Source organism: Paracidobacterium acidisoli (assembly GCF_003428625.2).
Classification (GTDB): Bacteria; Acidobacteriota; Terriglobia; order Terriglobales; family Acidobacteriaceae; genus Paracidobacterium; species Paracidobacterium acidisoli.
The window spans coordinates 57,672-115,342 of sequence record NZ_QVQT02000005.1; the positions used below are offsets into that span (position 1 = coordinate 57,672).

Annotated in this window: 47 protein-coding genes (2 of these 47 cut by a window edge); 28 read left to right on the plus strand and 19 right to left on the minus strand. The window is 62.6% G+C overall.

Going from position 1 to position 57,671, the window contains the following annotated elements; all coding sequences use genetic code 11:
• Positions 1-164, plus strand: the end of a protein-coding gene (locus D0Y96_RS14320) for a thymidine kinase (protein ID WP_117301176.1). 454 nt of this gene lie to the left of the window's left edge; the window shows 164 of its 618 coding nt (coding positions 455-618); its start codon lies off the left edge, out of view; the stop codon is at positions 162-164.
• On the opposite strand, the gene D0Y96_RS14325 is transcribed toward D0Y96_RS14320, so the two are convergent.
• Together D0Y96_RS14325 and D0Y96_RS14330 are read right to left on the minus strand one after the other, a co-directional pair.
• Positions 154-549, minus strand: a complete 396-nt coding sequence (locus D0Y96_RS14325; protein WP_117301178.1) for a nuclear transport factor 2 family protein — start codon at positions 547-549, stop codon at positions 154-156. The two genes, D0Y96_RS14320 and D0Y96_RS14325, sit on opposite strands and share 11 nt — an antisense overlap.
• Positions 550-657: 108 nt before the next feature.
• Positions 658-915 (minus strand): hypothetical protein, encoded by a 258-nt coding sequence (locus D0Y96_RS14330; protein WP_117301180.1) that lies wholly within the window; start codon positions 913-915, stop codon positions 658-660.
• Positions 916-1,088: 173 nt separating this feature from the next.
• Here D0Y96_RS14330 and D0Y96_RS14335 point away from each other — a divergent pair, with 173 nt between their 5' ends.
• Positions 1,089-1,388: a putative quinol monooxygenase gene (locus tag D0Y96_RS14335; protein ID WP_117301183.1), complete on the plus strand. Its 300-nt coding sequence runs from the start codon at positions 1,089-1,091 to the stop codon at positions 1,386-1,388.
• A 115-nt stretch (positions 1,389-1,503) separates the two neighbouring features.
• Positions 1,504-1,767, plus strand: coding sequence for a UBP-type zinc finger domain-containing protein (locus D0Y96_RS14340; RefSeq protein WP_117301899.1), 264 nt, complete (start codon positions 1,504-1,506; stop codon positions 1,765-1,767).
• 99 nt (positions 1,768-1,866) lie between these two features.
• Here D0Y96_RS14340 and D0Y96_RS14345 read toward each other — a convergent pair whose 3' ends face one another.
• Positions 1,867-3,366 carry an aldehyde dehydrogenase family protein gene (locus D0Y96_RS14345; RefSeq protein WP_117301185.1) on the minus strand — a complete coding sequence of 500 codons (1,500 nt, stop codon included), beginning with the start codon at positions 3,364-3,366 and terminating at the stop codon, positions 1,867-1,869.
• 308 nt (positions 3,367-3,674) lie between these two features.
• Here D0Y96_RS14345 and D0Y96_RS14350 point away from each other — a divergent pair, with 308 nt between their 5' ends.
• The 3 genes from D0Y96_RS14350 to D0Y96_RS14360 all read left to right on the plus strand — a co-directional run bounded on the left by D0Y96_RS14350 (position 3,675) and on the right by D0Y96_RS14360 (position 6,684).
• Positions 3,675-4,520, plus strand: coding sequence for a 3-keto-disaccharide hydrolase (locus D0Y96_RS14350; protein WP_117301187.1), 846 nt, complete (start codon positions 3,675-3,677; stop codon positions 4,518-4,520).
• A gap of 445 nt (positions 4,521-4,965) precedes the next feature.
• Positions 4,966-5,451, plus strand: coding sequence for a ferritin-like domain-containing protein (locus D0Y96_RS14355; RefSeq protein ID WP_117301191.1), 486 nt, complete (start codon positions 4,966-4,968; stop codon positions 5,449-5,451).
• A 102-nt stretch (positions 5,452-5,553) separates the two neighbouring features.
• A complete protein-coding gene (locus D0Y96_RS14360) occupies positions 5,554-6,684 on the plus strand; it encodes an FUSC family protein (RefSeq protein ID WP_117301193.1) in 1,131 nt (376 codons plus the stop codon).
• An 82-nt stretch (positions 6,685-6,766) separates the two neighbouring features.
• Here the strand turns inward: D0Y96_RS14360 and D0Y96_RS14365 are convergent, their stop codons facing one another.
• Together D0Y96_RS14365 and folK are read right to left on the minus strand one after the other, a co-directional pair.
• Entirely contained in the window at positions 6,767-9,004 is a 2,238-nt protein-coding gene (locus tag D0Y96_RS14365) for a TonB-dependent receptor (RefSeq protein ID WP_158562399.1), read from the minus strand.
• 164 nt (positions 9,005-9,168) lie between these two features.
• Positions 9,169-9,699: a 2-amino-4-hydroxy-6-hydroxymethyldihydropteridine diphosphokinase gene (gene folK, locus D0Y96_RS14370; protein ID WP_117301197.1), complete on the minus strand. Its 531-nt coding sequence runs from the start codon at positions 9,697-9,699 to the stop codon at positions 9,169-9,171.
• A gap of 134 nt (positions 9,700-9,833) precedes the next feature.
• Here folK and nadD point away from each other — a divergent pair, with 134 nt between their 5' ends.
• The 6 genes from nadD to D0Y96_RS14400 all read left to right on the plus strand — a co-directional run bounded on the left by nadD (position 9,834) and on the right by D0Y96_RS14400 (position 14,860).
• Entirely contained in the window at positions 9,834-10,541 is a 708-nt protein-coding gene (gene nadD / locus D0Y96_RS14375; RefSeq protein ID WP_117301200.1) for a nicotinate (nicotinamide) nucleotide adenylyltransferase, read from the plus strand.
• Positions 10,542-10,904: 363 nt separating this feature from the next.
• Positions 10,905-11,474 carry a ribosome silencing factor gene (gene rsfS, locus D0Y96_RS14380; protein WP_117301202.1) on the plus strand — a complete coding sequence of 190 codons (570 nt, stop codon included), beginning with the start codon at positions 10,905-10,907 and terminating at the stop codon, positions 11,472-11,474.
• A gap of 248 nt (positions 11,475-11,722) precedes the next feature.
• Positions 11,723-12,754 (plus strand): DNA (cytosine-5-)-methyltransferase, encoded by a 1,032-nt coding sequence (dcm, locus tag D0Y96_RS14385; RefSeq protein WP_117301205.1) that lies wholly within the window; start codon positions 11,723-11,725, stop codon positions 12,752-12,754.
• A gap of 450 nt (positions 12,755-13,204) precedes the next feature.
• Positions 13,205-13,651: a very short patch repair endonuclease gene (locus D0Y96_RS14390; RefSeq protein ID WP_117301207.1), complete on the plus strand. Its 447-nt coding sequence runs from the start codon at positions 13,205-13,207 to the stop codon at positions 13,649-13,651.
• 29 nt (positions 13,652-13,680) lie between these two features.
• Positions 13,681-14,463 carry a HipA family kinase gene (locus D0Y96_RS14395; RefSeq protein ID WP_117301209.1) on the plus strand — a complete coding sequence of 261 codons (783 nt, stop codon included), beginning with the start codon at positions 13,681-13,683 and terminating at the stop codon, positions 14,461-14,463.
• On the plus strand, positions 14,441-14,860 hold the full coding sequence (locus tag D0Y96_RS14400) for a DUF3037 domain-containing protein (RefSeq protein ID WP_117301211.1): 420 nt from the start codon (positions 14,441-14,443) through the stop codon (positions 14,858-14,860). The genes D0Y96_RS14395 and D0Y96_RS14400 overlap by 23 nt, the downstream gene beginning before the upstream one ends.
• Positions 14,861-14,870: 10 nt before the next feature.
• On the opposite strand, the gene D0Y96_RS14405 is transcribed toward D0Y96_RS14400, so the two are convergent.
• Positions 14,871-16,385 (minus strand): GDSL-type esterase/lipase family protein, encoded by a 1,515-nt coding sequence (locus D0Y96_RS14405; RefSeq protein ID WP_117301213.1) that lies wholly within the window; start codon positions 16,383-16,385, stop codon positions 14,871-14,873.
• Between the two features lie 303 nt (positions 16,386-16,688).
• On the opposite strand from D0Y96_RS14405, the gene rpmE reads away from it, so the two are divergent.
• The 4 genes from rpmE (at position 16,689) to D0Y96_RS14425 (ending at position 19,058) form a co-directional block, all read left to right on the plus strand.
• Positions 16,689-16,913: a 50S ribosomal protein L31 gene (gene rpmE / locus D0Y96_RS14410; RefSeq protein WP_117301215.1), complete on the plus strand. Its 225-nt coding sequence runs from the start codon at positions 16,689-16,691 to the stop codon at positions 16,911-16,913.
• Positions 16,914-17,123: 210 nt separating this feature from the next.
• Positions 17,124-18,317 carry a tRNA dihydrouridine synthase DusB gene (gene dusB / locus D0Y96_RS14415; protein WP_117301217.1) on the plus strand — a complete coding sequence of 398 codons (1,194 nt, stop codon included), beginning with the start codon at positions 17,124-17,126 and terminating at the stop codon, positions 18,315-18,317.
• A gap of 61 nt (positions 18,318-18,378) precedes the next feature.
• Positions 18,379-18,648, plus strand: a complete 270-nt coding sequence (locus D0Y96_RS14420; RefSeq protein ID WP_117301219.1) for a type II toxin-antitoxin system prevent-host-death family antitoxin — start codon at positions 18,379-18,381, stop codon at positions 18,646-18,648.
• On the plus strand, positions 18,648-19,058 hold the full coding sequence (locus tag D0Y96_RS14425; protein WP_117301221.1) for a putative toxin-antitoxin system toxin component, PIN family: 411 nt from the start codon (positions 18,648-18,650) through the stop codon (positions 19,056-19,058). The genes D0Y96_RS14420 and D0Y96_RS14425 overlap by 1 nt, the downstream gene beginning before the upstream one ends.
• Here D0Y96_RS14425 and D0Y96_RS14430 read toward each other — a convergent pair.
• Together D0Y96_RS14430 and D0Y96_RS14435 are read right to left on the minus strand one after the other, a co-directional pair.
• Entirely contained in the window at positions 19,044-20,732 is a 1,689-nt protein-coding gene (locus D0Y96_RS14430) for a PDDEXK family nuclease (protein WP_252263806.1), read from the minus strand. The two genes, D0Y96_RS14425 and D0Y96_RS14430, sit on opposite strands and share 15 nt — an antisense overlap.
• A 71-nt stretch (positions 20,733-20,803) precedes the next feature.
• Positions 20,804-21,355, minus strand: a complete 552-nt coding sequence (locus tag D0Y96_RS14435; protein ID WP_199480333.1) for a YfiT family bacillithiol transferase — start codon at positions 21,353-21,355, stop codon at positions 20,804-20,806.
• Positions 21,356-21,729: 374 nt separating this feature from the next.
• On the opposite strand from D0Y96_RS14435, the gene tldD reads away from it, so the two are divergent.
• From tldD to nadC, 9 genes are all read left to right on the plus strand, one after another.
• Positions 21,730-23,172, plus strand: a complete 1,443-nt coding sequence (gene tldD, locus D0Y96_RS14440) for a metalloprotease TldD (RefSeq protein ID WP_117301226.1) — start codon at positions 21,730-21,732, stop codon at positions 23,170-23,172.
• A gap of 110 nt (positions 23,173-23,282) precedes the next feature.
• Complete coding sequence (locus D0Y96_RS14445) at positions 23,283-24,026, plus strand: YoaK family protein (protein ID WP_117301228.1); 744 nt, start codon at positions 23,283-23,285, stop codon at positions 24,024-24,026.
• 79 nt (positions 24,027-24,105) lie between these two features.
• A complete protein-coding gene (locus D0Y96_RS14450) occupies positions 24,106-25,482 on the plus strand; it encodes a TldD/PmbA family protein (RefSeq protein WP_117301230.1) in 1,377 nt (458 codons plus the stop codon).
• 369 nt (positions 25,483-25,851) lie between these two features.
• Positions 25,852-26,910 (plus strand): hypothetical protein, encoded by a 1,059-nt coding sequence (locus D0Y96_RS14455; RefSeq protein WP_147325073.1) that lies wholly within the window; start codon positions 25,852-25,854, stop codon positions 26,908-26,910.
• An 80-nt stretch (positions 26,911-26,990) separates the two neighbouring features.
• Positions 26,991-28,265 (plus strand): excinuclease ABC subunit UvrC, encoded by a 1,275-nt coding sequence (locus D0Y96_RS14460; protein WP_117301236.1) that lies wholly within the window; start codon positions 26,991-26,993, stop codon positions 28,263-28,265.
• A gap of 15 nt (positions 28,266-28,280) precedes the next feature.
• A complete protein-coding gene (gene rpe, locus D0Y96_RS14465; protein ID WP_117301239.1) occupies positions 28,281-28,955 on the plus strand; it encodes a ribulose-phosphate 3-epimerase in 675 nt (224 codons plus the stop codon).
• A 135-nt stretch (positions 28,956-29,090) separates the two neighbouring features.
• Complete coding sequence (locus D0Y96_RS14470) at positions 29,091-30,656, plus strand: outer membrane protein assembly factor BamD (protein ID WP_117301241.1); 1,566 nt, start codon at positions 29,091-29,093, stop codon at positions 30,654-30,656.
• A 126-nt stretch (positions 30,657-30,782) separates the two neighbouring features.
• Positions 30,783-33,566 carry a valine--tRNA ligase gene (locus D0Y96_RS14475; RefSeq protein ID WP_117301243.1) on the plus strand — a complete coding sequence of 928 codons (2,784 nt, stop codon included), beginning with the start codon at positions 30,783-30,785 and terminating at the stop codon, positions 33,564-33,566.
• Positions 33,567-33,584: 18 nt separating this feature from the next.
• On the plus strand, positions 33,585-34,469 hold the full coding sequence (nadC, locus tag D0Y96_RS14480) for a carboxylating nicotinate-nucleotide diphosphorylase (RefSeq protein ID WP_117301245.1): 885 nt from the start codon (positions 33,585-33,587) through the stop codon (positions 34,467-34,469).
• Positions 34,470-34,947: 478 nt separating this feature from the next.
• Here the strand turns inward: nadC and D0Y96_RS14485 are convergent, their stop codons facing one another.
• The 3 genes from D0Y96_RS14485 to D0Y96_RS14495 all read right to left on the minus strand — a co-directional run bounded on the left by D0Y96_RS14485 (position 34,948) and on the right by D0Y96_RS14495 (position 41,668).
• Positions 34,948-35,139, minus strand: a complete 192-nt coding sequence (locus D0Y96_RS14485) for a C1orf53 family protein (protein ID WP_252263807.1) — start codon at positions 35,137-35,139, stop codon at positions 34,948-34,950.
• Complete coding sequence (locus tag D0Y96_RS14490; protein WP_117301248.1) at positions 35,132-39,586, minus strand: DEAD/DEAH box helicase; 4,455 nt, start codon at positions 39,584-39,586, stop codon at positions 35,132-35,134. The genes D0Y96_RS14485 and D0Y96_RS14490 overlap by 8 nt, the downstream gene beginning before the upstream one ends.
• 87 nt (positions 39,587-39,673) lie before the next feature.
• On the minus strand, positions 39,674-41,668 hold the full coding sequence (locus D0Y96_RS14495) for a mechanosensitive ion channel family protein (RefSeq protein ID WP_252263808.1): 1,995 nt from the start codon (positions 41,666-41,668) through the stop codon (positions 39,674-39,676).
• A 245-nt stretch (positions 41,669-41,913) separates the two neighbouring features.
• Between D0Y96_RS14495 and D0Y96_RS14500 the strand changes: the two genes are divergently transcribed.
• Positions 41,914-42,147, plus strand: coding sequence for a hypothetical protein (locus D0Y96_RS14500; RefSeq protein ID WP_117301251.1), 234 nt, complete (start codon positions 41,914-41,916; stop codon positions 42,145-42,147).
• 188 nt (positions 42,148-42,335) lie between these two features.
• Here the strand turns inward: D0Y96_RS14500 and D0Y96_RS14505 are convergent, their stop codons facing one another.
• The 6 genes from D0Y96_RS14505 to D0Y96_RS14530 form a co-directional block, all read right to left on the minus strand.
• A complete protein-coding gene (locus D0Y96_RS14505; protein ID WP_117301253.1) occupies positions 42,336-44,030 on the minus strand; it encodes an alpha-amylase family protein in 1,695 nt (564 codons plus the stop codon).
• A 158-nt stretch (positions 44,031-44,188) separates the two neighbouring features.
• Positions 44,189-46,744: an ABC transporter permease gene (locus D0Y96_RS14510; RefSeq protein WP_117301256.1), complete on the minus strand. Its 2,556-nt coding sequence runs from the start codon at positions 46,742-46,744 to the stop codon at positions 44,189-44,191.
• Between the two features lie 230 nt (positions 46,745-46,974).
• The gene (locus D0Y96_RS14515; RefSeq protein WP_117301259.1) at positions 46,975-47,256 is read right to left on the minus strand and encodes a type II toxin-antitoxin system RelE/ParE family toxin; all 282 of its coding nucleotides are present in this window, start codon (positions 47,254-47,256) and stop codon (positions 46,975-46,977) included.
• A gap of 81 nt (positions 47,257-47,337) precedes the next feature.
• A complete protein-coding gene (locus D0Y96_RS14520; protein ID WP_117301261.1) occupies positions 47,338-47,643 on the minus strand; it encodes a CopG family ribbon-helix-helix protein in 306 nt (101 codons plus the stop codon).
• A gap of 24 nt (positions 47,644-47,667) precedes the next feature.
• Positions 47,668-48,909 (minus strand): tyrosine--tRNA ligase, encoded by a 1,242-nt coding sequence (tyrS, locus tag D0Y96_RS14525; RefSeq protein ID WP_117301263.1) that lies wholly within the window; start codon positions 48,907-48,909, stop codon positions 47,668-47,670.
• Between the two features lie 278 nt (positions 48,910-49,187).
• Positions 49,188-50,393, minus strand: coding sequence for a class I SAM-dependent rRNA methyltransferase (locus tag D0Y96_RS14530; protein WP_350449084.1), 1,206 nt, complete (start codon positions 50,391-50,393; stop codon positions 49,188-49,190).
• A gap of 372 nt (positions 50,394-50,765) precedes the next feature.
• Here D0Y96_RS14530 and D0Y96_RS14535 point away from each other — a divergent pair, with 372 nt between their 5' ends.
• Complete coding sequence (locus tag D0Y96_RS14535; RefSeq protein ID WP_117301268.1) at positions 50,766-53,015, plus strand: RelA/SpoT family protein; 2,250 nt, start codon at positions 50,766-50,768, stop codon at positions 53,013-53,015.
• A 21-nt stretch (positions 53,016-53,036) separates the two neighbouring features.
• Here D0Y96_RS14535 and D0Y96_RS14540 read toward each other — a convergent pair whose 3' ends face one another.
• Together D0Y96_RS14540 and D0Y96_RS14545 are read right to left on the minus strand one after the other, a co-directional pair.
• Entirely contained in the window at positions 53,037-54,350 is a 1,314-nt protein-coding gene (locus D0Y96_RS14540) for an SAM-dependent methyltransferase (protein WP_117301271.1), read from the minus strand.
• Between the two features lie 207 nt (positions 54,351-54,557).
• Entirely contained in the window at positions 54,558-55,304 is a 747-nt protein-coding gene (locus tag D0Y96_RS14545) for a sugar transferase (protein ID WP_199480335.1), read from the minus strand.
• Positions 55,305-55,804: 500 nt separating this feature from the next.
• Here D0Y96_RS14545 and D0Y96_RS14550 point away from each other — a divergent pair, with 500 nt between their 5' ends.
• A protein-coding gene (locus tag D0Y96_RS14550; RefSeq protein ID WP_117301276.1) for an SLBB domain-containing protein crosses the window boundary here: on the plus strand, positions 55,805-57,671 show its 5' portion. Its footprint extends 866 nt past the window's final position; 1,867 of the gene's 2,733 nt are visible here — the first part of the coding sequence; its start codon is at positions 55,805-55,807; the stop codon falls past the right edge of the window.

Here is a 57,671-nt window from a genome sequence, read left to right on the forward strand (position 1 = left end):
GCTGCGGCTCTCCCGCCATCCATACGCAGCGCCTCGGCAGCAATCAGTCGCTGGTGCTCGTCGGAGCAGCCGGACTCTACGAAGCCCGCTGCCGCGCCTGCTTCCAGCCCTGGGTCGATGAGCACGCCTCCGAGCAGCTTGAGTTGCCCGCCGTCAGCGGCTGACCCTCTCCGGATGCGCCATGCGCGTCCCCTGGTGAAAGAGCATCTGCCAGCGCCCCTCGCGCTGCAGCCACAGAGAGCTGCGCCACGATCGAGTCGGGCTGCCCTCATCCGTCTCCGGATCGCGCACCGCCAGATACGTCACCAGCACCGCCTCGTCTGACACCCTCTCCGCGCGAAACTCTTCGATTGTTACGCGCAGCCGCAGCGCATCCTGCTGCAGGTGTGCAAGCATCGATGCCTTATCGAAGGTCCGTCCCGAGCTCCCGAACTCGCGGAACCCCTCCGCCAGAACGTGGCTCACAAAGGTTGCATCTCTCCGCAGCACTGGATCGAGCAGCTGCTCTTCCAGCGCGTGCAGCTCTTCCTCGATCCTGATCTGCGCCATCCGCCTCGGCCTCCGTTCTCTCTTCAGCATGCCATCGCGCAGGCACGAGCGGCAGTCCCATCATTCCGGAATCTCCGGCATCGTATTGTCGGGATACAGGAAAGCGGCTCAGGCGCGGATGCCGGGTTTTCTGCTCAGATGGGCTGCGCTGGTCAGCAGCAGCTCCGCAAACACCTGAAACTGCTGCATGACCTCGGCATCTCTCAGCAACCCGGCTCCATGCAGCACCGCGGCGACCGAGCCGATCTCTTCCAGAATGTTTGGCTTCTGCGCGGCAACGCGCGAGCGGCGCCGGCCTCTGGCGCTGCTGGTCAGCACGGGGTGGAAGTCATTCTGGCAATAGCCAGGCATCCGCGTTTTGCGCATCGTTTCTCTCATGCCCTGTTAGTGCGCCCCGGAAGAAAATCGTTACAGAGCGAAAACCGCTGCAAACAGGCCGGATGGCCCACTGAAAGCGCGCAAACAGTCTGTAACATATCCGGCCCGCAGGGCATCCAACTGGAAAGCTTGCATCCACCGCCAATTCAGGGAGCATCGCCATGGTCCATCTCGCACTCTCCGTTCGTCTCGAAGCAAAACCAGGAAAAGAAGAGGAAGCTGCCGCCTTTCTGAGCGGAGCGCTGCCTCTGGCACAGGCGGAGCAGGGAACCGTCGTCTGGTTCGCGCTGCGTCTCGGCCCGTCCACCTTCGCCATCTTCGACGCATTCGCCGATGAGCCCGCCCGCCAGGCGCATCTTTCTGGTCAGATTGCCGCCGCCCTCATGAAGAAGGCTCCCGAGCTGTTCTCCAACACCATTCAGATCGAGAAAGCCGACATTCTTGCGGCAAAGCTCTCCTGATCCTTCCTTCCGGCCGCTGCAATACGTATAAATAAGGGGACCGATGCGGCGCATCGTCTCGGGAGCAGCTCCCGGGCGCAGCGCCTCATCCCTAAGGCAGTTGCCGGAGGCCGTCATGCAGACCTGCTCTCACCTCAGCCAAGTCCATCACGTCACGCCGCACACCCGCGGCTGCGAAGAATGCCTGAAGATGCACGACACGTGGGTGCATCTGCGCCTGTGCCTCGAGTGCGGCCACGTCGGCTGCTGCGACTCGTCGAAGAACCGGCACGCGACGAAGCACTTCCACTCCACCTCGCATCCCATCATGCGCTCCATCGAGCCCGGCGAATCCTGGGGCTGGTGCTATGTCGACCAGATGGAGCTCGACTTCAGCTAAAGCTGCCAGACAGCCACTCGAAAAAACAAAGGCGCCCGTCTATGCAGGCGCCTTCGTTAATCGTTAATCCCTGTTTCCTGATCTCTGATCCCTGCCTTATCACAGCGCCGTCGTCACTGCCTTCACTTCCGTGTAGTTGTTCAGTACCTCGGCTCCCATCTCGCGGCCCCAGCCCGACTGTTTGTATCCGCCGAAGGGCAGCGCCGCGTCGAAGACGTTGTGGCAGTTGATCCAGACCGTGCCCGAGCGGATGCGCTTGGCCATCCTGTTCGCGGTTGAGATGTCCTTCGTCCACACGCTTGCCGCCAGCCCATACTCCGTGTCGTTGGCCTCGCGCGCTATGCGTTCGATATCGGCATCGCTGAAGGAAACCGCGCACACCACCGGCCCGAAGATCTCCTCCCGCACCACCTTCATCTCCGGATTCGTATCCGTCAGCACCGTCGGCTGCACAAAATAACCCCGATCCGCCGCCTTCTTCCCGCCCGACCTGGCCTTCGCGCCCTCCTGCAGCCCCGAGTCGATGTACCCCGTCACCTTGTGGAACTGCTCCTCCGACACCAGCGGTCCCATATCCGTCTGCGGATCGAGCCCGTTGCCCACGCGGATCTTCGACGCAATCCCCGAAACCCCCTCGACCACCTCATCGAAGACGCTCTCATGCGCAAACAGCCGCGACCCCGCGCAGCAGCACTGCCCATGATTGAAGAAGATTGCCGATGCCGTCCCCGGAATCGCCTTCGACAGGTCCGCATCCGGAAACACAATCGCCGGACTCTTTCCGCCCAGCTCCAGCGTGACCTTCTTCAGGTTGCCTGCCGCCGCTTTAACGATCAGCCGTCCTACCTCCGTCGATCCGGTGAAGGCAATCTTGTCCACCATCTCGTGCGCCGCCAGCGGAGCCCCTGCGCCTTCGCCGTAGCCGGTCAGCACATTCACTACCCCTTCCGGAAAGCCCGCTTCGTGAATCAGCTCCGCCAGCTTCAGCCCGCTCAGCGGCGTCTGCTCCGCCAGCTTCAGCACAACCGTGTTGCCCGCCGCCAGCGCCGGACCCAGCTTCCAGGCCGCCATCAGCAGCGGAAAGTTCCACGGAATAATCTGCCCCACCACGCCCACCGGCTCACGCATCGTGTACGTCAGATACTCGCCGGGCATCGAGATCGGGAAGGTCTGTCCCATGATCTTCGTCGTCCATCCCGCCATATAGCGGAACAGATCCACTGCCAGCGGCACGTCTGCCACGCGCGCAATCGCCAGCGGCTTGCCGTTGTCCATCGACTCCAGCTCGGCAAACTCCTCCAGACGTTCTTCCAGCAGATCCGCCAGCTTCCAGATCATCCTGCCGCGCTGCGACGGCGTCATCTTCGGCCAGGGACCGTCGTCGAAGGCGCGCCGGGCCGCGCGCACTGCCCGGTCCACATCCACCGCCTCGGCCTCCGGAACCTGGGCCATCACCTCGCCCGTCGCCGGGTTGTACACGGGAAACGTCTTGTCGGATGCCGCCTTCACGAACCTGCCATCGATAAACATCCGATGATCCTGCTGAATAAACTGCGAGACCTTCCGATCGAGCCGGGGATCGAGTGCGATCGTTGCCATAGCAAATCTCCTGGCGGACGGCCTGCATTCTCCCTCGGGGCTTCTTCACTGAGGACAGGCCGCAACGGCGCCGCCACACACCATACTCCCGCTCTGCCATCGCGCGAAAGGCCGCTCGCCGAAGCGGCGTTCAATTCTCTGTAAATTGCGCCGCCGCCATGCTTTGCCGCTCGGGTTATCTGCCTCCACTGCCGGAACGAAGAAAAAAGTCGAGGCAAAGGTGAAAAAATAAGCCTTGCCGCACTGGACCGCAGATCGCCGCCTGCCCGTCCGTTCATCCATCACGCATTCACCGCCACCGGAGACCTATGAAAAAGAGTGCGCTCTTCGCCGTCGTCATTGCCCTGTCACTTGCTGCACTCCCCCTCCCCGCGCAAAACAGCACGGCCGATTCCGCCTCGTCCGCAAAACCCCCGCAGCCCCCCTCGCGCTTTCGTGAGCCCGATCCGCTCGACTTCGATAACCACTCCGGCTACGAGCAGATCTTCGACGGCGTCGATCTCAAAGGCTGGGACGGTGATCCCTCGTACTGGCGCGTCGAAGACGGCGCCATCGTCGGCGAATCCACGAAAGACCACCCCGTCACCAACACCTACATCTCCTACCATGGCTACCGCGGCAAAGACTTCGATCTGAAGCTCGAGATCAAAGTTGAAAACGGCGGCGGCAGCGGCATCCAGTACCGCAGTCAGACCGGCCTTCCGTGGATTCGCCTCCGCCCCGGCCAGCCTGCGCCCAACCTTGACTGGATGATGACCGGTCCCCAGGCCGATTTCTGGTACCCCGTCGCGCCCCGCAACGCCGAATGGACCGGCCAGTTCTACTCCGAGAACACCCCTCTCGGCATCGTCGCCTGGCGCGGCGAGGTCGTCGAATCCGAAGCCGGCAAGTCCCCGCGCCTCGTCGGCAACATCGCCGACCGCACGCCCCTCGGCGGCTACGTCCGCGTCAACGGCTGGAACCAGTACCACATCATCGCCCGCGGCGGCACCATGCTCCACATCCTCAACGGACAGCTCATGGCCGTCCTCATCGACGACGACCCGAAATCCTCGAACAACCAGCCCGGCCTCGTCGGCATCGAGCTCGAAAGCACGCCCAGCAAGGTCTCCGTGCGCAATATCTGGCTGAAGAAGATATCGCAAAAGCAGTAAAAGAAGTTCGGAAAAATGGGTAAACGAAGTTCGGCAAAAATAAACGAAGTCCGGCAAAAATGGGTAAAGAAGCCCGGCAAAGTCCGGCAATGAGTCCGTCTGGCCTTTGGAAAAGGGCACGGCTTCAGTTGTGCCATTGATGCTGCAATATATCGTGGCTTCAGCCGGTGTCTGACGAAGCGGTTCCGGAAAAGTTTTGTATCAGGGCACGACTTCAGTCGTGCCGTAAGCTGCGAAATATCTCCGGGCTTCAGCCCCTGCGTACTCCTCGAAGCCATGAAATGCATTCCCTCTCATCAGATACGGCTTCAGCCGCTGCGGGAGGGTCTGCCTCCGGTCAGGCACTCCCTTTCCCTTTTCAATTCCCGGCGAACGCGCCGCCACGATCTGCATCCTAAAAAATGCAGGGGCTCGCGGAACACCAAACCCCGTCGCCGGAGAATCCATGACGAAAACAGAGAAATCAGAGAAGACGGAACAGAGCAAAGTCACGCGTGAAACGCTGATCGAGGGTCTGAACGAAGACCTTTCGCGGGAGTATCAGGCCATCATCGCCTACGTAAACTACTCGCAGGTCATCAAGGGCGCCGCATATATGAACATCGCGGACGAGCTCGCCGTCCACGCCGCCGAAGAGCTCAGTCATGCTCTGCAGGTTGCAAACCATGTCGATTACCTTGGCGGCATGCCCTCCGTCGCGCCGAAGCCCGTCAAAACCTCTGAAAAAGCGGAAGAGATGCTTCGCTTCGACCTCGACAACGAGAGGGAGACCATCCGCCAGTACCGCCGCCGCGTTCGCCAGGCCGACGAGTTGAACGAGTTCGGAATCGCCGAAAGTCTCCGCAACATCCTCGTGCAGGAGCAGGATCACCTGATCGCTCTGGCGACGGCTCTCGGCATCGATCCCCCCAATCCCGGAATTGCCGATTAACGAATCGCTGATTAAGAAATTGCCGATTAAGGAACTGCCGGACGCTCCCGATCCCTTTGCCCGGGCAGGCAAAGGGATCATCCTCCTTCTACACTGGCTCTGATGTCATCCACGCCTGTCCCTTCGCCGTCAGCGGCTCCATCCCCTCCGCCGTATCTGACCGACAGCTATATCTTTCACTGGGACAGGCGATCCTTCCGCGCCGATCTGATCTTCGTGCTGCCCATCGCCCTCTGTCTCACCGTGGGCATTCTCATCCATCACCCTTCGGCCGGCATGATCGCCGCCGGCGGAGCCATGACCGCGGGCTTCGGCGCCAAGCAGAGCATCGACGACTCACGCCTGCTGCCCATGATCTTCGTAACCCTCGGAATGACCTTCGCGGCCTTCCTCGGCGTCTTCATCGGTCATGGAAATCTGCTTCTGGTCTTCGTCACCGCGCTCTGGGGCTTTGGATACGGCATGCTCACCACGCGCGAGGCCGGCTACAGCTGGGTCGGCCAGCAGTGCGTCGTCACTTTTCTGGTGGCCTCCGCCTTTCCCGCTTCGTTCGAAGCCGCCGCAGCGCGCGCTCTCCTCATCTTCGCCGGCGGAGTGATCCAGCTTCTCATCTCCAGCCTTCTTCTGCGCCTCTTTCGGCAGCTCCGCACCAACCTCATGCAGATCGCCCGGTACGTACGCGATGAGGAGCTCGCCTTCCGCGCCGCCCTGCGCAACGCCGCGCAAACCGTGCGCGAAGGCAGCTTCGTCCACTCGGCCATTCCTTATTCGTTGCGCCTCGCCGTCACCCTCGGCCTCAGTACCGAGATCTACCACCGCCTCCACTTCTCCAGCGGCTACTGGATTCCCATGACCGCGCTGCTCGTGCTCAAGCCCAGCGTCGCCGACACCGCCAGCCGCGCCGTCGCCCGCGTCCTCGGCACCCTTGCCGGAGCCATACTGCTCAGCTTCTGCCTCGCGCACATCAGCGCCGCTCCCGCCGAGCTGGCTGTGCTCACCGTGCTCTTCGCCTGGCTCTCGTATGGAACGCTGAACGTGAACTACGCGCTCTTTACGCTCTTCATCACCGGCTACATCGTCTTTCTGCTCTCGCTCAACAGCGTGCCGGGACCGGTCATCGCCGAGCGCCGCGCCATCTGTACCGTGATCGGCGGATCGCTCGCTCTCTTCGTCCGGCTCATCGTCATCTTCCGGCGCCGCAGGCTGCTCATGCGCTCCGGCATCACCGCGTAGCAGAACCGGCAAATGAAGAGGAGCGTGGTCTTTCACGCACGGGTTTTCCGGCAAAGCCGCGTCCGCCTGGACGGCCAGCCCGCTATTCGCCGCCGAAGTTCAGCCGCAGCCCGAACCGCGCCACCCGCGGCGTTCCCAGCGTCAGCACCGGAGTCTTCCCCACCTGAACCGCCCGGTCGAACAGGTTCTCTCCCGAGGCGAAGAGCGTTACATGCTCTCCAAAGTCATGAGACGCATACGCATCCGTGCTGAAATATCCGTGCAGCACATACTGGTTCGCGTCGTCGTCGAACTGGTGCCCGCTGGCGCGCTCCTGAAGACTCAGCAGCCCCAGCCGCGGATGCGTCAGCCGCACCTGGGCCGTCGCCATATTGCGCGCCACCTGCGGAATCCAGTTGCCCACCAGCTGCGGCTCCTGCGCATACTGCGTCACCGTCGCATCCGCATACTGATAGCCGCCCTCGATCGCGATCCATCGCGCCGGCTGCGCAGCATAATCCAGTGACACGCCGCGGCTCTCGATCCGTCCCAGATTCTCGCGTTTCAGCGTCGTCGCCGTGGGCGTAGTGCTCAGCGTCAGGGCCGTAACCGGACGGTTCACGCGCGTCCAGAAGTAGCTGACCCGCACGCTCGATCCCAGCTTCCGCATGTCCGTCTGAAAGCCCGTCTCCCATCCCGTTGCCCGCTCCGAGCGCAGGTTCGAGTTCGGCAGCGTCGTCTGCTGCCCCACCTGTCCCGTGCGGTACAGCTCGTTCTCCGTCGGCGCGCGATACGCCCGGAACCCCGAAGCATTCAGCGCCAGCCATTGTGTCAGACGCCGCGTCACGCCCACGCGCGGATCGAAGACCGTTTCGCTGAAGGCCGGCTCCGTCACCGTCGCAGCCGAGCTCGAATACTGATACGCATCGAAGTTCGAGAAGTGATCCACGCGCCCCGAGGCGCTGATCGTCCACTTCTCCGGCGTCAGCAGCGCTTCTCCATAGACGCCCGTCTGCCGCTGCCGTGCCGTCGTGCTCAGCGTGCCGCCCGCGCCGCTGAACAGAAGCTCGTTGTCGGATGCCCTTACGTCATGCGTATCCGCGCCCGCCAGAATCAGCACATGCGTGCCCACCGGCTGGTGCCAGTGCAGCGCCGCTCCCAGCTCGTCCGCCGGGTCTTCCGCATAGCGCGTCAGCTTTTCCGAGACGCGCCCCGTCGCCACGCTTGAAAATGTCTGCCAGTAGTGCTCATCGTCGCCATACAGCCGCACCACCAGGTTGTTCCAGTCCGCGCCCGTCGCATACCGCCACAGCCGCGTTCCGTTTCCCGTCAGCGGAGTCCCGTTGTGCCGCGTCTCATCCAGCACATTGCCGCGCACAAAAAAGCGGTCGTTCTCGCCGAACTTCCGGTCGATCTCCGCCAGCCCGTTGTGCTCGTGCACATTCGAGTTCACGTCCACCGGTCCGCGCAGGTTCGGCGCGATCAGCGTGTATCCATCCGTTGCGATCGCTCCCGCGCTCGCCATGCCCGACCAGCGACCATGCACCGCGCTGCCCAGCACCGAATCGTCTGTCGTCTCCAGCCCGCCGTAGCTCGAAAGAACATGCAGGCTTGCCGTCTGCGGCCTCGCCGGCTCAATGCTGATCACGCCGCCGATCGCGCTCGACCCGTACAGGTCCGATGCGCCGCCCCGCACCAGCTCCACCGACTGGATGCCCAGCTCCGGCAGCTCCTCCCAGTGAATCCACCCGCCATACGGATCGTTCACCGGAACATCGTCGAAGACCACCAGCGACCGGCTCACCGCCGTCGATCCCAGCCCGCGCAGCGACACGCCCTCCGTCGTCGGGTTCGCCACCAGCGAGCTCGACCGCCGGAAGAGCTCGAATCCCGGCGTCTCGCGCAGCTTTCCGTCCAGTGAAATCGCCGCCGCCTGCTGCAGCTTCTCCGTATCCAGCACCCGCGTGCTCGCCGGGCTGTCTCCCGTCGCCAGCGGCGACCGGTAGGCCGTCACCACCACCGTCTCCAGCGGACGCTCCAGCACCACGCGCAGCGGCGTTCCCGTCACAATCGTCACCGTCGCCGGAGCAAAATGCGATGCCTCTACATTGATCACCCGCGTCGCGGCCGGCACCTCGAATCCCCCATCGGCCGCCGTCGTCGCCAGCGCCCTGCCGCCCGTATCCAGCACCTGCGCATCGGCAATCGGAGCCCCCTTCGCATCCACAACGTGGCCCTCGATCTGTTCCGCCGCCGGCGTCTGCCAGGCGTGCGCCGGAAGGGAAGCCGTAAGGGCGCACAGAAAGGCCAATGGAAGTGCTGTCAGGAATCTCGTTCGCATAATTCTTTTTACCGTAACGTCAACTTGTCCTGCCATGTGATTTCCGGGCAAGGGGTCGGTTTCATCTCGCTTTGCAGCGTCATGGCTTCAGCCGTGACGCAAACCGCAGAATCTGTGCGGCTTCGGCCGCCGGGGGATGGTTTTTCCATACTCAAACTGGTCCATTAACTTCCATCCGGCTCCCGCAGGATCGTCACGCTCTTTCGTGCATTCTGGCCCGTGTCAGGAAGCTCCGCCAGCAGCTCTGTGATCGTCTTCCCGGTCGGCGCGTGCCGCAGCTCCGGTGCAATCTCCGCCAGGGGAGCCAGCACAAAGCGCCTCACCTCTATCGACGGATGCGGCAGCGTCAGAGTCTCCGACGCCATCGCCACGTCCTCCATCATCAGCAGATCCAGATCCAGCGTGCGCGGGCCCCTGAGAACACTCCTGCTGCGCTCCCGTCCGAATCGCCGCTCGATCTGCAGAAGCTCCTCGAGCAGCCTCTCCGGCTCCAGCTCCGTCCGCAGCTCGGCCACTGCATTGATAAAGGCCGGCTGCTGCACCTCGCCCACCGGCTCCGTCCTGTACAGACTCGATCGCGCCGTCACCTCGCCCAGCCCGCGCAGCGCGTCTGCCGCCGCCGCCACGGTCTGCGCCGGATCGCCCGCCGCCGAGGCCATATTCGATCCCATGCCGATATACGCCGTCCGCTGCATGCTGATCTCCAGCTTACCTGTGCCGTCCTGCCTCCGGCACCTGCATCGAAGCCGTAAAGCAGGCCTTACCGGCAGGTGTTCTCCCCGGAACTCTCCTCTCTGGCCTCCGCGTCCTGCCTTAGGATCAATGCAGCATGAATATTGCCCTCTTCGGCGGCACCTTTGACCCGCCACACTGCGGTCATCTCGCTCTGGCGCGCCTTGCACTCGCGCGCCTTCCTCTCGACCGCGTCCTCCTGGCCCCGGTCGGCCTTCAGCCGCTCAAGCGTGACAACGCCTCCGCCGGCTTCGACGACCGCGCCGCCATGGTGCGTCTGGCCATCGCCGGCGACCCGCAGCTCGAGCTCTCCCTCATCGACGCGCCCCGCCTCGACGGCCAGCCCAACTACACCATCGACACCCTCTCCGCTCTCCGGCGCACCCTCTCCCCGCAGGACCATCTCTACTGCCTCATGGGCGCCGATTCCTTCCTCACCATCGCCAAATGGCGCCGCTCCGCCGAGCTTCTCTCCGCGTGCGACTTCATCGTCGGCGCGCGCCCCGGCTTCGACCTCTCCCGCATCGCCGCCGCCCTGCCCGAGGCCATCTCCGTCGGCGTCGCCGACTCCGGCGAGGCCGGTCCCTCCGGCAACCGGCGAGATAACAGCCTCGTCCTCTCCCTCAGCCGCGGTACCGGACGCCGCACCCACCTCTATCTGCTTCCCGATCTTGCGGAAGACGTCTCCGCGACCGAAATCCGGGCCGCCATCGGCGGCGACGGCGATCACCCCCGCCAGACCGTCCTCGCCCCCGCCGTCCTCGATTACATCCACGCCCACAGCCTCTATCAAAACCCCGATTAGTAATGACGAATGGCTAAAAGCTGATAGCTGACAGCCCGGGTGCCCCGCGTCCGGATTCCCGGACGCGGGAACGCATCCCTTCAACCCCTGTCGTCCCAACAAGCCTTTGTCACCCCGGCCGAAGTCGCTGCCGTTAGGCAGAGACGCAGCCGGGGTCTCCTCAGACACGTCTTCGTCTGTGGGGTGGGAGCGGAGGGATCTGCATTTCCTCTCTCCGGCCTGAGCTCTGCCTGCAGGCTGAGTCGATCCCTGATTGCTGATCCCTGATGGCTAATCCCTGATCCCTAATGGCTAATAGCTAAAAGCTGATGGCGAATTGTCATTCTTCCGCTACCATAAAAGCAGGAGCATCCACCTTACCGAATGGCCTCAACCGAAACGCGCAAAATGGTCCTCGCCGCCGCCGCGGCCGCTGAAGATAAAAAGGGCGAAGACATCCGCATCCTCGAGCTCGATCCCTCCGACTCCGGCTTTACCGACTTCTTCCTCATCGCCAGCGCCACCAGCGACCGTCAGGCCGTGGCCATCGCCGATGAGATCGAGTTCCGGCTCAAGCGCGAATTCGGCGTCTATGCCAATTCGGTCGAAGGCCGCCGCCAGGGCGAATGGGTCCTGCTCGACTACGTCGATTTTGTCGCGCACATCTTTCTCGCCGATCGCCGCGCCTACTACGACATCGAGCGCCTCCGTAAATCGGCGAAGTCCGTCGATCAGGCCGGGCTCCGGGCCGCGCTGACCGAAAGAACTCTGGCCGCCCGCAAAAAATCTCCGGCAAAGAAGGCCGCCTCCAAAGCGCCGGCTAAAAAATCCGCCGCCAAAAAGACCGCGGCAAAAAAAGCTCCCGTGAAAAAGGCCCCTCTAAAGAAGGCTCCGGCAAAGAAGGCTGCGAAGAAAGCCGCAAAGAAATCAGCGAAAAAATCCTCTGCGCAATAAGATTTTCAGGTGGAAGCACCGGGCTATCGGGGTCCCCGGCGAACAAGGTTCGCTGGGGTGATCTTTAGCCCGGTGAACAAAGGGCCAGAGAAGAAGGGGCTTCAGCCCCGGCCTTTTCTGAGGCCGAACCTTTTGGATAGAAGTCTCAATATTCAAAGGTTGAAAATTTCTGTTTCGTATCAGGGCACGACTTCAGTCGTGCCGAAAATGGCTGAAGATACATCCGGGCTTTAGCCCCTGTGCAACGTATGCGCAACACCTCCCGCGGCTTCACCTTCATCGATCTCTTCGCCGGCATTGGAGGCCTGCGCCTCGGCTTTGAATCCATCGGAGGCCGCTGCATCTTCACCAGCGAGTGGAACCCCTTCGCGCAAAAGACCTACCTCGCCAATCACGGCAACGGCCACCCGCTCATCGGCGACATCCGCGAACAGAGCGAAGAAGAGATCCCCGATCACGATGTCCTGCTCGCCGGCTTTCCCTGCCAGCCCTTCTCCATCGCCGGAGTCAGCAAGAAAAACGCCCTCGGCCGCCCTCACGGCTTCGCCTGCAACACCCAGGGCACGCTCTTCTTCGACGTCGCCCGCATTCTCGCCGCCAAACGCCCCAAAGCCTTCCTGCTCGAAAACGTAAAGAACCTCGTCAGCCACGACCGCGGCAACACCTTCCGCGTCATCCGCCAGACACTCGAAGAGGAGCTCGGTTACCGCATCTCCTGCCGCGTCATCGACGCCGCCCGCTTTGTCCCCCAGCACCGCGAGCGCATCCTCATCGCCGGCTTTCGCGACGAAACAGATTTTTCGCTCGACGACCTGTCTCTGCCCTCAGCAAACACCCGGTTGGCCGCGGTCCTTCACCCCGAAGACGCAACCGAGCCCGCCGAAGCGCCTTTCACGCATGGCCCCCGCGCCAAAGTCGACCCGAAATACACCCTCTCGAACAAGCTCTGGAGCTACCTCCAGTCCTACGCCGCCAAACACCACGCCGCCGGCAACGGCTTTGGTTTCGGCCTCGTCGATAAAACAGGTACAGCCCGCACGCTCTCCGCCCGCTACTACAAAGACGGCTCGGAGATCCTCATTTCGCGCGGCGCCGGAGAGAACCCACGCCGTCTCACTCCCCGCGAGTGCGCCCGCCTCATGGGCTACCCCGACAGCTTCCGTATCCCGGTTTCCGACACCCAGGCCTACAAGCAGTTCGGCAACAGCGTCGTCGTCCCGGTCATCGCCGCCGTTGCCCGCCACATGCACCCGCACATCGTCGATACCGCATCAACATAGACAGTCGCAGCCTGTAGAGAAATTTCCTGAAAAAATGAATTGTCATCCCGGCCGAAGTGAGCGCTGAATGGCGCTCACGCAGCGGAGGGATCTGCATTTTCCCGTTCATCTCGCGCAGGCGAGACCCGATGGAAGCACCGGACTATCGGAGTTCCCGGCGAACAAGGTTCGATGGGGTGATCGTTTGGTAGAAGCACCGGGCTTTAGCCCGGTGAACACAGGGCCAGAGAGAAAGGGGCTTCAGCCCCGGGCCTTTTCTGAGACCGAACCCTTGGATAGAAGTCTCAATATCCAAAGGTTGAAAATTCTGTTTCGTATCAGGGCACGACTTCAGTCGTGCCGAAAATGGCTGAAGATACATCCGGGCATTAGCCCCTGTTCAGCAAAGCTGAAACCCGGTGAATAAGAGCAAAATAGAAGCGGAGCTCCGGCCCCGGCATCCCAAAAAGCATGACCGACGTCCACACCCGCGAGCAGCGCAGCCGCAATATGTCGGCCATCCGTGGACGCAACACCAAACCCGAAGTCCGCGTCCGCTCCGTCCTGCATGGAATGGGCTTCCGCTTCCGCCTCCATCGCAAAGACCTGCCCGGCAAGCCCGACATCGTCCTCGCCAAACACCGCACCGTCATCTTCGTCCACGGCTGCTTCTGGCACTGTCACAGTTGCAAATACGGATCGGTCGTCCCCGCCACCCGCTCTGACTTCTGGGCCGCCAAGCGCACGGGCAACGTCACCCGCGATCAGGCCCACGCCGCCGCCCTCGAAGCTCAGGGATGGCGCGTCCTCACTCTCTGGGAGTGCGAAGTCCGCACCGAAGAAGCCATCCGCGAGAAGCTCGCCGCCTTCCACATCGAAGCCGGGACCAACGCCAGCCTCCGCAAAAACTCGGCATAGTCCAGCCGCCCCGCTACACTGAAAACGCCATGCTGCGCACCGTCAACGCGACCCGCTACGTCCTTCCCCTGCGCGAAGGCGGATCGCTCCCCGCCATCGTCGAGGCCGACGACCTCGGCCTCTACGTCGTCAAATTTCGCGGAGCCGGCCAGGGCACGCTCGCCCTCGTCGCCGAGCTCATCGCCGGTGAAATCGGCCGCGCCCTCGGCCTCAGCGTTCCCGAGCTGGTCTTCATCCACATCGACGTCACCCTCAGCCGCAACGAGCCCGACGCCGAGATCCGCCACCTGCTCAAAGCCAGCGCCGGCCTCAACCTCGCCCTCGACTACCTGCCCGGCTCCACCATGTTCGACCCTGCGGCCCGCGACGCCGCCTCGCCCGCCGAAGCCTCCCTCGCCGTTTGGTTCGACGCCTTCACGCAGAACGTAGATCGCACCCCGCGCAACGCCAACCTGCTCGTCTGGCACCGTAAGCTCTATTGCATCGACCACGGCGCAGCCCTCTTCTTCCATCACAACTGGCCCACCATGCCGCAGAAGGTCGAGTCGCCCTTCGCGGAGATCAAAGATCACGTCCTGCTTCCCTGGGCCTCGCAGATCGAAGCAGCATCCGCCATCGCGCACGACCGGCTCACCTCGCAGGTGCTGTCGGAAATCATCCACCAGGTCCCCGACGAATGGCTCGAAGCCGCCGGCAGCGATCTCAGCGCTGCCGACAAACGAGCCGCCTACCTCGACTTCTTCACCCGCCGTCTCGCGGCCTCATCCATCTTTGAACAGGAGGCGATTCGTGCCCACGCCCGCCTCATTTGATTACGCCGTCATCCGCGTCGTCCCCCGCGTCGAGCGGCAGGAGTTCATCAACGCGGGCATCATCGTCTTCTGCCTCGAAAAGCGCTACCTCGCCGCCCGCATCCACCTCGACGAGGCGCGCCTCCAGGCCCTCTGGCCCGAGATCGACATCGACCTCGTCCGCCAGCACCTCGAAGCCGTCGCCCGTATCTGTGCCGGAGATCCCGCCGCCGGTCCCGTCGCCGCCCTCTCGCAGCGCGAGCGCTTCCACTGGCTCACCGCCCCGCGCAGCACCATCATCCAGCCCTCGCCCGTCCACACCGGCCTCTGCGACCAGACGGATGCTCTGCTCGACCGCCTCGCAGAACAGTTCCTGCTTCCCCCGCTGCCCGGCTCGGATAAACAGCAGTGTCGTTGAGCGCCTCGATCTACGGCTTCACTCCCGCCTGAATCAGCGCATCGGCCCAGATCTGATACCCCGCATCGCTCGGATGCGTGAAATCCGGCAGCATCAGCGCTGCGGGAAGCGTGCCGTCGGGCGCAAGAAACTTCGCGTCGATATCCAGCCACGTGACCGTCGAGTCTACCGCAAAGCGCTGCGCCAGCAGCCGGTTCGTCTCCTCAATGGAGGCGCGCAGCGGGCTGTCCGCCCGCGGCCCGCGCGGGAAAATGCCCATCAGTAGAATATGACTCTCCGGCGAGCGCTCGTGAACCTCGCTGCAGATCGCGGCGACCCCCTCCACAATCTCCTCCGGCGTGCTGGCCCGCGCATTCGAAGTCCCGGTCAGATTGTTGGTGCCGATATTGACCACCACCCACTTCGGATGCAGCCCCTCGAACTCGCCCTGCCGAAGCCGCCACAGCACATTCTGCGTCCGATCCCAGCCAAAGCCCAGATTCAGCACGCTCATGCCGCCGAAGGCCTTCTGCCAGGCCGTCGGGCCATTCACATGGTTGGCGTTCGGAAGCCCTCCCCAGAAGTGCGTGATCGAATCCCCGATCAGCACCACCTGCGGGTCCATCCCCTTCTGCTGTGCCAGCTCCGCATGATGCCGCCCATACCAGTCATACGAATCCTGTTCGAGTCGTGGAACAGGAATGACAGCCGTGTTGATATCGCTCATCGCCGTCAGCGGCATCCGTGGCGCATCCCCCATCAGCTTCGCCAACGTCGGCTCAATCGCTTCCGCCATCATGTGCTGGCCCTCTGTATCCGGGTGCAGCGCCTTTGGATGCCACGGCAGCCGCGGATCATAAAAGATCGGTGTATTCAGCGCGCCGTTTTTGAAGTAGATCGATCCGATATCGAGATACGTGACCCGGGGATTGTCCCCGTAGCAGGTCGCCAGATACCGGTTCACCGCCGTATCCCGCTCCGTCTTTGACGCCGAGAGTTCGCTCGGCAGAATCCCCAGCAGCAGAATCCGCGTCTCCGGCAGCCGGTCTTCCAGATCCCCGATCACCGCATCGATCCCCGCTTCCGTCTGCTCCGCCGTCTCATTCCCGACGCCGGTATTGTTGGTGCCGATCAGCAGAACCGCGGCTTTGGGATGAAGCCCCTCTACCTCGCCGTGATCCAGCCGCCACAAAACATTGGCCGTTGTATCGCCGCTGAAGCCCAGGTTCAGCGCCTTCCGCGGCGCATAAAACTGCTGCCACGTTGGCTGAAAGTTCTCATCCGGCAGCTTCGACTTGTCGTAGTTGTTCGTGATCGAGTCGCCGATCATCAGAAGCTGCGTGTCCGGATGCGCCTGCACCGCCTCCAGCACCGCCTGGTGCCGCTCCGCCCACCATGTCTCCTTCAGCCGGTCCTTCGGAATGATGCCGGGCGTGGCATCCGCCGCCTGCTGCTGGCAGAGAGCCGGCAGCGCGGGCACCAGAGCGAGAAAGAGAACAGCGGCCAGACGGCGGGCCAGGGAAGCGCTTCCGAATGAGAAGATCACGGTCTCATCTTAAGGGGACTCCGGACAGCGGAGGCAACAACAGCCCGAAGCAGTAAAATATTCTCACTGTGGCCTTTGCGAGGCCGGCCAGGAGCGTACCTCCCAAAGGCCAGGTGGTGTTTAAGGGGAAGGGCACGGCTTCAGCCGCGCCATAGGCAATACAGCAGTGAGCGGCTTCAGCCGCTGAGAAATGGTTTGTATCCTCACATCTCAAGCTGACCCACGACCAGCAGTTCAGCCCGATTGCACCTCCGCGAAAACCACGCTAAAATAGCTGGATTGCAGGAAAGGTTCTATCCAGTCATGCCCAAACAGGGAATTCATCCGAACTATCACGAAATCCGGGTCGTCTGTGCGTGCGGCAACAACTTCGCCACCCGTTCGACCAGCAAGAACGACATTCACGCGGAAATCTGCTCCAACTGCCATCCGTTCTTCACCGGCAAGCAGAAGATGATCGATACCGCGGGCCGCGTCGAGCGCTTCCGTCGCAAGTACGCCAAGGTCGGAACGCCCGCGGCGAAGTAACCGCAGCTGCGGCGTAAAAGCCAAAAGCCTCCGCCGCGGCGGAGGCTTTCCTGTGCTGGGAATGGTGTTGAATCGGAGGGTGCGATGCCGTCCGTATCGGGTAGAAGCACGGGCTATCGGGTCCTCGGCGAACAGGGTTCGCCGGGGTGATCTTTAGTCCGGTGAATCACAAGCCGGAAAATAAGGGGCTTTAGCCCCGGCCAGACAGCGATGAAAAAGTCCTGGGACAATCCGGTTGAATACGCGATGCCCGAGGGCACGCGCGTCCCTGCGTCCTTCCGCATCGGCAATGTCCCCGTCGCCCCCGCCACTGTCCTCGCCCCTATGGCCGGAGTCACCGACACCGTCTTCCGCCGCTTCATCCGCAACGCCAGCGTGTTTAGCGCTCAGTCCGATCAGTCCTCATCCATTGAAGCCACGATCAGCAATCAGCAGTCCGGCTGCGGCCTCATCATGACCGAGTTCACCTCCGCCGACGGCCTCGCCCGCATGCGCGAGTCGAAGCGCAAGCGCTATCTCACCTTCTACGATGACGAGCACCCCATCTCCGCGCAGCTCTTCGGCTCAAATCCCGCCACGCTCGCCGACGCCGCCCGCATCGTCGAGGACACCGGCTTCGACATGGTCGACCTCAACCTCGGCTGCCCCGCCAGGCGCGTCGTCTCCTGCAATGGAGGCAGCGGCCTGCTCCGCGACCTGCCCCTCATCGCCGAGATCTTCAAAGCCGTTCGTGCCGCCGTCACCATCCCGTTTACGGTCAAGTTCCGCCTCGGCTGGAACGACAACCACATCATCTGCGTCCCGCTGGCAAAGCTGGCCGAGGAGAGCGGCCTCAGCGCCGTCGCCCTCCACGCCCGCACCCGCGAGCAGGGATACACCGGCCAGGCCCGCTGGGAGCACATCGCCGAAGTGAAAGACGCCGTCCGCATCCCCGTCATCGGCAACGGCGACATCCGCACCCCCGAGGACGCCTGCGCCATGGTCGCCCGCACCGGCTGCGACGCCGTCATGATCGGCCGTGCCGCGCCATCCAATCCCTGGATCTTCCGCCAGATCGCGCAGTACACCGCCACCGGCCGCTACGACCAGCCGACGGACATGGACCGCTACCGCATGATCCGCACCTACTTCGAGATGCTGTTAGCCGAGCAGTCCACGGAAGCCGACCCCGGCAAAGCCGAAGCTCAACGCCGCGAAGCCGCCGGAAAAATGAAGCAGTTCGCCTCCTGGTTCACCCACGGCGTCCCCGGCGGCAGCGGCCTGCGCAAGTCCATCTACGAAGCAAAGACCGGCCCCGCCATCCTCGACGCCGTCGAAAACTTCTTCGCCTCGCGTCCCATTGCTGAGCTTCCTGTCGGCCCTGAATCGATCTTTACGGATGAGCACAGTCCCGTGAGTGCTTGATCTTTATGGTCAATATGGTCATAATGATCGTATTGATCGAGCCAAAAGGAGGTAAAGAGGGATGATCGCCGAAGTCAGTGCAGTTCAGTTCCGCCAGAAGCTTGGGGAGATGCTCAATCAGGTTCAATACCGCAATGACAGCATCGTCATCAGCAAGGATGGCAAGCCCGTCGCGGCTCTGGTGGATGCGGAGCTCTTCACGCGCATTCGCCGTATGCGTGACCGCTTCGATGCTCTGAGCAGCCGGATTGCCCAGGCATACGCCGGAGTACCTGAAGAGCAGGGCCTGGCGGAAATTGATTCCCTGGTAGCTGCTGAACGCGCCCGCTGATGCCGGTTTTTCGCGTCGTGCTCGACACCAATGTTTTGGTCTCCGGTCTGGCATATCCGGCAGACATTCCTGGCCGCATCGTCGCACTCTGGCATCAGAGGGCGCTCGATGTTGTCCTCTCCCGCTACATTCTGGACGAAACTGCCAGAGTCCTGCCGCGCCTTTCCCGAATCCAGTTGACTCCGGCGGAAATCCGCGATCTGCTCGACACCCTCATCTTCCTGGCAGACATCGTCGAACCGGATGCTTCGCAGGAGGCAGCTCTGCGTGATCCGGCGGACCAACAGATACTTGGAACATTACAGGCAGCCAGGGCAGATTACCTCATTACCGGCGATAAGGACCTGTTGGTTCTCGCAGACAGGTATCCCATCGTAACGCCGGCCACATTCTGGTCACGGCACGGCTGACTCTCTGCTACTGGTTGCACGCTTCCTGAAGATCACCCTCCGCCGCTTCCGCCACTGCTCATCGAGCGCAATCAGCTCCCACGGCACCTCCGGCGAAAAATGCTTCAGCACAATCTCGTTCGCCGGATGCACCCTCAGCGCCGGAGCCACCAGATACAGCACCGGAGCCGCATCCGCCAGCTCCACCCCCGCAAAATATCCCAGCTTTCTGAACTCTCCCGTCCGCTGCAGCTGCCGTACCCTCGCCCAGTAATCCAGCGCCTGCAAGGGCAGGTGCAGGTCCTCATCGGCTTTCAATTCAAGCACCGCCAGCCGCCCCTGCCGCGTGACCGTTAAAAGATCCAGCATCGCCCGGTCCCGTCCCGCAAACGCCGGAACCTGCGAATAGACCACATCCCCCCGCAGCCCCGGTTCAATCTCCGCTAAATCGCGTCGCAGCTCCGACTCCAGCCACCGCTCCGCCTGCATGCGAAAGAGCGGATCGCGCACCGAGCCCGACGCCTTCCGGCTCTCGCCAAGCCGCTCCATCAGATCGCGAAACATCCCCTCCGTCGACTCATCCAGCGGCGTCTCATGCGCCCCCGCTCCAAACGTAATCTCGTCGCGCATAGCGAACGACCCCGGCATAGCCGCGTGCCGCACCCGCGCATACTCCAGCCCATGCAGCAGAAAGCCCACCTCTGTGGCCGAGTGCGCGCGAACCTCCGTCCACTCCCGCATCCATACCGGCAAAAGTGCCGTCAGCCGGTCGATCCCCGCCCGCATCCGCTCCAGAGCGCGTCCTGGGTCGAAGGCATGCATCAGCCGCACGCTCAGATTTCCCTGGTCCCGCGCCTCGACTGAAGAAATCAGATCCGCCCGCTCGTCCAGCTCATGCAGCTCCCACTTCGCAATCGCCGGATCCATCCACACCATTCGTGCCGCCGTCGTCTCCGAGCATCCCTCCGGCACGATCACCTTCAGCCCCTCTACCAGCCGCCGTCCGTCTCCATGCTCGCGGCAGTACGCCAGCCACAGAATCCCCAGCGTCAGCGCGCCGTCGATCGTCGCCGGGCTCTCTTCCGCGTTCACGCCAATCACCGCCCATGCACTGTTGCCGCGCACCAGCAGCCCCCGCGCATATGCCGGACCAAAGCTGTGCTCCAGGTCCATCGCCGTCCGCATCCCCTCGGCCTTCCATCCCGGAAAGGCATTGGGCAGCACGCGCTCCAGTGTCCGCAGATAACGCTTCCGCGTCGTATCCCGCGCCGTCGGCGTCCTTCGGTCCGGATCGCGCACCAGCGTCAGCCCCTGTGGCTTCGTCTGTCCGAATCGCCGCGTCTCCAGGTGCAGCGTGTCGCGCCGCTGATTCACCTTCGTCACCGATCGAACCAGGTTCCGCTCTTCCGACCAAAGATGCAGCATGCACCGTCCATGCTCGCTCGCCAGCGACCAGTGACTGATGCGCATATCGAAGAGCACGCGCCCCTCTTCGAGCACCGCCGCCCGCGGAAAATCGGCGAAAAATGCCTCCAGCGCGCGGCCCAGCTCAACCGCCGTCACATCCTGCCTTTCAGCCGTCGAATCCTGCTTTGTATTCGAATCCTGTTTTGTATCAGGGCACGGCTTCAGCCGTGCCGCAAACGTCCCCAAAGAACGATGGGCTTCAGCCCCTGTTCGCAGGTCTTCACTCATTGCAGATGGATTTCCTGCACTCATCATTCCCGGCCTCGCGGCCCGGAGCAAGCAGGAAACAAGCGGAACCGCTACCAGTTCATACGCTTTCGTAACGCCGTAATGTGCGCCACGTGGTGACGCGAGTGCCACGCATACACCGCCGCCGCCTCGGCCATTGTCTGCCGTCCATTGGTGGGATGCACATAGCCCCGCTGCCACTGTTCTTCCGTCAGCTGCTGCAGCAGCAGCACCCAGCGCCGGTGCAGCGCATCCAGCAGCTCCAGTGAAATCTCGACCGGCGCCGTCAGCGAATCCGGCAGCGCCGCCCACAGCTTTTCGTCATAGGGCCTGATCGCCGGCCAGTCCTCGGTCAGCGCCATCCGCATTCGGACATAAGCGTTCATGTGGCTGTCCGCCACATGATGCACCAGCTGGCGCACCATCCAGCCGCCCTCGCGGTAAGGCGTTTCGAGCTGCGCAGGCGTCAGCCCCTCCACCGCCGAGCGAAGATTCTCCGGCAGCGCCGCCAGCGTGGCAATCGCAGCAGGATGGTTGGTGATATCCGCCGTCGAGCGGTTGAATTTTCCAATTGGATAACGCGGGTCCGGATTCATCTCACTGGCTGGAGGCTGCGTGCTCATGTCCAGCAAGTTACACAAATCCCATGACCGGCGACAAGGGCATGCCGCGGGGCAGGGCTATCCTGCCCTGCAGTGTTATGCGTGGCGATGGTGTCTGTGGTGGCGATGATGGTGATGGACCGGCGCGGCAAACGCCGAAGCCGAGAACAGCAGTACCAGTGAGAACAACAGAAGCTTTTTCATAATGCCTATCCTGACACAGGAATCTATCATTTGTTGTGTGGAAATTGGATGAGAATCAGATGAGGAATAGCGCATAACCGGCGGTATTCTTCGCGCCTTCGCAAACCCATCCGGAACCGCGCAAAGCCCGCTCCCAAAGCCCCTTCCGGATCGTTCCGCCACGCCGGATCATCTAATCCCGCAGAGGATTCATGTCACAATCGGGTGTGGACCATAAGCGGTATTTCTTTGACAAGTTTGGCATCACCGAGCGGATGCTCGAGCGCTGCCTCGGCGAAGCGCTCTCCGCCGGCGGCGATTACGCCGACCTCTACTTTGAGTCGGTAGCCGCTACCTCCGTCGGTCTCGACGAATCGCTCGTTAAATCCGCCAGCCAGGGCGTCAGCGCCGGCTGCGGCGTCCGCGTCGTCAGCGGCGAGCGAACCGGTTACGCATATACCGACGATCTCTCCGCCGACCGGCTCCTGCGCGCGGCGCGCACCGCGGCCCTCATCGCCAGCGGCCCGGCAAAGCAGACCGTCGCCGGCTTTACTGAGACCAAAACCCCCAGTCTCTACCCCGCGCCCGCCGCCGAGCTCGACACCGATCTCGCCCCTATGCTCGATCTCGTGCAGCGCGCCGACCGCACCGCCCGCGCCTATGATCCGCGCATCACCCAGGTCCGCGCCGGCTACGGTGAAGAGCTGCGCCGCATCCTCATCGCCGCCTCCGACGGCACCTTCGCCAGCGACACGCAGCCTATGGCGCGCTTCAATGTCTTCATCCTGGCAAAGGACGCCGACCGCACCGCCCGCGGCTCAGCCGGCGGCGGTGGCCGCGTCGAAATCTCTTTCTTCCAGGGCGAAAAATCCCCCGAGCACTTCGCATACGAAGCCGCCCGCCAGGCGATCCTCCAGCTTGGAGCCATCGCCGCGCCCGCCGGCGAAATGGAAGTCGTGCTCGGCCCCGGCTGGCCCGGCGTCCTCCTGCACGAGGCCGTCGGTCATGGCCTCGAAGCCGACTTCAACCGTAAAAAGACCTCGGCCTTTGCCGGCCTCATCGGCCGCCCCGTCGCCAGCCCCAAAGTCACCGTGGTCGACAACGGCACGCTGGCCAATCGTCGCGGCTCACTCAACGTCGATGACGAAGGCTCCGCCACGCAGGAGACCGTGTTGATCGAAAACGGCATCCTCAGGGGCTATCTCAGCGACAAGCTCTCCGCCCGTCTCATGAACATGCCGCACACCGGCAACGGACGCCGCGAGAGCTATCAGCAGATCCCCATGCCCCGCATGACCAACACCTATATGCTCTCCGGCGATGATGCGCCCGAGGACATCCTCCGCAGCGTGAAGCGCGGCCTCTACGCCGTCAACTTCGGCGGAGGCCAGGTCGACATCACCAGCGGCAAATTCGTCTTCTCCGCCAGCGAAGCCTACTTGATCGAAGACGGCAAAGTCACCGCTCCCGTCCGTGACGCGACGCTGATCGGCAATGGCCCCGAGGCGCTCAAATATGTCTCGATGGTCGGCAACGATCTCGCGCTCGACGAAGGCATCGGCACCTGCGGCAAAGACGGTCAGAGCGTCCCCGTCGGCGTCGGCATGCCCACCATCAAGCTCGACCGCATGACCGTCGGCGGCACCGGCCGATGAGTGGTGGCTTTTTGAAGACGGACGGCCTCCTGTGATCGAGAATTCTTATGTAGTTCGGCCTTTTGTTTTATCCGGATCAGGACGCGGCGTGGATAGCGCGCGATAAAAATATGCCGTTGTTCTATCTTCGCAGGTTGACAGGCCGGGAACGCTCGGAAAAGGCCAACCGTCACTTGGCCTTTTATCTGGCCTTTGTTGCTGGAGCGACCGATGCCGGAGGCTTTTTTGCCATCGGGCATTACAGCTCGCACATGTCGGGAGTGATTTCGTCGCTGTCTTCTGATCTGGCGCTGGGCCGCCGCTGGTTGTTATTGATTGGCGGAGTATCCGTGTTGTCGTTTTTCCTGGGATCATTTTTCACCACCCTCTTCGTCCGCTGGGCGCGCAGGCGGGAGCTGGAATGCGAGTATGCTCTTCCACTGATTGCCGAGGCGGCGCTGTTGCTTTGGTTTGGTTGCAGGGGAAGGAACTTTGCCGGCGATCAGGCTGTGATGGTGACGGTGATGGTCTTGTGCTTCGCAATGGGACTGCAGAATGCGATCATCACGAAACTCTCGGACGCTGTGATACGTACAACCCACCTGACAGGTATGGTCACGGATATTGGCATTGCGCTGGGCAGAATTGTGTCGTCCAGGTGGCGGAACACGGATGTGGAGACTGCCCGGGAAATTGATACAGTGTTCCTGCTGTCTTCGCTGATCGGGTTGTTCCTGGCAGGCGGAGTTATGGGGACTCTGGGCTTCAGGCATATAGGGTTTCTGTTTGCTGTGCCGCTCGCGATGGTCCTGTTGCTGCTGGCGGGACTGCCCGTAGTCGATGACGTGCGCCGCCGCGAGGGTGTAGAGCCTTAGAGTATGAATTACGAGCATAGTTGAGCCATGCCGGCACGCAGCACGAACTGCGAATAGCACGAACACGGACTAAGGATCTATGAACTCCACTCTTACCACCGATCTCCGCACCCTCGCCTCCGGCATCGTCGCCCGCGCCCTGCAGCTCGGAGCCTCCGACGCTGAGGTCACCGTCCGCGAAGGCGATGAATTCTCGACCACCGTCCGTATGGGCGAGGTCGAGACCCTCAAGGAATCCGGCTCGCGCGCCGTCGGACTGCGCGTCCTCATCGCCTCCGGCAACGGTTATCGCGTCGCCAGCACCTCGTCGAGCGACTTCACTCCCGAAGGCATCGAGCATCTCGTTCGCGGAGCCGTGGCGCTGGCCCGTGTCACCTCGGAAGATCCCTTCGCCGGCCTCGCCGACGCGAGTGAATTCGGCCAGCTCGAAGGCGATCTCGCGCTGTACCACGAAGACGTCTACTCGCTGCCCACTGAAGAGCGCATCGCCTGGGCCCGCCGCGCCGAGGCCGCCGCTCTCGCCGCCGACACACGCCTCGTCAACAGCGACGGAGGCAGCTTCGATGCGGCCACCGGCCGCAAGGCCTTTGCCAACTCGCGCGGCTTCAGCAGCGAATACCGCTCCTCTTTCTGCTCCGTCTCCACCAGCCCCATCGCGCAGAGCGCCGGCGGCGAAATGCAGCGCGACTACTGGTACTCGCAGGCCCGCTCGCTCAAAAATCTGGCCTCGCCCGAATCCGTCGGCGAAGAGGCGGCGCGGCGCACTCTGCGCATGCTCGACGCCCGCCGTGTGCCCACGCAGCAGGTGCCCGTCGTCTTTGCGCCTGAGATCGCCCGCAGCCTCGTTGGTTCGGTCTTCGACGCCGCCAGCGGCGACGCCATCTGGCGCGGCGCATCCTTCTTTGCCGGTCTGCTCGGCGAGCAGGTAGCCGCCGAGACCGTCACCATCATCGACGATGGAACCATCGCCGGCGGCTTCGGCACCACGCCCTTCGATGCGGAGGGCCTGCCCTCGCGCCGCACCGTCGTCGTCGAGCGCGGCGTGCTGAAGAATTACATCCTCAACACCTACACCGGCCGCAAGCTGGGCATGAAGAGCACCGGCAGCGCCGGCCGCGGCCTCGCCGGCAATCCCTTCGTGGGCTCCGGCAATCTCTGGCTTGAGGCCGGCTCTCAATCTCCGCAGGAGATACTGCGCGGCATCCCGTCCGGTCTCTACGTCACCCGTCTCATGGGCCAGGGCGTCAATCTCGTCACCGGCGACTACTCGCGCGGCGCCGCCGGCCTCTGGATCGAGAACGGCGAGCTCACCTATCCGGTGCATGAGATCACCATTGCCGGCAATCTGAAGCAGATGCTCCGCAGCATCACCGCCATCGGCAGCGATCTCGACTTCCGTTCCGCCACCTCGTCGCCCACCCTGCGCGTCGACGGAATGACCATCGCCGGAGCATAAAACCGGTACTGGATAGAGCGCTCAGAACGGACTCCCGGGAATAGATCGAGAAAGACACGGCTTCAGTCATCCAGTACCGGCAGTGGGATCAGGTGGAAATTGTTTTGTATCAGGGCACGGCTTCAGCCGTGCCGCAAAGGGCTGAAAACCCGGCGGGCTTCAGCCCCTGCGTCCAGAATGAGTTCGAGTGTCCCATGTTCGTCTGTTCTGACAGAGGACAGATCACCTCGCGCGAGCGGACCTCGCATAAGCACCGGACTGAATATGGCCGCTGAGGGGCAGTTTGCTTTTACGCGCTCAAATCGGCCCATAGCCGGAAAATCTTTCCCGCTGTTCCGTCTCCCGTGCGCAGCCTATAATGGCGCGCGTATGAGACTGCCGCAGAGAATCGCCGACCTGTTGCTCGGGACCGCTGGCCTTATCGCCGCCTCAGCTCTCTGTCTCCCCTGCGCGTATGGACAATCGGCGAAGCAGGCTGCGGAGATTTACGCCCACGCCACTCCGTACATGGATGAGTCCCTGCCCGCGCTCCGGCGGGCCGTGCCGGCGCTCGACGACCTGAAGGAAAATACCAACCCTCCCGATCTCCAGTCCATCCTCGATCGCACCGCCGCCGGCCTCGAGGCGGAGCTGCCCAAAGTGCCCGACCTCTCCGCGCACGAGAGCGTGTCGCAGACCTACCTCAACCCGCAGGTCACGCAGAACGATCAGAACAGCGGCTCCATCGCCGGTGTCGGTGCCAAAACCGTTGGAATCAACCGCGCCGCTCCTGCCCCGCAATACACCACCCACGGACTGACCGATGAACGGGAGCTTGAGCAGAACCTCCAGACCAGCCTGCTTGCCTGGACCTCGCGCGGAGACTTCGATTATCTGATTCTGGTGCGGCATTCGCCCGCGGGCGATCCCAGGCTTGAGGAGTCGAGAACCGATCTCAAAGACCCGAAGAATGCGAAGATGGACCTCCACGGCATCGGCTTCGGATACCTCTGGCTCCTCTTTCTTCCGCAGAATCTCTCTCAGTCGCGCTTCCGTTGTCTCGGCGAAGAAAAGATGGAAGGCCGCCACACGTACGTCGTGGCCTTCGCGCAGCTTCCCGACCGGGTGAAGTCGCCCGGTGAAATCATGCTCCCCGGCGCGACCTATCCGCTCCTCTATCAGGGCATCGCCTGGATTGACGCCGCCACCTACCGCATCGTCCGTTTGCGCGCCGATCTCCTCGCGCCGCTGGCCGATCTTCAGCTCCAGCGCATCACCTCCGATCTTCGCTTCTCTGAAGTGCATCTCTCCGATGTGCCGGAGCGGTTATGGCTGCCCAGTCAGGTCGAGGTCATCTGGCAGCAGCAGGGCGTCTACTTCGGCGAGCTGCACCTCTATCGCAAATACCACCTCTTCCACGCCACGGTACGAATCCTCCCCGCCGGCTGAGCGGCGCAAAAATCGCGCATCGCGCGTCCGTGCGCAGGAGGCTCTGGTGAGCCTGCCCCGTCAGCCTGTAACCTGCGGTCATGCTTCCGAACTCGGTACCGTTCGATGCCGGCTCCTTCGACTGGTCACAGATCCCTGCCGCGGCAGGTGTCTTTGCGCTTTATGGAGCAGACGAGCACGCCGAGCCCTTCATCAGCCGTACCCCCGGTCTGCGCCGCCGTCTCAGGCGTCTTCTCGATCCCCGGCCTGAGCAGTCGAAGCGTCTTCGGCTTGCCGGCCGCGTCGCCCGCATCGCCTTCGCCGTCACCGGTTCGGATTTCGAATCTCTCTTCCTGCTCTACGGCGCCGTCTCCTCCGCCTTCGGCGAGCGCGCCCGAAAGCGTCTGCATCTGCGGCCGCCCTTCTTCCTGCGCATGACCATGGAGAACGCATATCCCCGCGTATATGTAACCAATCGAGTGACAAAATCGGCGGCAGCCGATCTCTTCGGACCCTTTCCATCGCGCGCCGCGGCCGAAAAGTGTATGGAAGACGTGCTCAACCTCTTCCTGCTGCGCCGCTGCACCGACGATCTTCACCCCGATCCGGCCTTCCCCGGCTGCGTCTACTCCGAGATGAAGAAGTGCCTCGCGCCCTGCTTCAAGGGCTGCTCCGACGAGCGCTATGCCGAGGAAGCCAAAACTGTGCACGCCTTCTTCGCCACTCGCGGAGAAAGCCTCGTGCAGATCCTCACCGCCGCCCGCGAGCAGGCCTCTGAAGCGCTGAACTTCGAGCAGGCCGCCGAAGCGCACGCCCGTCTCGCAAAGGTCGAGACCATCCTCTCTTCCACTTCGCCGGTCATCCGGCCGCTCTCACGTCTCACCGGCATCCTCCTGCAGCCGTCTGCCATGCCCGATCATGTTGCCGTCTTTCTCCTTCGCCAGGGCGAGCTCTCCGGGCCGGCCTTCTACTCCGTCCAGGGCATGCGTCATCCCAACGAGCAGTCCGGCTCCAGCTCTCTCTTCGCGCATCCCGTCGCCATGACCGCCGTGCCTCTGGAGAGCGCACCCGTCACCCAGCCCGTCTCGCACGACGATCTCGACCGCCGCCTCGATCACGCGCTCTCCGAGCTCGGCTGGAACCGCCCCGCAAAGCCCTCCGGACGCCATCTCGCCGATCATCTCTGCCTCTTCAGCCGCTGGTACCACCGTCCCCAGGCAAAGCGCACCGGCGAAGTCATCTTCGCCATGCCTGACGGAGAGCTTCCCCGCAAGCTGCTCATCCGCGCCATCTCACGTGTCTTCCGGCAGGGCGTCGAGGCTGCAGCCGGACCCGGCCCCGCCGCGCCCCCCCAAATCTCCCCGGCCTCAAACTGATACACTTTCCCCATCGTGGTCGAGTTGCTTCCATCCATCCTTTCCGCCGATTTCGCCCGCCTCGCCGACGAGGTCGCGGCAGCGGAGCGCGGCGGTGGAACCGTCATCCATGTCGATGTGATGGACGGGCATTTCGTGCCCAACATCACCCTCGGACCACCCGTGGTGAAGTCTCTGCGGAAGCATACCAGGCTCCCCCTCGACTGCCACCTGATGATCGAAAATCCCGACGAGTTCATTCCCGCCTTCGCCGAGGCGGGCGCAAACTGGATCAGCGTGCACTATGAGGCCTGCCGCCATCTGCACCGCACCCTCCAGCTCATCGCGCAGCACGGCATGCAGCCGGCCGTGGTCATCAATCCGGCCACGCCCGTCGATCTGCTCATCCCCGTCCTCGGCATGGTGCACCATGTGCTGGTTATGAGCGTCAACCCGGGCTTTGGCGGCCAGGAATTTATCCCATATTCGCTCAATAAGATACGGCGCCTGAAAGAGCTGCGGCAGCAAATGGGTCTCTCCTTCCGCATTGAAGTGGATGGTGGTGTCGCGCACGAAACCATCGCCATGGTCGTCGAAGCGGGAGCCGAGCTGCTTGTCGCCGGCAACGCCGTCTTCGGCGCAGGCAGGGCTGAGCACGATGCGCGATCCCTCCTCGAGGCCGCCCGGCAGGCCGCCGAAGTAGCCGTATAAGTACGAAAAAGGGATTGAGCGTGCAAAGCGCGCTCCGGCTCGCGTACGATGGAAAAATCGGGCAGGGATGGCCGGCAGACCGTCCTGTGCCGGCAGAAAACCGCCAGGGAAGTCTCTGCCGCTTTTTGAGGTGTTATGAATCGGTTGGTTTCCCGGATATCGGTGTTGTCTCTGTGCGCTCTGCTGGCGGCATCGCCCGCCCTTGCGAGCAAAAAGAAAAAGAAGGCCTATGATCTGAGCGCGAATCCGCTGGCGTCGGTCAACTCGAAGCAGCCTGACAAGGAGCTCTTCGACAAGGCCATGAAGGCTCTGAAGAAGGGCAGGTTCGACGTCGCGCGCCTCGATCTCCAGACCCTTCTCAATACTTATCCGGATACGGAATACGCCATGCGCGCCAAGCTCGCCATCGGCGACACCTGGTACAGGGAAGGCGGCTCCGCCGCTCTGCAGCAGGCCGAATCCGAGTACAAGGATTTCATCACTTTCTTCCCCAATTCGCCGGAAGCCGCCGAAGCGCAGATGAAGGTCGGCGACATCTATTACCAGCAGATGGAGAAGCCCGATCGCGATCCGCAGAACGCCGTCCACGCCGAGCAGGAATACCGGACGATGATCGAGCAGTTCCCCGACTCGACCCTGGTTCCCCGCGCCCAGCAGCGCCTCCGCGAAGTGCAGGAGGTTCTGGCGCAGCGGCAGTTTGAGATCGGCGAGTACTATGCCACGCGTGAAAACTGGGCCGCCTCCATCGCGCGTCTCCAGACCGTTTCCGATTCCTATCCTCTCTTCAGCCACAGCGACGAAGCGCTGATCACCATCGGCGATGCCTATGCCACCGAAGCCCAGGCAGCCTCGCGTCTGAACCTCGATCCCAAAGCGAAGACCGAGCTGGTGAAGTACTACAACAACCGCGCGGCAGACTCCTGGTCGCGGGTCGTTACCCGCTATCCCATGGCTCCCCATGTGGAGGATGCCAAGGATCGCCTCATCGCCATGGGCCGCAACGTTCCAGATCCCACTCCGGCACAGCTGGCCGAAAGCGAAGCCGAAGAGGGAAGCCGCGTCAACGTGAAGCTGAAGGACCGTGCGATGCTGCTCGTCCGTCACGGACCCTCCACCATTCAGGCCGCGCGCGTCGGCGAGCCGACCCTTACCGATCCGGCTCAGACCTACGCTCCCGAGGTGACGAAGCAGACCCAGGCTGTCTTCATGGCGGCGATGAAGGGCCAGCCCCTTCCCGGTCAGCCGGCCTCCGGTGTCAGCTCCGATTCGAGCGCCGCCATTGCCAATGGCACCGCGCCTCCGCGTACCGATCAGCCCGGTCCGAAGCCGACTTTTGAGAGCGTGCCCGATGCCTCCGGCTCAGTCGGCAGCACCGTCACCGTCGAGGTTCCCAGCGGCGGCGAAGCGGCTCCCGGCGGCGCAGGAAACAGTGCGGCTCCCCCTCCGGCCACATCGGCCGCATCCGAGCCGGTCATCAGGCCGGTTGGTCCGCCCGTCGAGAAGGCTCTGCCGCCCGTTGACAAGCCGTCCGAAGCCCCAGCGCAGATCAACGACGTGAAGAACCCCGGCGTTCAGAACGCACAGGTCAATACCGGAGCGAACTCCTCCGGCAAGAAGAAAAAGGTGCCGTACAACTCGAAGGAAGAGTCCTCGAGCAAGCACAAGAAAAAGAAGGGTCTGGATAAGCTGAACCCCTTCTGATCCGGTGCCGCTCTCACCAGCAGTCGAGGCCGCCTTCGGGCGGCCTTTCTTCTGTGCCGCTCGCTCACGCCCGCTTACCTCCGCGGACAAAACGTTATATCGTAAAAGGTTACGTCTCAGACCGAAATGTCACAGCAGATAACGGAAAATCCGGCACAGCGCGAGCTGCCCAGGACTTACGACCCGGCCTCGATTGAAGATCGGTGGGCCGAATACTGGGTGCGCGAGCATCTCTTTGACCAGCCCACCCCCCGGAACACATCGGATGCGCCCGCCTTCACCGTTCTGCTGCCGCCGCCGAACGTCACCGGCAATCTGCACATGGGCCACATGTTCGAGCACGCCGAAACGGACATCCTCATCCGCTGGCGGCGCATGTGCGGCGACCGTACGCTCTGGCTTCCCGGAACCGATCACGCCGGCATCGCCACCCAGCTCATGGTCGAGCGGCAGCTCGCCACCGAGGGAAAGACGCGCCAGCAGATGGGCCGCGAAGCCTTCGTCGAGCGTGTCTGGCAGTGGAAGCAGCACTACGGCGGCGCCATCCTCAGCCAGATGAAGCGCCTCGGCGCCAGCGTCGACTGGTCGCGCGAATACTTCACCATGAGCGACCAGCTCTCCGTCGCGGTGAAGGAGGTCTTCGTCCGCCTCCACGAGCAGGGGCTGATCTACCGCGCAACCTACATCGTCAACTGGTGCCCGCGCTGCCAGACCGCCATCAGCGATCTCGAAGTTGTGCACGAGGAACAGCAGGGCAAACTGTGGGAGATCCGTTACCCCGTCATCCCCGAATCCGGAGACGAGCCCGTCCAGTTTCTCACCGTCGCCACCACCCGTCCCGAGACCATGCTCGGAGACACCGCCGTCGCCGTCAATCCCGATGACGAGCGCTATCGGCATCTGCATGGCAAGCGCCTCCGCCTGCCGCTCGTCGGCCGCGAAATCCCGGTGATCACCGACGCATGGGTCAGCGCCGACTTCGGCACCGGCGCGGTCAAAGTCACGCCCGCGCACGATCCGAACGACTTCGCCATCGGCCAGCGCCACGGCCTTGAGGCCATCGACGTCATGGACGAGACCGCGCACATGAACGCTGCCGCCGGCGTCTACGCCGGTCTCGACCGCTACGAGGCCCGCAAGCGGATACTCGAGGATCTCGAAGCGCAGGGCCTGCTCGGTGCCATAAAAGATCACACCCACGCCGTCGGCCGCTGCGATCGCTGCAAGACCGTCGTCGAGCCGCGCCTGTCGAAGCAGTGGTTCGTGAAAATCCAGCCCCTCGCCGACAAAGCCATCGCCGCCGTCGAGCAGGGATACATCCGCTTCACCCCCGAGCAGTATGCGAAGACGTACTTCGAGTGGATGCGCAACATCCACGACTGGTGCATCTCGCGCCAGCTCTGGTGGGGCCATCGCATCCCTGCCTGGCACTGCGGCACCTGCGGACAGATCACCGTCGCCCGCGACACCCCGGCGCAGTGCGCCCACTGCGGCAGCGCGCAGATCGTGCAGGAAACCGACGTGCTCGACACCTGGTTCTCCTCCGGCCTGCTGCCCTTCACCGCCTTCGGATGGCCCGAGCACACCCGCGATCTGGATGTCTTCTATCCCACGCAGCTGCTCGTCACCGGCTTCGACATCCTCTTCTTCTGGGTGGCGCGTATGATCATGCTCGGCTGCCACTTCATGCTCGACGTGCCCATGCCCGACGGCTCCGAACGAACCCTCAAAGACGCCGTGCCCTTCCGCGAGGTCTACATCCACGCTCTCGTGCGCGATGCCGACCGCCAGAAGATGTCCAAGACCAAAGGCAACGTCATCGATCCCATCGAGATCGTGCAGAAGTACGGCACCGATGCCGTCCGCTTCACGCTTGCCTCCATGGCATCGCCCGGCACCGACATCGCCTTCAGCGAGGCTCGCACCGAAGGCTACCGCGCCTTCGCCAACAAAATCTGGAACGCCGCCCGCTTCATCTTCATGAACGTCGAGAAGGCAAGGGAAGCCGGCATCGAAGTGGAGCCTTCCGCCCTCGGCGTCATGCCCGCCGCTGCTTCCGAAGCGCCTCTCGAAGCCCGCTGGATCGTCTCCGCGCTTCACCGTGTCGCCGCGGAGATCAATGCCGCGCTTGAAAGCTACCGTTTCGACGAAGCCGCCAGCTACGTCTATCAGTTCTTCTGGGGCAGCTTCTGCGACTGGTACCTCGAGATCGTCAAGCTGCGCCTGGACTTCAGTGACTCCGCGGACAAAGGCGCCGCAAAAGAAGCGCTGACCACGCTGCTGCGCGTCTTTGAGTCGTCGCTGCGTCTGCTCTCACCCTTCATGCCCTTCCTCACCGAAGAGCTCTGGCACGCTCTGTATCAGGACGAGCCTCCGGCAAAATCCATCGCCCTGTCCAGGTATCCACAGCCGCAGCCCGCCAGCATCGACGCCGAAGTGGAGTCCGGCATGGCCGCGCTGCAGGACCTCATCGTCTCCGTGCGCGCCGGTCGCAAAGATCTCGGCGTCGAAGAGAAGGCGCAGGTCCCCGTGCGGGTCAGGACCGCGGCATCGTTCGAAGCGCTCTTCACCGCGAACCAGGCCATCATCGAGCGCATGGCGCGTGTATCGGCGGTCGAGTTCGTCGCAAAGATGCCGGAAGGCTCCGGCGCCCGCACCACCACGCACTTTGACGTGCAGGTCATTTACGAAAAGCAGATCGACGCCGCCGCCGAGCGCGAGCGCCTCGGCAAAGATCTGGCAAAGTACGAAAAGGGCCTCGCCTCCGCCGAGCGGCAGTTAAACAACGAAGCCTTCCTGGCAAAGGCTCCCGCGCATGTCGTCGACGGCCTCAGAAAACAGGAAGCCGAAACGCGCCTGCTGCTCGAAAAAACGCGCCGGGCGCTCGAAGAACTGAATCATACGAAATAGGCAACACTGAAGGGTGACATGGACTGGAAGAGCAGGCGGATCGAAGGCATTCTGGAGCAGGCGCTCCTTGAGGACAAGGCAACCAGCGACGTCACCACGGCCATCACCATCGATCCCGGCCTGCGCGCCTCCGCCACCATCCTCGCCAAACAGGACTGCGTCATCGCCGGCCTCGGCTGCGTGCCGCGCTTCCTCGAAATATTCGCCCGTCTCGACAAACGTAACAGTGGCCGTTACGAAGTCGTCAGCCATCCCGAGATGTTCGATGGCGTGCGCGTCCGCAAAGGCCAGGCTGTGGCCGTCATTCGTCACAATGCCCGTGTCATTCTCGCCTGCGAGCGCGTCATTCTCAACCTCATGCAGCGCATGAGCGGCATTGCCACGCTCACCCGGCAGTACGTCGACGCCATCGGCGGAACGCAGGCGCGCATTCTCGACACCCGCAAGACCATCCCCGGCCTTCGCATCCTCGACAAGTACGCCGTCCGCTGCGGCGGCGGAGAAAACCATCGTCTCGACCTCTCCGACGGCATTCTCATCAAGAACAATCACATCTCGCTCGGCGGCGGCATCGAGAAGGTTCTCGATAAGGCCCATGCCGAGCGCCAGCCCGGCCAGACCATCGATATCGAGGTCCGCTCGTTTGAGGAGCTGAATCTCGCCCTCGATGGCGGGGCCGAATCCCTCCTTCTCGATAACATGACCCCCGCCGAAGTAAAGAAAGCCGTCGGCATCGTGCGCGACCGCGGCCTCTCCATTCCCATCGAAGCTTCCGGCGGCATCACCATCGAGAACATCCGCAAATATGCCCTCGCCAGTGTCGACTACATCTCGGTCGGAGCGCTCACACACTCCGCCATGGCCGTCGATCTTTCCATGCGCATCACCGCCGAGTTGTATTAGAGAAAGCGATCCGGCATCAGACTTTAGTCCATGTCCGACGAACCGGTTCCATGTCTGACGAATCGGTTTCGGCAAAGTCCTGTATCAGGCCACGACTTCAAAGCCTGTCCTGAGCGAAAATCGAAGGGTGCCGTAAGCTGTCACATATCTTCAGGTAGTGTCTGACGAATCGGTTCAGGTGAAGTTTTGTATCAGGGCACGACTTCAGTCGTGCCGTAAGCGGCCGAAAATACGTCCGGGCTTCAGCCCCTGCAAATCCCCGGAAACCATTGCATTCATTCCATCTCGATTCATCAGATACTGCCTGTCCGCTCTGTCTCGCGCCAGCGAGACCGGTAGAAGCACCGGGCTTCAGCCCGGTGGGAATCAGCCCCCAAAACGAAAGAGGCTTTAGCCCCGGCGCACGTGTTATTCGTGCGATGGGGTGGAGAAGCGCAGCGGAGGGATCTGCATTTTTTTAAAGCCCGCAAAAAAGCGCTCAATCCGTCACTCGTGCTTCATCGCTCTCCCGCCACGGGCAATGCCGGCATCCTGAGCCGCAGCAGTAGCCGCGCCTGCGATGATACCCCTCCGTAAACACGAGGTACGGCCCATCCATGTAGTAGTCCTCGCCTTCCACGAGCGGCCGCTCCGCCGAATCTCCGCCGCCCTCCGGCATCGTTTCAGGCAAGCGAAGACTCCTGGGACAGCAGCGCAGGCTGCACCGGATGGGAAATCGTATCCGTCACCGTGACATGTTCTGCCAGGGGAAGCGTGACCGTGTTTCCGGCAATGCATAATGGCCGCTCTCCTGGAAGAATCGACCCCATCAGGTTCATCGGATCGGCTGCGGCCAGCGTAATGGGAGGCATATCCGCGAGCGACCGGCTGCGCCCCGCCCGCAGCGCCTCCACTGCCTCCGGCAGCGCAAACTGCTCGCCGCCGAACCCTGAGACGAACCGCCCCCCGCGCACCACGCCCCGCGCCTCCAGCCGGCGCAGAATACCGAGCAGGTCGCGCCAGCGCGGAGCCGCCGTCTCCTGCGCCAGCACATCGCGAAAGACCACGCCATACCGCCGCAGCAGCATCTGGCACGCAGACTCCATCTGCGCCTCGCGCCGCATCGCCATCTGCCCCTTCGTCTCTTCGCCGCTCGCCGCCTGTGGATCGCAGAGCAGGCTCCAGCGCCCCGCGGCATGCCGCGCCCCCGCCGACGGCCTCGGCGCAGTGCGCCCCCGCGGCGGCGGCGTAAAGGCCTGTTTGCGCCGCGGATCGATCAGCATCCGCAGGCTGTCGAACCCATCGGCGGTCACCAGCCCCGCCGCCACCAGCTCCCACAGCGCCCGGCTCGTCTCCTCGCCCGATGCCGAAAGCATCCGCGCCAGGTCTGAAGCGAACATCGCGCCCCGCTCCGCCAGGCACGAGCGCACGCGGTTCGCCAGCTCGCTCAGGCACGCATTCAGATTGGCCTCCGGAGTTTGTCGCTCTTCCAGGCACAAATCCATCCACAGCGCCTCTTCGCGCAGAAAGAACGTGATTGGCGCCATGCCCGTCGGAATCACCCGCCGCGGCCCTCCGCCTTCGATCGAAGCAAATGCCGGATGCGGCGACAGCCTCCCCCATCCCGCTACGCCCGTCAGGCACAGTGCATCCAGCCAGCGCGGATCGTATCCGGCCACGCGCTGCGGCAGAATCGACTTCTCCCACTCGATCGCCGGAGCCTCAAAGCCCTCCAGCCCGCGCAGCGCCTCCAGCAGTCCCTGCTCGCCCGTAAGCTGCCGCTGTGGCCCCAGATGCTGCCAGTCCAGCAGAAAGCGCATGTACACCGACGGCGTCACCGGCTCGATCTGTTTGCGCAGCGCCCCCAGCGTCCGCTTGTGAATGCGCTGCAGAATCCGCCGCTCGCACCATTCAATCTCTTCATCGGGCACCGTCCCGGCCGACGGAGCGCGCTCGAAGCTGCCGCGCAGAATCGTGCCCGACATCTCCAGCAGCAGCATCTGCTTCCACGCCTCCGCCGCCTTTATTCCCAGCAGCCCTGCGAGCGAGGCTGAGGTCACCGGACCCAGCAGATGCATCCACCCCTGAATCGCCCTCTTCAGAATCTCGTCCGCTCCCGGAACCTCGCCCGAAGTCGCCGGCAGCTCCTGCGCAAAGACCGCATCCGGCCACAGCGTCCGCAGCCAGGCCGTCCGCTCCGCCGCCACCAGGCAGGGCAGCGTATTCACGTGCGCTGTCGTGGCGCGCTGCTGCCGCTCCAGCCGCGCAAACAGCATCTCCCAGTGGCGTGCCCGCGCATCGGCAGCAATCGCCGCAGGCACAATCGTCAGCGAGCAGAGCAGATCGTGCAGCTCGTGCTCGTCGCGAATGTCCGGCCAGATCGCCTCGCGCACCTCCGCGATCGCCTCCGGAGAAAGCCGTCCCGCCTCGCCCAGCAGATTGTCCGGAACCACGCCGCGCAGATTCACCGCGCGCGCGCGCCGCTCCTCTAGGCCCGCATCGTCGAGAAACGCATAAGGATTGGCATTCAGCAGCTCGTGCGCAAAGACCGAGGGCGTCGTCGTGTCGACCGCCACGCACCGGATGCGCCCGCTGTGCATCGCATCGAGCACGCCTTTCAGCCCCTCCAGATCCATCGCCTCGCCCAGCACGTCTTTCATCACCTCGCGCACCAGCGGATGATCGGGAATCTGAATATCGCCTTCAATATTCTCGAAGCACGCCGCCGCCTGCGGAAAGACGCTCGCCAGCAGATCCTCTGACCGCGTCCGCTGCACCTGCGGCGGAACCTTCTTCCCCTTCTGAAAGCGCAGCAGCTGCAGGCTGCGCGAGGCATCCCACCGCCAGCGCGTCTTGAAGATCGGCGAGGCCAGCGACGCCTGCTCCAGCAGCTCCGTCACCGTCTGTGTCGTAAGAAAATGAAAGACATCGCTCAGTGGAAAGCTGTGCTGCTCGGCCAGCGAGATGTTCAGACCGTTGTCGGTCGCTGCCGCCTGCAGCTCGAAGTTAAAGCCGCGGCAAAAGCGCTTGCGCAGCGCCAGCCCCCAGGCCTTGTTGATCCGTCCTCCGAAGGGCGCATGCAGAATCAGCTGCATGCCCCCGCCTTCGTCGAAGAAGCGTTCTGCAACAATCGTTGTTACAGAAGGCACCGCGCCCAGCACCGCGCGCCCCGCCGCCACATAGCCGATCAGCTGCTCCGCGCCGGAATCATCGACGCTGCACCGCTCTTTAAGAAACGCAGCCGTCTCCGCCACTTCCTCTGCGCTTTGGCTGATGTATCCAGGCAGAACATTCTGCGTCCGCCGCTCGATTTCAAGGCGCAACTCGGAGACAAACTCCGACAGCTCCCGCGTCCTCTGCGGCGCCTCACCAAACCAGAACGGCAGCGTCGGCGGCTGCCCGTGCGCATCTTCCACCAGCACGCGCCCCGCGCTTTCAATGCGCTGAATCCGCCAGCTCGTATTGCCAAGCTGAATCACATCGCCCGGAGACGAATCCACCGCGAAGTGCTCGTCGAGCGTCGCAATCTGTACCCCCTCCGGCTCCATAATCACCGGAAAGAGCGCCGTATCCGGAATCGCGCCCCCATTCTGTACCGCAATCGAGCGCGCCCCGCGTCTCGCCTGAATACGCCCATGCACGCGGTCGCGCAGCAGGTACGATCCATAGCGCCCCCGGCTCGACTCGATCCCTTCCGTCAGCAGGCAGAGCGCTTCGTCGAACTCCTCCCATGTCAGCTCGCGGTACGGATGCGCCCGCCGAAAGATATCGAACAGCGCCCGCTCCTCCCACGGCTCCGCGCCGCACGCAGCCACAATCTGCTGCATCAGCACATCGAAGGGCCTCGGCGGAATCTCCAGCCGGTCCAGAACCCCGCTGCGCATCGCGTGAATACACGCGGCCTGCTCCATCAGGTCGTCGCGTGTCGTCGCAAAAAACCGTCCTTTGGGAATCGCGCCCCGCCAGTGTCCTGCGCGTCCCACCCGCTGCATCGCGACAGCGATCGCGCGCGGCGAGTTGATCTGGCATACGAGGTCCACCGTGCCAATGTCGATGCCCAGCTCCAGCGATGCCGTCGCCACCAGCACGCGAATCTCGCCCGACTTCAGCCGCCGCTCCGCCTCCAGCCGCAGACCGCGCGACAGGCTGCCGTGATGCGCCGCCACATTCTCCTGTCCCAGCCGCTCTCCCAGATGGAACGCCAGCCGCTCCACCATGCGCCGCGTGTTCACAAACACCAGCGTCGACCGGTGCTGCTCCACCAGCTCGCTCAGCCGCGCATACACGTTCTCCCAGATCGACATCGTCGCCACCGCGCCCAGCTCATCGGCCGGCACTTCAATCGCCAGGTCGAGGCTGCGCCGCTGTCCCGCCTGCACCACGCGCACAGCATCCCCGCGCTCCCCGCCCAGAAACTGCGCCACCAGCTCAATCGGATTCTGCGTGGCCGACAGCCCGATGCGCAGCGGCGCCGTAGGGTGTGCCGGCAGACTCGCCGCCGGCGTAAGGCGGTTCTCGCCGCATACCAGCGCATCCAGCCGCTCCAGCGTCAGCGTCAGATGCGCTCCGCGCTTGTCATCGGCCATCGCATGAATCTCGTCCACGATTACCGTCTGTACGCGGCGCAGATGCTCGCGGCTCTTCTCCGCCGTCAGCAGAATGTAAAGCGACTCCGGCGTCGTCACCAGAATGTGCGGCGGCTGCTTCAGCATCGCGCGCCGCTCCGCCTGCGAGGTGTCGCCCGTGCGCACCGCGGTGCGAATCTGCGGGCACAGATAGCCGCGCTCCAGCGCCAGCTCCTGAATCTCTCTGAGCGGCGCCTCCAGGTTCTTCTGCACGTCGTTCGACAGCGCCTTCAGCGGCGAGACGTACACCACCTCCGTGCCCGGCGCCAGCCGTCCCTCGATGGCTTTGCGAATCAGCCGGTCAATGCAGATCAGAAACGCCGCCAGCGTCTTGCCCGAGCCCGTCGGGGCCGAGATCAGCGTCGGTCTGCCGTCAAGAATGCTCGGCCAGCCCTGCTCCTGCGGCTCCGTCGGCGTGCCGAAGCGCCGCACGAACCACTCCTGCACCACAGGGTGCGCCCATCGCAGTGATTCCGGAACGGCGTCGGCAACGGCAGAGGACGGCGGCAGCATGAAGCCATTGTAGTCCGGTTTTCGTTTCTTCTTCGCCCCGGATTTTTCTCCGCGGCCTCGATTTCATCCGTTCGAAAACGCCCGAAATTACCCCTTCACCGCCGGCCGGATCACCGGCATCGACAGCACCGCCTCCCGAACCTGCGCATTCCCGGCGAAGAGATCGATCAGCGCCTTCGTCAGATGCTCATCCGTCTCCGCGGCATGGCTGATCTGCACCGGAAAGCGGACCCACATCTGAAGTCCATCGCTCTCGAACTGCAGACGCGATTCAATCGCCGGCGCGGCCACCGAGGTGTGAATCCACAGCTCCACATCCCGGTGCTGCTTCTCGATGCCCGTGCGATACCCCTCGTACACCGTCTGAACCGTCTTCAGAATCGCGTCGGTCGCCTGCCGGTAATCCGCCTTCTCCGCCAGCTTCACAATCAGCTCATGCCACGCATGCTCCGTCCCCGGAATCTGCTTGTACAGCGGCGAGCCGGCCTGGAACAGCACAGCATTTGAAAAGACCGCGACCCGTCCCGTCGGATTCAGCTCCGGACCATTCCCGGCCAGCTCCATCAGGTAAAAGCGAACCAGCCCCACATCGATCACATCCCCGGTCACCGCAGCGATCGTGATCCGGTCGCCCACTTTGATTCCATACCGTCCGATGATGAAGAAGTAGGCCGCAACCGACAGCAGAATCGTCTGCAGCCCTACGGCGATGCCCGCCGTAAGAAAGCCTGCAAAGGTTGCCAGCGAATTGAACTGCGTTACGAACCCGAACAGCAGCACGATCGCCGACAGCAGCCCCACAACCGCTCGTCGCAGAAACAGAATCTGGCGCCGCCGGCGCAGGTCGCGGACGTACTTGTTCGTGGCCCGCGTCCATATCTCGCCCGCGCCGAAGATCACCGCCAGCGCAATCGCAATCACCAGCAGCCGCAGCAGCAGCGCATCGAAGATGCTTTTGTACTCGCGATCCACTGCGGCTTTCCATGCCTGCAGGTTCGCCTCGCTCTGCTCCAGAACGATAATCTCCTGGCTGAGCGGCACGCTCGCCGAAGACAGCGCGCGAAAGGCCGTCGTGATCGACTGAAAATTCTGCGTTCCGTCAGAAGGAGCGGAAGCTCCCGGCACAGCCGCATTTCCAGATGCAGCCGCAGTTCCTGATGTGGCCGTGGAAGCTGCCGGTGCGGCTGCAGGCCCTGCCGTCTGCGGCGCAGCCACTGCAGAGGCCTCTGTGCCCGGCTGCGAAAGCAGCCCGCTCTGCGCGATCAGGTTATGCAGAATCTTCGAGATCGGCTGGCGCAGCTCCAGCGCCTGCTGGTGCAGCCGGTCATTGTCGTGGATCAGAGAATCGATCGTGTGCTCCGATCCGAGCAGATCGAACAGCGCCATCGTCTGGCTCGTAATGCCCGAGGAGCGCGCCGAGCCAAGCGGAGCAAGCTGCGGCGCCACCGGTGCCGCTTTGCTGCCCAGCTCCGGAACCGAGCGCTGCATGCTGTCGATATCCGCCGCAAGCCCCTTCGACCCCTCCGTATCCGACATGCTCACAATCCTGCCGATTGCATCCTGCATCGCCTTCGCCAGATCGATCGAGCCCTCCACCTGTTTGCGCTGCGTCTGCAGCCCGCTCAGGTCGCGGGGACGCGCCGCGGCAATCTTCCGGTCCAGCTGCTCCTCCTGCGTTTTCAGGTCGCTCAGGTGCGCTTCAATCCTGCTCTGCGCGTTCTGCAGCCTCTGCTGCTCTTCGGGCCCGGTCTGTGCCTGCGATATGCCTTCATGCTTTTTATAGGCCGCCATCAGTGCCGCTTCCGCTTTGGCCGACTGCAGCGCAAACCCCGCCGCCTGCGTGGATAGCTCCACCGCCTGGTCGCGATACACCACATCATTCGGCTCGCCGATCTTCTGAACCGGCGCCGTCGTCGACCGGTAAAAGCGAAGAACCGCGCTCAGGTGCGCAAGAATCTCCTGGCTTCGCGCCGCAAGGTCCACCGTCGCCGTATTCTTCTGCTGCGAAAACGCGAAGTGCCCGGCCGTCAGCGTGCCGATCGCAAGAGCCGCAACCGCCGCGCATGCTCTGCAGAGAGCCATTCGGCCTCGCCGCATGCTCTTCCGCGCGTGTATCTTTCTCCGCTCCACTCCCGGCTTCGCATTTCGCTCCATGCGTCCTCCATAACGTCAAGTATTTCAGAGACTCTTCCGTGGCACGACCCGCGCAGAACACCTTTACCTCGCCGGCCGCGCATCTTAACAAAGCCTTTATATTGCCTCTGCTCTTTCTTTACGGCCCTTCCGCTGGAATAAGAACTGTCAGCTCAATCGCTGGCGGAGGAATCATGAGCGCGTTTCGAACCTGCAGACCGTTACTCGTCGATGCAACACAGTGCACCGAGCCCGGCACCATCGCAACGGATATGGGCTTTGTCAATGTGAAGCGCGGCGACTGGATCGTGCGTGGTGAAGATGGAGAAAGCTACGTTGTCGACGATGCTTTCTTTCAGAGGACATTTCGTTCCCTTCAGACTTACCCGTGGGAACAGACCGGGGAAACGCGCAGCTACGGCTGCTGAGATACAGCGGACACAACAGAGATAAGAAAGAATCGCCTGGGGCTCGATCCCATCGGACAGCAAATAAATTGTCATCCCGACCGGAGCGGAACGGAGTGAAGCGGAGGGATCTGCAGTTCTGTTTCGAGCCGCAACTCCCCCTTGTCCTGACATCAGCGCTGCTCTTCACTTCGACCCGAACACGAAATCTAGACGCGGAACGGATCGGCGCCGCCGTCTTCGAGCCACGCATACTGCCTCTTCCGTCCCGTGCCTTCTGCCCAGGTCTCGGGAGTATGCGTAAGCAGCCAGTCCTGCGGAGTGGCGTTCGCGTTCTCCGCAGCCAGCCGGAAGGCATCGCGTATCGCCTGCTTCTGTTCCGCGCCCGTGGCATCGGCTGCGGCCGATACCAGCAGCGCCGTGCCGCTTGCCGCGACGGCCTCCAGCCACTGCCGCGTAAGCGTCCAGGGAATCGCGCCCGTGATCGGAACGCAGTCCGCATCCAGCATGAAAAAGCTGCCATGCTGCGGCAGCCGGAAGGCCAGAGTATTCACGCCCATGCGCCGCGTGCGCTCCCACAGCTTTCCGCTCACATCGTCGCCGGTGCGCTGCATCTCGAAGAGCCCCGCGCTCAGATGCCCCACGACATTGCACCCGGTCAGAATCGTCTCCTCGCCGGCCGCTTCCCGAATCGCGCGATACAGCCCCCGAATGATCTCGGCATTGGTTTGCGTGCGGTCATGGAAGCTCCATCCCGGCAGCGTGGGCGAAGCGCCCATCTCGTTGCCCCACTGTCCCAGCAGCTCCCACGTGGTGAAGTCATGCTTCACCAGCTCATACTTCCAGCGCACCGCCTCGCGCACCGCATCCAGCGCCTTCTCGCGTGCCTCCGCAATCGTCGGATCGTAAGCCGGAGCCGCCGTCGCAGGATTGTTCTCCCGTCCGAAGCGCGCCGCCGGCAGCAAAAGATTCGCGTTCGCCTCTCCCACCGCCCGCAGCGGACGAACCCACAACCCCGCCCGTGCGCCCGCGCTGCGAATCGACGAAGCCAGCGCCGCCATATCCGGAAACCGCTCGTGATTCTGCCAGCCGTCATCGGCAATCGCGAACGGCCGCGGCCCGCTCGCCGGAGCCAGCTCCGCCATCAGACGCGCGCTGCGCAGAATATCCTCCGCCGAGCTGTTGCCGTACGCGTAGTACCAGTCATTGCTCCCGTACACTGCCTGCGCCATCCGCCGCGGCTCCGGCGACATCACCCGGCAAAACGCTCTCGCCGCCTCGAATGAAGACTCCTCCGCATGGCCTTCGCGCGTTACCACCGATGCAGCCTGCACCGTGCGTCCGTTCAGCGCCACGCCGCTCCCGCCGTTCCGCACATCCAGCCACAGCGAGATGCCCTCCCCATCGCACTGCCAGAAAGCCAGCGCGCCTCCGCCCGTCTTCACTCCGTAACCGTGCGTGCTCCGTCCGTCGAAGCTGAGAAAGTACCACGGCATCGGCCGCTCGGGAACCATCTCCCGCCATCCCAGCTCGCCATAGCTTCGCTCCCACGCGTCGCCCAGCACTCTCAGATCATGGCGCAGCGCGGCCTTCCAGCGCAGATGCACATGCCTGAGCGCCGAGGCCGCAGCCGAGACGCTCACTGTCAGATCCTTCGCGCTCTCATCGCAGGTGACCGTGACATCGCCGCTCCGCCACGCAGCGCCCGCCCGCTCCATCCGAAGACGCTCTTCCGTCTCCGAAATCGCAGTGACCAGATCCGGCTGCCGAAGAATGCGGATGAAGCTCGAAGCTGTCTGAGAAAAAGCCTCTCCGGGCGCGGCAAGTGAAACGCCGGCGCCGCATGCGGCCAGGCCAAGGCCGCGAAGAACATCTCTGCGGCTGGAAAAGAGCGGGGAGCTCATGATCTGTGAATAACCTCCTCGACGTGCACGAGAAGGATAAGACAGAAAGAGCGTGTCAGACGCTTCACGAGCCGGTTGATCGGAAGGATCTTCGGGAAGGGTACAGCTTCAGAGCCTGCCCTGAGCGAAGTCGAAGGGTGCCGTAAAAAGGACGCAGACTAATCCGTCCGCAGCGCGCGCATCGGTTCAATGCTCGCAGCCCGCCGTGCCGGTACCACCGCGGCCACAAAGGCTGCAGCGGCCAGAACGAGAGCCGTGATGGCGAGAATCGACGGGTCCCATATTTTGATGCCGTAAAGCAGACTCGACATGAAATGTCCGGCGAGGATCGTCGTCGGAATTCCGATGGCGAGTCCGATCGCCACCTGCAGAAACGCGCTCCTCAGCACAAGCTGCAGCACGTTCACGCGATCCGCGCCGAGCGCCATGCGAATGCCGATCTCTCCCGTGCGCTGCGCGACCGCGTACGAGGTGACTCCGTAGAGACCGATGGAGGCGAGAATGAGCGCCAGGAATCCGAAGAGGGAAGTGAGCTTGACGATCATCTCCTGCTGGCTGAACTGCCCCTCAACCTGTTCGCCGAAGGTCTGAAAGTCAATGACCGTAAGGTTAGGATTGATCTGCGCCAGCGTGTGCCGCACCTGTGCCTCAAAGCCCGGCAGCGGCCCCGCCGTCTGCAGCTCAATGGCCGTCAGATAGTGTGAGACATCTTCAAACTGAACCGCTCCCGGCTCGGTGTACTTCATCCACTGTGTCGCCGGCAGAAAGAACATGGGATGTTTCCCGTCCTTCGATCCCCAGTACCCGGTCGCGCTCCAGTAGTTGGTGTCCTCGGTGACTCCGACGATTTCATAGCTGCCCGCATACTTCGGGTCGATATCTCCGAAGTGTTTCCCGATCGGATTTTCGTCTTTGAAAAAATGCTTCGCAAACGCCTGGTTGATCACCGCAACCGCGCGCGTGGAAGCCGTATCCTGCTCCGTGATGCCTCGCCCGGCAAGCATCTTCGTGCCGATCGTATCGAAATAGCCCGCGCTGGCGCGCAGCCACGAGGCGCCGCCGTCATGGCTTCCCGGCGCCGGCAGCGGCTTGCCTTCGATAAACACACCCTCGCCCCAGTTGTCGCCTTCCATCGGGCTGTAGAGCGAAAACGCCGCGCTCTTCATGCCGGGAATCTCGATCAGCGTATCGTGCAGCTGGCGGTAAAAGGCTTCCAGCTGCTCGGGCTTGTAACCGGCCGTCAGCGGGTCGATATGCACAATGTACCGGTTGGCCGTGTCGAAGCCGAAGTGCTGATGCTGCATATTGCGCAGGCTCTGGATCAGCAGCCCCGCCGCGCACAGCAGCACCAGGGAGACCGCTGCCTGGATCACCACCAGCGCCTTCTGCGTCCAAAGGCCGCTGTGTTTCGTCGAGCGGTTGGCACCGCGCAACGCCTCGATCGGATCGGCATGCGCCGTCATCCATGCCGGAGCCACCCCGAAGAGCACGCCCGTGATCAGCGATACTGCAAAGGCAAACGCCAGCACCTCCGGCGAAGGCGTCGCATCGATCGGGACATAATTCTTGCCCTCCGCCAGATGCAGAATCAGCCGCGCTCCGCCGTAAGCCACCATCAGTCCTGCGATGCCTCCCAGCACCGCCAGCACCACGCTCTCCGTCAGCGCCTGCCGCACCAGCATGCCGCGCGGCGCGCCCAGCGCGGCCCGCACTGAGGTCTGCTGCTTCCGCGTCGTCGCCCGCACCAGCATCAGGTTCGCCAGGTTGGCGCAGGCAATCAGCAGCACAAAGGCCGAGATCCACATCAGCAGGTGCAGCCCGTTTTTATACTCGTCCTGCATCCGCTGCACGCCCGACCCGCCCGGCGCCAGGTGCAGCGTCTGCTTCGGAATCAGAATCTTCGCCCGCGCATCGACCTTCGCCAGCGGGCTGTCCAGAAACTGCCGCAGCTCCACCTGCATCCGCGCTTCCATCTCTTTGCGGCTGGTCCCGGTCTTCACCCGTCCAATCACGTTCAGCCAGTCCAGCTCCGGCCGCTCCAGCACGCTGCGTGTGCTCATCAGCAGCGGTTCGCTGTTCAGCGGAAACCACAGCGACGCCGGATTGCTCGCCAGCCGCTCTCCGTAAAACCCCGGCGGTGTAATGCCCACAATGGTCACCGGCTCTCCGTTCACCAGAAAGCTCGCGCCCACAATCGAAGGATCGCTGCCGAACTTCTGCTGCCAGATGCGGTAGCTCATCACCGCCACCGGCGGCGCGCCCTTGCTGTCGTCCGCATTGCGCAGCAGCCGGCCCTCGTAAGCGCTCAACCCGAAGCTCTCAAAGGCGTTGCCCGAAACAAATTCACCCAGCATCGCCTCCGCCGGATGATTGCTGCCCTGCCGTCGTACCGCCATCTGGTTGATGCCGGCCTGAAAGGCAGCCAGCATCGAAAACCCCGGCGTGTTGTCGCGGAACTCCTTGTACTGCTCGTACGAAAACAGCGACCAGTCGTCCTGCATGCCGCCGTTGATGCAGCAGTTTTCGGTGTCGCCCACCCGCACCAGGTCTTCCGGCTTCGTCACCGGCAGCGACTTCAGCAGCACCGCGTTCACCAGCGTAAAAATCGCCGTGGTCGCGCCAATGCCCAGCGCCAGAGTCAGAATCGCGGTGACCGTAAACCCTGGAGCCCTGGCAAACTGGCGCAGTGCGTAGCGAATGTCTTCAAAGAGCATAGGGACGAAAGTCTCCTTCACCCCGGTACGCAGATTCCGGCCGGCCGGTTCCCGTCCGATCCGCCCGTATGACACAATGGGCCCGCAATGCTCAACCCCGCGATGCTCAACCCGGAAGAGGTCTTCAATTTTATCCGGTCGCGAAAGCTGGCGGTCATCCGGCTCTCATGGATTCGCTGCGGCGGCTTCGGCACCGGCCGAATCGAAGAGCTGCGATGATGATTTGAAGTTCAGGATCGACGCTGTTGTGCAGCGTGCCAGATCGTATTGATCGTGACCTTCTGATCTTCCACTCGATACAGAATGATGTAGGGCGTGCCTCCCACGATCAGTTCCCGTATCCCCGGAACGGCTCCCGCTCGTCCTGCATGCGGATGTTGGCGCAGGACTTCCACCATAGCCACAATCCGCATTGCCAGCCGCTCTGTCGCATCGGGCTTGTCCATAGCCACGAAGGCACGAATTTCCTGCAGCCGAGCCAAAGCGCTCGAAGACCAAACAATCTCAGCCATAAGAACCCCATAGAGAAGTACCTCTTCGGAGGCCAGGGTCGGGAATATGCATTGAGATTTTCATCGGCTGGAGAAGCCGTGTCACCCAATCTCATCATCATGGTCTTTGCCGCAGACGCAGCGAGGGGGAGACAACTCCTGCGCAGTGCCCCATGAGAGGAGCCACGCTTTCATATCCTCATGGCGAATGTAATGGCCGGACTTCACCTGACTGTCTGCCAGTTCAATCTCAGCCATGAGCTTTTCCTGATCGGCGACATACGACTCCACGGCATCGGAGATCAGGAAATTCGAGCTGCGCCCGGAGGCCTTCGCGAGTTTCGCAAGGCGTTTTCTGATCTCCGGCTTCAGGCGGATGCTGAAGGTTGTGCTCTTTGTGTTCGCCATAAACACATTCTTACACAGGCTGGATTACCCGATCACCGCAACCTTGGCCCGCCTGCCCACGCGCAGCGTCACTTTCGCCGGAGCGGACACCACCACGTGCGTCTGCTTCACGATCTCGCCGTCAATGCGCACCGCGCCTTCCTTCACCTTGCGGTCGGCCTCCGACGAAGACGCGGCCAGTCCAGTCGCCGTCAGCAGGCGCGCCACGCGAATACGTTTCTCCGCGTCCATGCCAAGTTCGTCAGCGTCCAGCCGTATCTCTTCAAGTCCCTCGACGTCATCGCTCTTCTGCTGAAACTGCCGCGCCCAGTTCTCGTCCGCCGCCCGCGCCACTTCTTCCGAATGAAAGCCGGCGACAATCGTCCGTGCCAGCCGCTTCTTCGCCTCCATTGGATGCAGCGCGCCGCTCGCCACGTCCGTCTGCATCTGGTCGATCTCGCTCTGCCGCAGGTCGGTCAGATAGATCCAGTAGCGCCACATCAGCTCATCCGAGATCGACATCAGCTTGCCGTACATCTCCTGCGGCGGCTCGTGAATCCCGATCGCATTATTGAGCGACTTCGACATCTTCTGCACGCCGTCGAGGCCCTCGATAATCGGCGTCATCAGCACAATCTGCGGCGGCTGCCCGAAGTCGCGCTGCAGCTCGCGCCCGGCCAGCAGGTTAAACTTCTGGTCCGTGCCGCCCAGCTCCACATCGGAGCGCAAAGCGACCGAATCATAACCCTGCGCCAGCGGATACATAAATTCGTGCAGCGAGATGGGCTGCTCATTCTCGAAGCGCGCATGAAACTCCGCGCGCTCCAGCATCTGTGAAACGGTAAACTTCGCGGCGAGACGGATGATGTCTTCGAAGCTCAGCTTTCCCAGCCACTCCGAGTTGAAGCGAACCTCGGTCTTCTCGCGGTCGAGAATCCGGAAGACCTGATCGGTATACGTCTTCGCGTTCTCGTCAATCTGCTCGCGCGTCAGCGGCTTGCGTGTAGCCGAGCGCCCCGTCGGGTCGCCGATCAGCGAAGTGTAGTCGCCCACCAGAAAGATCACCTGATGGCCGAGATCCTGAAAGTGCTTCAGCTTGCGCATCAGCACCGTATGCCCAAGGTGCAGGTCGGGAGCCGTCGGATCGAAGCCCGCCTTCACGCGCAGCGGCACGCCCGTCTGGCGCGATTTTTCGAGACGCTCGCGCAGCTCGGGGACACGAATGATCTCCGCCGCGCCTTTCTCGAGCAGATCCATCTGCTCATCCACAGGAAGAAAAGTAGTCATTGGTTTAAGGATAGCGAAACTCCGGCCAGCAAAGAACCGGTTAGCTAAAAAGCGGATAGCTGGTGAAGCGGTCAGCAAAAGGCGATCAGCAAATGCCAGGACGAATGCCGCACGATCCCTGTTTTTGTGGTGAAACCGGTCCTGGAATTGGCTTATCTTGCTACCCGTTTTGTCAGTTGGCTGCTTTTTCGCTGACCGTCTTTCCGCTAACCGGACCTTAGCTGTCCGTTCTTTCGCTGACCGCTTTTCAGCTGCCCGTCTCACCAGCTGCCCGCTTCTCAGCTCACCTCACACACCAGGCACTTCAGATACTCCGTCTCCGGAATCGTCAATATCACCGGATGGTCCGCCGCCGCACCGCGACGCTCGATCAGCCGCACTCTGCGCCGCGCATCGCCCGCCGCCGCCCGCACCACTTCCGTAAACTCCGCCGGAGAGACATGATGCGAGCACGAGCACGTCACCAGCACCCCGCCCGGCCGCAGCATCTTCAGCGCCCGCAGGTTCAACTCCTTATAGCCGCGCAGCGCGCTGTCCACCGCCCGCTTCGACTTCGCGAACGCCGGAGGATCGAGCACGATCGTGTCGTATGCCGCGCCCGCATCGCTCCACTCGCGCAGCAGATCGAAGGCGTTGGCCTCAATCCAGTCCACCTCCGAGTCCTTCAGCTGCTCACGGTTCGCCGCCAGGTTCTGCTCCGCCACCTCCAGCGCCGCATGCGATACATCGATGCCCGTCACGCGCCGGCAGGTCTTCGCCAGATGCAGCGCAAACCCTCCCTGATACGTGCACACGTCCAGCGCCTCGCCATGCGCGTACCGCGCCGCTGCCGCGTAGTTCTCCCGCTGATCCAGAAACGCGCCCGTCTTCTGCCCGGAGTTCGCGTCGTAATGAAACTTCAGCCCGTTCAGGTGAAAGACCGTCTTCGTCAGCGGCTCTTCGATATCCCGTGCATACAGCGGCGCCGCCGCAGGAGCGCTCAGCTCTTCCAGCTCGCGAATCCGCGCATCCGGCCGCTCCACAATGGTTCGCGGATGCACCGCCTCGCGCAGTGTCTCCGCCGTCACCAGGCGCACCGCATCGTTGTCCAGTGCTTTCGACAGCAGCTGCAGAATCACCAGGTCGCCGTATTTGTCCGCAATCACGCCCGGCAGCGCGTCCGCCTCGCTGAAGACCAGCCGGCACGCATCGGTCTCTGCGGAAAGCATCGGCAGCCGCAGTGCAATCGCCGCCTTCAGCCGCTCCCGCAGCAGCGCCAGCCACGCATCCTCGCCGATCGCCTCCTGCGAGATCAACCGCAGCGCAATCTCTGAAGCCCCGCTGTACAGCGCCGTGCCCAGCAGCATCCCGCGGCGGTCCGTTACCGGCAGCAGCGCTGGAGCATCTTCGCCATCCACCCCGGCCAGTTCTTCCACGTCTGAGCGATACACCCACACGTGCCCCGCCCGCAGCCGGTCCGCAGCCCTCCGCGAAATAACCGCCACCGGCCCCTCCTGTTCTGATTCGCTTGCCGAGGCTTCGCGTTCCCCCGCAGATGGCACCGGTTCTTCGGCGGGAAATGAGGATGACTGGCGTGTTTTCCGTGGTGTATGAGCAGGCATGGGACTAATGAAAATCTTCGCACAGGCCGCCGGATTTCTTCTGAAGGAGATCTCGCTGGCCGGGTGCCCATGTCCGTCTGTTCGGACATGGGAATGAAAACTCTTTCATCCTGTCATCCCGACCGAAGTCGCTGCCGTAAGCCGCGACGCAGCGGAGGGATCTGCCTTTTTCTATTCCACCCGAAATCCTTCTTCAAAAAACTGCCCGGCTCCCCCGATTCACACTTCTTTTTTCGATCACGCCTATAATAAGTTATGGCGACCGTGCAAACCGCCGCTCCGGCGGCCGGGCAGACCCCCGATCTGTTTGCCGAGAAGTTCGGCAGGCTGCTCAGCCTTGTGCGCGCCAACCGTCCCAGCGACGATCCCGCCCTCATCCGCCAGGCATGGGAGTTCTGCCTCGAGCACCACAAAGGCCAGCTTCGCGCCTCCGGCGAACCTTACGTCCTTCATCCTCTTGAGGTTGCTCTTGTTCTTGCAGAGATGAAGCTGGACTCGACCGCCATCGCCGCCGGCCTGCTCCATGACGCCGTCGAAGACACCCCGGTCACCACCGAAGACATCACCCGCCGCTTTGGCGAGCAGGTCGCCCACATCGTTGAGGGCGTCACCAAAATCGACAAAATCCAGTTCGCCAACCGCGAAGACCGCCAGGCTGAGAACGTCCGCAAGATGCTTCTCGCCATGGTCAGCGACGTCCGCGTGGTGCTCATCAAGCTCGCCGACCGCCTCCACAACATGCGCACGCTCGAGCATCTCCGCCCCGAGCGCCAGCAGGCCATCGCCCGCGAAACCCTCGACATCTACGCCCCGCTCGCCCACCGTCTCGGCATGGGCAAAGTCCGCGGCGAGCTCGAAGACCTCTCCTTCCGCTACGTCGATCCCTTCGCCTGGCAGCAGCTTCGTGACGCCGTCGAAGCCCGCCGCGTCGAAGGCGAGCAGTTCCTCGCCGGCGTCGAAGACCTGCTCCAGGAGCGCCTCCGCGAGAACAACATCAAAGCCCGCGTCGAGTGGCGTATCAAACGCCTTTACAGCATTCACCAGAAGCAGATCAAGGCCCGCATCTCCGTCGATCAGGTCTACGATCTGCTCGCCCTTCGCGTCATCACCAACAGCGTGCAGGACTGCTACGCCGTCTTCGGCCTCATCCACAGCATCTGGCGCCCCGTCCCCGGCCGTATCAAGGACTTCATCGCCATGCCGCGCCCCAATCTCTATCAGTCGCTCCACACCACCGTCATGGGCGAAGGCGGCCACCAGTTCGAGGTGCAGATTCGTACCGAGGAGATGCACCGCATCGCCGAAGAGGGCATCGCCGCGCACTGGAAGTACAAAGCCACCGGCTCGCCCATCAGTGCTCGCGATGAGCAGCGCCTCGCCTGGGTCCGCCAGCTCGTCGAGTGGCAACGGGAGATGACCGATCCCAACGAGTTCCTCTCCACGCTCAAGATCGATCTCTACCCCGAAGAGGTCTACACCTTCACCCCGAAGGGCAAGGTCGTCGTCCTGCCCAAAGACGCCAGCCCGCTCGACTTCGCCTACTCCATCCACACTGAAGTCGGCAACACCTGCGTCGGCGCGAAGGTAAACGGCCGCATCATGCCGCTGCGCACGAAGCTCCGCAACGGAGACATCGTCGAAGTCGTCACCCAGAACGGCCACACGCCCAGCCGCGACTGGCTCACCTTCGTCAAAAGCTCACGCGCCCGCAACAAGATCAAGCACTGGCTCAACGAGCATCAGCGCGAGCGCGCCATCGAGCTCGGCCGCAAGCTCCTCGAGCGCGAAGCACGCAAATACAAAGTGCCGCTCTCGAAGTTCGAGGAGTCCGATTTCGCGCGCATCGCCGCCGAATACAGCGTGGCCACGCCCAACGATCTGCTGGCCGCCGTCGGCTTTGGAAAATACTCGGCGCGCCAGGTGCTCAACCGCCTCGCGCCCGGTCTCATGCACCCTCAGCAGGAGGCCGAAACGCCCGCCGTCACTCCCGGCGTCTCCGATGCCGTGCGTCGCGTCTCGATCAGCAGCGGCAGCGCCGACTCGCTTCAGGTGGAAGGACAGAACGAGCTGCTCGTCTATCGCGCGCGATGTTGCAATCCCATTCGCGGCGAAGAGATCATCGGCTACGTCACGCGCGGCAAAGGCGTCGCCGTACATGCGCGCAGCTGTCCCAACGTGCAGAATCTCCTCTATGAGTCCGATCGCCGCATCTCGGTCGAATGGGCTCGCCCCGCCGAAGAGACCTCAGGCAGCAGGCGCCTCACCTATCCTGTGCGGCTGACCATCCACTGTGACGACCGCACCGGCATGCTAAAGGAAATGACTGCCGTCATCAGCGACGACAACACCAACATCCGCTCCGTCGATTCCAATCCCACCGAAAACGGAGAGGCCCTCGTTGAATTCGTCGTCGAAGCCGAAGACGTGCGCCATCTTGCCCGTCTCGTGCAGGGCCTCCGCCGCGTTCCCGGCGTGCGCGACGTGCAGCGCTCCCAGAAGCTGTAAGCCGTCTCGTCAGCGGCGTTCTTACGCAGCGCGTGCCTGAACCGTATCCTCGTACCAGTCCGTGCGTGTCAGCGGCAGATGGCACTCCCCCGCTTCCGGCTTGCTGAGCAGCGTGTGATACAGGTGAATGCGCCCCTGCCGGAAGGCCCGCGCCGCCGCCGCCATATACAGCCGCCAGATGCGGTATGTCATATCGCCGGTATGCCGCTTCGCTTCGTCGCTGTGACGCTCCAGCGCCTCCACCCAGCGATCCAGGGTCAGCGCATAGTGCTCGCGAAGCTCCTCCACGTCGCGCACCTCAAAGCCGCATCTCTCCGCCTGCTGCAGCGCGCTGTAAAGAGGAACCAGGTCGCCATCCGGAAACACATACTCGTCGATAAACGACGCGCCCGGTCTCCTGTATGTGGCCGACGCCGCGATGCCGCTGTTCAGAAACACGCCTCCCGGCCGCAGCATCCGCCATGCCTGCTCGAAATACGATCCCAGCATCGGCTCGCCGACGTGCTCGAACATGCCGATGCTGCAGATCTTGTCATACCTCTCCGCGCCCTCAAGGTCCCGGTAATCGCAGATGCGCACCGCGCACCGGCTGCTCATCCCCGCCGCCTCAATGCGCTCCTGAGCCAGCTCCGCCTGACGAACGCTCACCGTCACGCCGCACGCTTCGACCCCGTAGTGCGAGGCCGCATGCAGAATCAGCCCGCCCCATCCGCAGCCGATATCCAGCAGCTTCTCTCCCGGCTGCAGGCGCAGCTTTCTGCACAGGTAGTCCAGTTTATGAAGCTGAGCGGCTTCCAGCGTGTCATCGGTCCTCTCAAAATATCCGGCCGAGTAGAGCATCGAGCGGTCGAGCCACAACCGGTAAAACTCATTCGAGACATCGTAGTGATAAGCAATCGCGGCCCGGTCCCGCTCCCTCGAATGCAGAGCTCCATCGCCCTCGCCCAGGTGCCCCTGCATCTCCGTGTTCTCTTCGGGCAGACACGCGGCCAGTCTGTGAAGAATCGCCTGCTGCGTCGCGCTCGGCTGGTAGGTCATCAGCCGTTCGGCAAGAGCAAACGCCGCCTGCAGATCGCCCTCCACGTCGATGTGCCCACGCATGAAGCACTCGCCGAGAGTCAGCTCATCCGGTGCGTCGAAAAGCACCCGCAGTGCCGAGGGATCGTGCAGAACCAGTGTGAATGGAGGCGGGTGTCGCGGTTCAGTGCAGCTTCCGTCCCAAAACCGGACAGAGAATGCTGGCCCGGCTTCTTCTTCAGCGAGCTCCCGCAACAGAGCCGCAGCCAGATACCGGATCAGATGAGAGTTGGCAGACCGCAGGACGGATGAAAGCATATCGCCTCCTTCCACAAACTACGTTCCGTAAGATGCCTAAAACCTCGCAGAAGATGGCTGCGGAAAAGATGGATACTGCTTCCGTTTCTAAGATGGTCTATAACTTCTGCGCCACGCCGAGTCGTCGAAGATACAAAGTAATCCGATTGGAGAGAATATCGGCAGACGGCCAATCTTAATCTTGCCGTCATCTTTCCGAAAAATATCTCAGATCTCCTGATCTTCCGGATCGAAGACAATCTCCCGGCGCATATCGCCCGGAGCCGTGACCCACACAGACTGCTCGTTCTCGTACTCCGCGGAAGAACCGACACAGGAGGCCACCGTCTGCCACATCAGCTTCAGATCGCTGCGCAGAGATGCATTCTGCATGTATTCAAGATCGATGCGGGCTTTACTCGGCTTGATGAAATTCTCGTAAAACGACTCCAGCTCATATTCAGGCACGCCGCGCAGAATCTCCTCTTCGTGCCGGAACGCCAGCGTCGCCGGCCCCGTGATTCCAGGCCGCGACGGAATGCACAGCGCCTCATGCTGCGGCAGTTTTGGTCGTGGCCCCACCAGGCTCATATCGCCCTTCAGAACATTCCAGAACTGCGGCAGCTCATCCAGCTTGAAGCGGCGCAGAAAGGCGCCTACGGGCGTGATCCGTGCATCGCCGCTGACCGTGATATTCGAGCCCGGAGCCTCTCCCGTTCTCATCGAGCGGAATTTGTAGAGCGTAAACTCCTGGCCGTTGCGCCCCATGCGCCGCTGCCGGAACAGCACCGGCTCGGCAGAGCTCAGATACACCGCAAGCGCAACCAGCAGCAGCGCCGGAGCAAGCAGCGCCAGAGCGAAGAGAGCAACCGCACAATCCAGAAAGCGGCGCGGTCCTGAAGTGACCCACGGACTCAGGTTCAATGCAGATGGCGTGTCGTCATAAGTCACTGCGTTCAGATTGGTTGAGAGCACGAAATCAGTCCCGGATTGCAGAAGCTCGTTATTTTGAACGTCATCGATCAGGAGGGGGGGGACTCGCCTGCTCGTGGGGTGCGGAGAGGGTTGATGCCCAAACGATACTGCGCTCATTGCGAAAAGTCCTGATTTCCAAAAAGTTTGACGACCAGGCAGTGCAGCTTCGTCCCCGGAAGAAACAGGTCTGGAGCAGTTAATAAATATCTTACGACTGCTTCTGCAGTTCTCTTCGAATCACAAACTATACTCCATCCGGTCAACCTTTCTCGCGGTTAACTCATTCAGGAATATCCAGGTGATGATTCGTTATGTTCCTCCAGTGTAATGTATTAGCTTGGATGCAGAAGTTCTTTCTGCTGAATTTCCAAATACCGCATAAGCTATAAAAAGTCCCCTTGACATTTGGGGTACCCTCCGGGCATCTGCGGAGAAAAACCCTGGAGCGGGCTGCGCCTGTGCTGGATAGACGCAAACGAGCATTAACGAGATTCCTTTCAATGAAGAGACTGTGGTTCCTGATTTTGTTCACCGTGGTGCTGCTAACACCATGGAGCCTGTACCCCCAAAGCGCCTGGGATTCCCAGCAGAGCAGCGATGCAAACTGCTCGGCCGCGGATCCATCCTGCGGACAACAGAATCAGTATTCGTCGCCTATCCTTCCCAATCAGGCCGGTCAGCAGGTCACTCCCAATGGAGCGTCATCTCTCGGCCAGCTACCTCCTGAGACGACGTACCAGGACAACGGTAATCCGGCAAACCGCTTCCGCAATCGATATTCACAGTTTCCTCAGCAGCTTCCTCCGCAACCCCTCTCAGAATTCCAGAAATTTGTAGCGTCCACGACCGGACAGGTACTGCCGGTCTTCGGAGAGAGTCTCTTTCGTAACGTGCCGTCCACCTTTGCTCCTCTTGAGCAGACCCCTGTTCCTCCCGACTACGTCATCGGGCCCCAGGACGAAATACGGATACGCGTCTGGGGACAGGTGAATTTCAGAGCTAATCTCTTTGTCGACCGCGCGGGAGAAATCTATATCCCTCAGGTAGGCGGAATTCATGTGGCCGGCCTGCCATTTTCCCAGCTCGATCCGCATCTTCGCGCCGCCATCGGAAGAATCTATCGCAACTTCGATCTCACCGCCGATCTCGGTCAGATCCGCGCCGTCCAGGTCTATGTAACCGGAGAGGCCCGCCGCCCCGGTGTCTATACGGTAAGCTCACTCAGCACTCTGGCCGATGCCCTCTTCGCCAGCGGAGGCGTCGCCATCGAAGGTTCGATGCGGCACATCCAGCTCCGCCGCAACGGCGCCATGATTACCGATTTTGACCTCTATGACCTCCTGGTGCATGGAGACAAATCGAAGGACGTCGGCCTGCTCTCCGGAGACGTCATCTACATTCCCCCCGTCGGGCCTGAAGTCGCCATCATGGGCAGCGTACGAAGCCCTGGTATTTATGAGCTGCGCGGAGATGAATCCATCGACCAGGCTCTGAAGGACGCCGGCGGCGTCTCCGCCATCGCCGCTGAATCGCGCATCTCGATCGAGCGGATTCAGGACCATCAGAGCCGTAAAGCCATGGAGATGGCATTCGATGCCGCGGGCCTGGCCACTCCCCTCGCCAGCGGAGACATCCTCCGCGTCTACTCCATGGTTCCGATGTACAGCAAAACCATCACCCTGCGCGGCAACACCGCCAATCCAGGACGCTTCGGCTGGCATGCCGGCATGCACCTGAGCGATCTCATCCCGGATCGCGATTCGCTCATTACAAGAGACTACTGGTGGAAGCGGACGCAGCTCGGTCTGCCCGCTCCTGAGTTCCAGCCCCTCGACCGGTTTCCCAATCTCCGGCAGCCCTCCAGCCCCTGGGATCTGCCGCGTAATCCCCGTCCCCCCTCCGCAAACCGGAACTACAACCGGAATCCGTATTCTCGTTCCACCGTTGCCGGCTCGCAGCAGAATCAGCAATATCAGGAAAGCAACGGACAGTATCTGCCGCCGAATTACAACGACCCTGACTCCGGCGATTATTACAACAACGTAAATCCGGATGAGAATCCGTACGATCAGCAGTACCCCCAGGACCAGTATCAGGGCCAGTATCAGGATCAAAACCCGGATCAGTCCCTCTCGCCGAACGATTCCCGAAACGGGCAATACAATCGGATGGGCAGCAACTCTTCGCTCGCCTCCCAGGAATCCAATTTGCAGAACCCGCAGGGACAGGGCCAGACGCAGACCCCCAAAAATGATGTGCGCCTCAACTCGCCCGACATCGACTGGGATTACGCCGTGATCGAGAGAATGGACCCGAAGACCCTCACCAGCTCTCTGATCCCCTTCGACCTCGGCAGGCTGATCCTGG

Bases quoted from the DNA above. Each gene is read 5' to 3' on its own strand.
- rsfS (WP_117301202.1), top strand. From the start codon at position 10,905: ATGGCCTCAACCGAAACGCGCAAAATGGTCCTCGCCGCCGCCGCGGCC.
- D0Y96_RS14430 (WP_252263806.1), bottom strand. From the start codon at position 20,732: ATGAGTGAAGACCTGCGAACAGGGGCTGAAGCCCATCGTTCTTTGGGG.
- D0Y96_RS14500 (WP_117301251.1), top strand. From the start codon at position 41,914: ATGAGCGCGTTTCGAACCTGCAGACCGTTACTCGTCGATGCAACACAG.
- D0Y96_RS14365 (WP_158562399.1), bottom strand. From the start codon at position 9,004: ATGCGAACGAGATTCCTGACAGCACTTCCATTGGCCTTTCTGTGCGCC.
- D0Y96_RS14505 (WP_117301253.1), bottom strand. From the start codon at position 44,030: ATGAGCTCCCCGCTCTTTTCCAGCCGCAGAGATGTTCTTCGCGGCCTT.
- D0Y96_RS14390 (WP_117301207.1), top strand. From the start codon at position 13,205: ATGACCGACGTCCACACCCGCGAGCAGCGCAGCCGCAATATGTCGGCC.
- dcm (WP_117301205.1), top strand. From the start codon at position 11,723: ATGCGCAACACCTCCCGCGGCTTCACCTTCATCGATCTCTTCGCCGGC.
- D0Y96_RS14355 (WP_117301191.1), top strand. From the start codon at position 4,966: ATGACGAAAACAGAGAAATCAGAGAAGACGGAACAGAGCAAAGTCACG.
- D0Y96_RS14425 (WP_117301221.1), top strand. From the start codon at position 18,648: ATGCCGGTTTTTCGCGTCGTGCTCGACACCAATGTTTTGGTCTCCGGT.
- folK (WP_117301197.1), bottom strand. From the start codon at position 9,699: ATGCAGCGGACGGCGTATATCGGCATGGGATCGAATATGGCCTCGGCG.
- dusB (WP_117301217.1), top strand. From the start codon at position 17,124: ATGAAAAAGTCCTGGGACAATCCGGTTGAATACGCGATGCCCGAGGGC.
- D0Y96_RS14470 (WP_117301241.1), top strand. From the start codon at position 29,091: ATGAATCGGTTGGTTTCCCGGATATCGGTGTTGTCTCTGTGCGCTCTG.
- nadC (WP_117301245.1), top strand. From the start codon at position 33,585: ATGGACTGGAAGAGCAGGCGGATCGAAGGCATTCTGGAGCAGGCGCTC.
- D0Y96_RS14345 (WP_117301185.1), bottom strand. From the start codon at position 3,366: ATGGCAACGATCGCACTCGATCCCCGGCTCGATCGGAAGGTCTCGCAG.
- D0Y96_RS14325 (WP_117301178.1), bottom strand. From the start codon at position 549: ATGGCGCAGATCAGGATCGAGGAAGAGCTGCACGCGCTGGAAGAGCAG.
- D0Y96_RS14450 (WP_117301230.1), top strand. From the start codon at position 24,106: ATGAACTCCACTCTTACCACCGATCTCCGCACCCTCGCCTCCGGCATC.
- D0Y96_RS14435 (WP_199480333.1), bottom strand. From the start codon at position 21,355: ATGAGCACGCAGCCTCCAGCCAGTGAGATGAATCCGGACCCGCGTTAT.
- D0Y96_RS14510 (WP_117301256.1), bottom strand. From the start codon at position 46,744: ATGCTCTTTGAAGACATTCGCTACGCACTGCGCCAGTTTGCCAGGGCT.
- nadD (WP_117301200.1), top strand. From the start codon at position 9,834: ATGAATATTGCCCTCTTCGGCGGCACCTTTGACCCGCCACACTGCGGT.
- D0Y96_RS14360 (WP_117301193.1), top strand. From the start codon at position 5,554: ATGTCATCCACGCCTGTCCCTTCGCCGTCAGCGGCTCCATCCCCTCCG.
- D0Y96_RS14455 (WP_147325073.1), top strand. From the start codon at position 25,852: ATGAGACTGCCGCAGAGAATCGCCGACCTGTTGCTCGGGACCGCTGGC.
- rpmE (WP_117301215.1), top strand. From the start codon at position 16,689: ATGCCCAAACAGGGAATTCATCCGAACTATCACGAAATCCGGGTCGTC.
- tyrS (WP_117301263.1), bottom strand. From the start codon at position 48,909: ATGACTACTTTTCTTCCTGTGGATGAGCAGATGGATCTGCTCGAGAAA.
- D0Y96_RS14515 (WP_117301259.1), bottom strand. From the start codon at position 47,256: ATGGCTGAGATTGTTTGGTCTTCGAGCGCTTTGGCTCGGCTGCAGGAA.
- D0Y96_RS14330 (WP_117301180.1), bottom strand. From the start codon at position 915: ATGCGCAAAACGCGGATGCCTGGCTATTGCCAGAATGACTTCCACCCC.
- D0Y96_RS14335 (WP_117301183.1), top strand. From the start codon at position 1,089: ATGGTCCATCTCGCACTCTCCGTTCGTCTCGAAGCAAAACCAGGAAAA.
- D0Y96_RS14420 (WP_117301219.1), top strand. From the start codon at position 18,379: ATGATCGCCGAAGTCAGTGCAGTTCAGTTCCGCCAGAAGCTTGGGGAG.
- D0Y96_RS14495 (WP_252263808.1), bottom strand. From the start codon at position 41,668: ATGGCTCTCTGCAGAGCATGCGCGGCGGTTGCGGCTCTTGCGATCGGC.
- D0Y96_RS14490 (WP_117301248.1), bottom strand. From the start codon at position 39,586: ATGCTGCCGCCGTCCTCTGCCGTTGCCGACGCCGTTCCGGAATCACTG.
- D0Y96_RS14445 (WP_117301228.1), top strand. From the start codon at position 23,283: ATGCCGTTGTTCTATCTTCGCAGGTTGACAGGCCGGGAACGCTCGGAA.
- D0Y96_RS14520 (WP_117301261.1), bottom strand. From the start codon at position 47,643: ATGGCGAACACAAAGAGCACAACCTTCAGCATCCGCCTGAAGCCGGAG.
- D0Y96_RS14535 (WP_117301268.1), top strand. From the start codon at position 50,766: ATGGCGACCGTGCAAACCGCCGCTCCGGCGGCCGGGCAGACCCCCGAT.
- D0Y96_RS14340 (WP_117301899.1), top strand. From the start codon at position 1,504: ATGCAGACCTGCTCTCACCTCAGCCAAGTCCATCACGTCACGCCGCAC.
- D0Y96_RS14460 (WP_117301236.1), top strand. From the start codon at position 26,991: ATGCTTCCGAACTCGGTACCGTTCGATGCCGGCTCCTTCGACTGGTCA.
- D0Y96_RS14540 (WP_117301271.1), bottom strand. From the start codon at position 54,350: ATGCTTTCATCCGTCCTGCGGTCTGCCAACTCTCATCTGATCCGGTAT.
- D0Y96_RS14395 (WP_117301209.1), top strand. From the start codon at position 13,681: ATGCTGCGCACCGTCAACGCGACCCGCTACGTCCTTCCCCTGCGCGAA.
- tldD (WP_117301226.1), top strand. From the start codon at position 21,730: ATGTCACAATCGGGTGTGGACCATAAGCGGTATTTCTTTGACAAGTTT.
- D0Y96_RS14350 (WP_117301187.1), top strand. From the start codon at position 3,675: ATGAAAAAGAGTGCGCTCTTCGCCGTCGTCATTGCCCTGTCACTTGCT.
- D0Y96_RS14475 (WP_117301243.1), top strand. From the start codon at position 30,783: ATGTCACAGCAGATAACGGAAAATCCGGCACAGCGCGAGCTGCCCAGG.